Source organism: Streptosporangium sp. G12, assembly GCF_052983175.1.
In genome coordinates this window covers 573,143-630,813 of sequence record NZ_JBRIQO010000001.1, presented here as the reverse complement: position 1 = coordinate 630,813, position 57,671 = coordinate 573,143, and the positions used below count along the sequence as shown (strand labels likewise).

General features: G+C 71.0%; 52 protein-coding genes and 1 riboswitch (2 of these 53 running past the window's edge). Of the genes, 36 read left to right on the top strand and 16 right to left on the bottom strand.

Annotation, left to right across the window (positions count from 1 at the left end):
* The 3 genes in view from ACVCAG_RS02650 to thiE are tightly spaced (at most 50 nt apart) and all read left to right on the top strand, a layout consistent with a single transcriptional unit that may run on beyond the window.
* Nucleotides 1-287 carry the 3' portion of an FAD-dependent oxidoreductase gene (locus tag ACVCAG_RS02650; RefSeq protein WP_440081908.1) on the top strand. Its footprint begins 892 nt before the window's first position, so 287 of the gene's 1,179 nt are visible here — the last part of the coding sequence; its start codon lies beyond the left edge, outside the window; its stop codon occupies nt 285-287.
* A 50-nt stretch (nt 288-337) separates the two neighbouring features.
* Complete coding sequence (locus ACVCAG_RS02645) at nt 338-712, top strand: Rv2175c family DNA-binding protein (protein WP_362676524.1); 375 nt, start codon at nt 338-340, stop codon at nt 710-712.
* On the top strand, nt 690-1,331 hold the full coding sequence (gene thiE, locus ACVCAG_RS02640; protein ID WP_447189412.1) for a thiamine phosphate synthase: 642 nt from the start codon (nt 690-692) through the stop codon (nt 1,329-1,331). Before ACVCAG_RS02645 ends, thiE begins: the two co-directional genes overlap by 23 nt.
* A 120-nt stretch (nt 1,332-1,451) precedes the next feature.
* Here thiE and ACVCAG_RS02635 read toward each other — a convergent pair whose 3' ends face one another.
* Nucleotides 1,452-2,519 (bottom strand): polyprenyl synthetase family protein, encoded by a 1,068-nt coding sequence (locus tag ACVCAG_RS02635; RefSeq protein WP_440081910.1) that lies wholly within the window; start codon nt 2,517-2,519, stop codon nt 1,452-1,454.
* Between the two features lie 415 nt (nt 2,520-2,934).
* Here ACVCAG_RS02635 and metF point away from each other — a divergent pair, with 415 nt between their 5' ends.
* Complete coding sequence (gene metF, locus ACVCAG_RS02630) at nt 2,935-3,867, top strand: methylenetetrahydrofolate reductase [NAD(P)H] (protein ID WP_440081911.1); 933 nt, start codon at nt 2,935-2,937, stop codon at nt 3,865-3,867.
* 181 nt (nt 3,868-4,048) lie between these two features.
* Here the strand turns inward: metF and ACVCAG_RS02625 are convergent, their stop codons facing one another.
* Together ACVCAG_RS02625 and ACVCAG_RS02620 are read right to left on the bottom strand one after the other, a co-directional pair.
* Nucleotides 4,049-4,597: a GNAT family N-acetyltransferase gene (locus tag ACVCAG_RS02625; RefSeq protein WP_440081912.1), complete on the bottom strand. Its 549-nt coding sequence runs from the start codon at nt 4,595-4,597 to the stop codon at nt 4,049-4,051.
* 95 nt (nt 4,598-4,692) lie between these two features.
* Nucleotides 4,693-5,169 carry a YbaK/EbsC family protein gene (locus ACVCAG_RS02620; protein WP_447189411.1) on the bottom strand — a complete coding sequence of 159 codons (477 nt, stop codon included), beginning with the start codon at nt 5,167-5,169 and terminating at the stop codon, nt 4,693-4,695.
* 119 nt (nt 5,170-5,288) lie between these two features.
* Between ACVCAG_RS02620 and ACVCAG_RS02615 the strand changes: the two genes are divergently transcribed.
* Together ACVCAG_RS02615 and ACVCAG_RS02610 are read left to right on the top strand one after the other, a co-directional pair.
* Nucleotides 5,289-6,092, top strand: coding sequence for a L,D-transpeptidase family protein (locus tag ACVCAG_RS02615; protein WP_447189434.1), 804 nt, complete (start codon nt 5,289-5,291; stop codon nt 6,090-6,092).
* A gap of 406 nt (nt 6,093-6,498) precedes the next feature.
* Nucleotides 6,499-6,948 carry an SAV_6107 family HEPN domain-containing protein gene (locus ACVCAG_RS02610; protein WP_440081915.1) on the top strand — a complete coding sequence of 150 codons (450 nt, stop codon included), beginning with the start codon at nt 6,499-6,501 and terminating at the stop codon, nt 6,946-6,948.
* Nucleotides 6,949-7,160: 212 nt separating this feature from the next.
* On the opposite strand, the gene ACVCAG_RS02605 is transcribed toward ACVCAG_RS02610, so the two are convergent.
* From ACVCAG_RS02605 to ACVCAG_RS02590, 4 genes are all read right to left on the bottom strand, one after another.
* Nucleotides 7,161-8,294 carry a SpoIIE family protein phosphatase gene (locus ACVCAG_RS02605; RefSeq protein ID WP_440081916.1) on the bottom strand — a complete coding sequence of 378 codons (1,134 nt, stop codon included), beginning with the start codon at nt 8,292-8,294 and terminating at the stop codon, nt 7,161-7,163.
* Nucleotides 8,295-8,511: 217 nt separating this feature from the next.
* The gene (gene bldD, locus ACVCAG_RS02600) at nt 8,512-9,006 is read right to left on the bottom strand and encodes a transcriptional regulator BldD (protein ID WP_329424589.1); all 495 of its coding nucleotides are present in this window, start codon (nt 9,004-9,006) and stop codon (nt 8,512-8,514) included.
* 550 nt (nt 9,007-9,556) lie between these two features.
* Nucleotides 9,557-10,981 carry an amino acid permease gene (locus tag ACVCAG_RS02595; RefSeq protein WP_440081917.1) on the bottom strand — a complete coding sequence of 475 codons (1,425 nt, stop codon included), beginning with the start codon at nt 10,979-10,981 and terminating at the stop codon, nt 9,557-9,559.
* Between the two features lie 252 nt (nt 10,982-11,233).
* Nucleotides 11,234-12,478 (bottom strand): arginine deiminase, encoded by a 1,245-nt coding sequence (locus tag ACVCAG_RS02590; protein WP_440081918.1) that lies wholly within the window; start codon nt 12,476-12,478, stop codon nt 11,234-11,236.
* Nucleotides 12,479-12,807: 329 nt separating this feature from the next.
* Here ACVCAG_RS02590 and pyrR point away from each other — a divergent pair, with 329 nt between their 5' ends.
* From pyrR to metK, 14 genes are all read left to right on the top strand, one after another.
* The gene (gene pyrR, locus ACVCAG_RS02585) at nt 12,808-13,389 is read left to right on the top strand and encodes a bifunctional pyr operon transcriptional regulator/uracil phosphoribosyltransferase PyrR (RefSeq protein ID WP_440081919.1); all 582 of its coding nucleotides are present in this window, start codon (nt 12,808-12,810) and stop codon (nt 13,387-13,389) included.
* A complete protein-coding gene (locus ACVCAG_RS02580; RefSeq protein ID WP_440081920.1) occupies nt 13,386-14,315 on the top strand; it encodes an aspartate carbamoyltransferase catalytic subunit in 930 nt (309 codons plus the stop codon). Before pyrR ends, ACVCAG_RS02580 begins: the two co-directional genes overlap by 4 nt.
* Nucleotides 14,315-15,634, top strand: a complete 1,320-nt coding sequence (locus ACVCAG_RS02575; RefSeq protein WP_440065154.1) for a dihydroorotase — start codon at nt 14,315-14,317, stop codon at nt 15,632-15,634. The genes ACVCAG_RS02580 and ACVCAG_RS02575 overlap by 1 nt, the downstream gene beginning before the upstream one ends.
* A 214-nt stretch (nt 15,635-15,848) precedes the next feature.
* Nucleotides 15,849-17,036 (top strand): glutamine-hydrolyzing carbamoyl-phosphate synthase small subunit, encoded by a 1,188-nt coding sequence (carA, locus tag ACVCAG_RS02570; RefSeq protein ID WP_447189410.1) that lies wholly within the window; start codon nt 15,849-15,851, stop codon nt 17,034-17,036.
* Nucleotides 17,029-20,325, top strand: a complete 3,297-nt coding sequence (carB, locus tag ACVCAG_RS02565; protein ID WP_447189409.1) for a carbamoyl-phosphate synthase large subunit — start codon at nt 17,029-17,031, stop codon at nt 20,323-20,325. Before carA ends, carB begins: the two co-directional genes overlap by 8 nt.
* Nucleotides 20,326-20,351: 26 nt before the next feature.
* The gene (locus ACVCAG_RS02560; protein ID WP_440081924.1) at nt 20,352-21,227 is read left to right on the top strand and encodes a dihydroorotate dehydrogenase electron transfer subunit; all 876 of its coding nucleotides are present in this window, start codon (nt 20,352-20,354) and stop codon (nt 21,225-21,227) included.
* Nucleotides 21,217-22,191: a dihydroorotate dehydrogenase gene (locus ACVCAG_RS02555; RefSeq protein ID WP_344749601.1), complete on the top strand. Its 975-nt coding sequence runs from the start codon at nt 21,217-21,219 to the stop codon at nt 22,189-22,191. Before ACVCAG_RS02560 ends, ACVCAG_RS02555 begins: the two co-directional genes overlap by 11 nt.
* A complete protein-coding gene (pyrF, locus tag ACVCAG_RS02550) occupies nt 22,188-22,901 on the top strand; it encodes an orotidine-5'-phosphate decarboxylase (protein ID WP_440081925.1) in 714 nt (237 codons plus the stop codon). Before ACVCAG_RS02555 ends, pyrF begins: the two co-directional genes overlap by 4 nt.
* Nucleotides 22,902-23,345: 444 nt before the next feature.
* Nucleotides 23,346-23,669 carry an integration host factor, actinobacterial type gene (mihF, locus tag ACVCAG_RS02545; RefSeq protein ID WP_030909986.1) on the top strand — a complete coding sequence of 108 codons (324 nt, stop codon included), beginning with the start codon at nt 23,346-23,348 and terminating at the stop codon, nt 23,667-23,669.
* Nucleotides 23,670-23,863: 194 nt separating this feature from the next.
* Nucleotides 23,864-24,436: a guanylate kinase gene (gene gmk, locus ACVCAG_RS02540; RefSeq protein WP_440065464.1), complete on the top strand. Its 573-nt coding sequence runs from the start codon at nt 23,864-23,866 to the stop codon at nt 24,434-24,436.
* A gap of 12 nt (nt 24,437-24,448) precedes the next feature.
* Nucleotides 24,449-24,712: a DNA-directed RNA polymerase subunit omega gene (gene rpoZ / locus ACVCAG_RS02535; protein ID WP_030909981.1), complete on the top strand. Its 264-nt coding sequence runs from the start codon at nt 24,449-24,451 to the stop codon at nt 24,710-24,712.
* Between the two features lie 8 nt (nt 24,713-24,720).
* Nucleotides 24,721-25,953, top strand: coding sequence for a bifunctional phosphopantothenoylcysteine decarboxylase/phosphopantothenate--cysteine ligase CoaBC (coaBC, locus tag ACVCAG_RS02530; protein ID WP_440065149.1), 1,233 nt, complete (start codon nt 24,721-24,723; stop codon nt 25,951-25,953).
* Between the two features lie 148 nt (nt 25,954-26,101).
* The gene (locus ACVCAG_RS02525) at nt 26,102-26,470 is read left to right on the top strand and encodes a hypothetical protein (protein WP_350974026.1); all 369 of its coding nucleotides are present in this window, start codon (nt 26,102-26,104) and stop codon (nt 26,468-26,470) included.
* 256 nt (nt 26,471-26,726) lie between these two features.
* On the top strand, nt 26,727-27,914 hold the full coding sequence (gene metK / locus ACVCAG_RS02520; RefSeq protein WP_440065146.1) for a methionine adenosyltransferase: 1,188 nt from the start codon (nt 26,727-26,729) through the stop codon (nt 27,912-27,914).
* A gap of 91 nt (nt 27,915-28,005) precedes the next feature.
* Here the strand turns inward: metK and ACVCAG_RS02515 are convergent, their stop codons facing one another.
* On the bottom strand, nt 28,006-28,476 hold the full coding sequence (locus ACVCAG_RS02515) for an ATP-binding protein (protein WP_440081926.1): 471 nt from the start codon (nt 28,474-28,476) through the stop codon (nt 28,006-28,008).
* Between the two features lie 221 nt (nt 28,477-28,697).
* Between ACVCAG_RS02515 and ACVCAG_RS02510 the strand changes: the two genes are divergently transcribed.
* Nucleotides 28,698-30,284, top strand: a complete 1,587-nt coding sequence (locus ACVCAG_RS02510) for a hypothetical protein (RefSeq protein ID WP_440081927.1) — start codon at nt 28,698-28,700, stop codon at nt 30,282-30,284.
* Nucleotides 30,285-30,370: 86 nt separating this feature from the next.
* On the top strand, nt 30,371-30,832 hold the full coding sequence (locus ACVCAG_RS02505) for a hypothetical protein (RefSeq protein WP_440081928.1): 462 nt from the start codon (nt 30,371-30,373) through the stop codon (nt 30,830-30,832).
* Nucleotide 30,833: 1 nt separating this feature from the next.
* On the opposite strand, the gene ACVCAG_RS02500 is transcribed toward ACVCAG_RS02505, so the two are convergent.
* On the bottom strand, nt 30,834-32,933 hold the full coding sequence (locus ACVCAG_RS02500) for a hypothetical protein (RefSeq protein WP_447189408.1): 2,100 nt from the start codon (nt 32,931-32,933) through the stop codon (nt 30,834-30,836).
* Between the two features lie 183 nt (nt 32,934-33,116).
* Between ACVCAG_RS02500 and ACVCAG_RS02495 the strand changes: the two genes are divergently transcribed.
* The 9 genes from ACVCAG_RS02495 (at nt 33,117) to ACVCAG_RS02455 (ending at nt 45,726) form a co-directional block, all read left to right on the top strand.
* Nucleotides 33,117-34,583 carry an amidohydrolase gene (locus ACVCAG_RS02495; protein WP_447189407.1) on the top strand — a complete coding sequence of 489 codons (1,467 nt, stop codon included), beginning with the start codon at nt 33,117-33,119 and terminating at the stop codon, nt 34,581-34,583.
* A gap of 205 nt (nt 34,584-34,788) precedes the next feature.
* Nucleotides 34,789-36,948, top strand: a complete 2,160-nt coding sequence (locus tag ACVCAG_RS02490) for a primosomal protein N' (RefSeq protein ID WP_447189406.1) — start codon at nt 34,789-34,791, stop codon at nt 36,946-36,948.
* A gap of 64 nt (nt 36,949-37,012) precedes the next feature.
* Nucleotides 37,013-38,656: a hypothetical protein gene (locus tag ACVCAG_RS02485; RefSeq protein ID WP_440081932.1), complete on the top strand. Its 1,644-nt coding sequence runs from the start codon at nt 37,013-37,015 to the stop codon at nt 38,654-38,656.
* A gap of 40 nt (nt 38,657-38,696) precedes the next feature.
* Nucleotides 38,697-40,073 carry a hypothetical protein gene (locus ACVCAG_RS02480; protein ID WP_440081933.1) on the top strand — a complete coding sequence of 459 codons (1,377 nt, stop codon included), beginning with the start codon at nt 38,697-38,699 and terminating at the stop codon, nt 40,071-40,073.
* Between the two features lie 225 nt (nt 40,074-40,298).
* Nucleotides 40,299-40,847 carry a peptide deformylase gene (gene def / locus ACVCAG_RS02475; RefSeq protein WP_440081934.1) on the top strand — a complete coding sequence of 183 codons (549 nt, stop codon included), beginning with the start codon at nt 40,299-40,301 and terminating at the stop codon, nt 40,845-40,847.
* Nucleotides 40,848-40,852: 5 nt separating this feature from the next.
* Nucleotides 40,853-41,782: a methionyl-tRNA formyltransferase gene (gene fmt, locus ACVCAG_RS02470; RefSeq protein ID WP_440081935.1), complete on the top strand. Its 930-nt coding sequence runs from the start codon at nt 40,853-40,855 to the stop codon at nt 41,780-41,782.
* A 5-nt stretch (nt 41,783-41,787) separates the two neighbouring features.
* A complete protein-coding gene (locus ACVCAG_RS02465) occupies nt 41,788-43,386 on the top strand; it encodes an RsmB/NOP family class I SAM-dependent RNA methyltransferase (RefSeq protein ID WP_447189405.1) in 1,599 nt (532 codons plus the stop codon).
* 156 nt (nt 43,387-43,542) lie between these two features.
* Nucleotides 43,543-45,396 (top strand): asparagine synthase (glutamine-hydrolyzing), encoded by a 1,854-nt coding sequence (gene asnB, locus ACVCAG_RS02460; RefSeq protein ID WP_447189404.1) that lies wholly within the window; start codon nt 43,543-43,545, stop codon nt 45,394-45,396.
* A 105-nt stretch (nt 45,397-45,501) separates the two neighbouring features.
* Entirely contained in the window at nt 45,502-45,726 is a 225-nt protein-coding gene (locus tag ACVCAG_RS02455; protein ID WP_440097800.1) for a twin-arginine translocase TatA/TatE family subunit, read from the top strand.
* A gap of 38 nt (nt 45,727-45,764) precedes the next feature.
* On the opposite strand, the gene ACVCAG_RS02450 is transcribed toward ACVCAG_RS02455, so the two are convergent.
* Both ACVCAG_RS02450 and ACVCAG_RS02445 read right to left on the bottom strand, forming a co-directional pair.
* Nucleotides 45,765-46,526 (bottom strand): hypothetical protein, encoded by a 762-nt coding sequence (locus ACVCAG_RS02450; protein WP_440081939.1) that lies wholly within the window; start codon nt 46,524-46,526, stop codon nt 45,765-45,767.
* Nucleotides 46,523-46,696, bottom strand: a complete 174-nt coding sequence (locus ACVCAG_RS02445; RefSeq protein ID WP_440081940.1) for a hypothetical protein — start codon at nt 46,694-46,696, stop codon at nt 46,523-46,525. Before ACVCAG_RS02445 ends, ACVCAG_RS02450 begins: the two co-directional genes overlap by 4 nt.
* Before the next feature lie 270 nt (nt 46,697-46,966).
* Between ACVCAG_RS02445 and ACVCAG_RS02440 the strand changes: the two genes are divergently transcribed.
* Entirely contained in the window at nt 46,967-47,236 is a 270-nt protein-coding gene (locus tag ACVCAG_RS02440; RefSeq protein ID WP_440081941.1) for a hypothetical protein, read from the top strand.
* Nucleotides 47,237-48,016: 780 nt separating this feature from the next.
* Nucleotides 48,017-48,673: a ribulose-phosphate 3-epimerase gene (gene rpe / locus ACVCAG_RS02435; RefSeq protein ID WP_440081942.1), complete on the top strand. Its 657-nt coding sequence runs from the start codon at nt 48,017-48,019 to the stop codon at nt 48,671-48,673.
* A 196-nt stretch (nt 48,674-48,869) separates the two neighbouring features.
* Here the strand turns inward: rpe and ACVCAG_RS02430 are convergent, their stop codons facing one another.
* The 5 genes from ACVCAG_RS02430 to ACVCAG_RS02410 form a co-directional block, all read right to left on the bottom strand.
* Nucleotides 48,870-49,928: an oligopeptide/dipeptide ABC transporter ATP-binding protein gene (locus tag ACVCAG_RS02430; protein ID WP_440081943.1), complete on the bottom strand. Its 1,059-nt coding sequence runs from the start codon at nt 49,926-49,928 to the stop codon at nt 48,870-48,872.
* Nucleotides 49,925-50,926 (bottom strand): ABC transporter ATP-binding protein, encoded by a 1,002-nt coding sequence (locus ACVCAG_RS02425; protein WP_447189403.1) that lies wholly within the window; start codon nt 50,924-50,926, stop codon nt 49,925-49,927. The genes ACVCAG_RS02430 and ACVCAG_RS02425 overlap by 4 nt, the downstream gene beginning before the upstream one ends.
* Before the next feature lie 14 nt (nt 50,927-50,940).
* Nucleotides 50,941-51,921 (bottom strand): ABC transporter permease subunit, encoded by a 981-nt coding sequence (locus ACVCAG_RS02420; protein WP_440081945.1) that lies wholly within the window; start codon nt 51,919-51,921, stop codon nt 50,941-50,943.
* A 123-nt stretch (nt 51,922-52,044) separates the two neighbouring features.
* A complete protein-coding gene (locus ACVCAG_RS02415; protein WP_440081946.1) occupies nt 52,045-53,838 on the bottom strand; it encodes an ABC transporter substrate-binding protein in 1,794 nt (597 codons plus the stop codon).
* Between the two features lie 18 nt (nt 53,839-53,856).
* Nucleotides 53,857-54,858: an ABC transporter permease subunit gene (locus ACVCAG_RS02410; RefSeq protein ID WP_440081947.1), complete on the bottom strand. Its 1,002-nt coding sequence runs from the start codon at nt 54,856-54,858 to the stop codon at nt 53,857-53,859.
* Nucleotides 54,859-55,200: 342 nt separating this feature from the next.
* Between ACVCAG_RS02410 and ACVCAG_RS02405 the strand changes: the two genes are divergently transcribed.
* The 3 genes from ACVCAG_RS02405 to ACVCAG_RS02395 form a co-directional block, all read left to right on the top strand.
* Complete coding sequence (locus ACVCAG_RS02405) at nt 55,201-56,016, top strand: oxygenase MpaB family protein (RefSeq protein WP_440081948.1); 816 nt, start codon at nt 55,201-55,203, stop codon at nt 56,014-56,016.
* Between the two features lie 132 nt (nt 56,017-56,148).
* Nucleotides 56,149-56,279, top strand: a riboswitch (FMN riboswitch).
* Between the two features lie 505 nt (nt 56,280-56,784).
* On the top strand, nt 56,785-57,429 hold the full coding sequence (locus ACVCAG_RS02400; RefSeq protein WP_440081949.1) for a riboflavin synthase: 645 nt from the start codon (nt 56,785-56,787) through the stop codon (nt 57,427-57,429).
* A gap of 143 nt (nt 57,430-57,572) precedes the next feature.
* Nucleotides 57,573-57,671: the 5' end (the start) of a bifunctional 3,4-dihydroxy-2-butanone-4-phosphate synthase/GTP cyclohydrolase II gene (locus ACVCAG_RS02395; RefSeq protein ID WP_440081950.1), read on the top strand. It continues 1,119 nt past the right edge of the window; only the first 99 of its 1,218 coding nucleotides appear in the window; it begins with the start codon at nt 57,573-57,575; its stop codon lies off the right edge, out of view.

Below are 57,671 nucleotides of genomic sequence, written 5' to 3'. Positions count from 1 at the left end.
ACGACCCGGTCCCCTACTTCTGGTCCGAGCAGTTCGGCCACATGGTCCAGTACGCGGGCCACCACGACGGCGCCCGCCTGATCCTGCGCGGCGACCCGGCGGCCGAGGGAAAACCCAGGTGGGCGATCTGCTGGGTGACCGGGGACGACCGGCTCACCGCGGTGCTCTCCGTCAACCGCCCCCGCGACCTCGTCCAGGGGCGCCGCCTCATCGAGGGCGGGCAGCGCCTCGACGTCGATCGCCTCACCGACCCTGCGATAGCGTTGCGCGATTGTACGGTGGCGTAACCTCGCCGCCAGGTGTTTGGCGAAGGGCTCGATGTGGTAGTGGTGGATTCGTGACGCTTTCTGTTGCGCAGATCGACCGGGAAACCGACCAGCTGGTGGGCGAGTGGCTCACCCTGACCGAGGTGGCCAGAAGGCTCAACCTGAGCGCCGGTCGCGCCAAGCAACTTCTCAAGGACCGCAAGCTCATCGGAGTGCGCAGGGGCGGTGGCGAGCCACAGGTCCCCGCCGCGTTCCTCGCCGACGGAGACGTCGTCAAGGGCCTCCCCGGCACCCTCACGGTGCTCCTGGACGCCGGATACGACGACGTCGAATCCCTTCGCTGGCTTTTCACCCCCGACGACACGCTTCCGGGATCGCCGGTCGACGCGATCCTGGCGGGCCGCCACACCGAGGTGAAGAGACGTGCTCAAGCTCTCGGTTTCTGACGCCCGCCTGTATCTCTGTACGGACGGGCGCCGGGACCGGGGGGACCTCGCGGACTTCCTCGATGCCGCCCTCGCGGGCGGGGTCGACATCGTGCAACTGCGCGAGAAGGGCCTTGAGGCGCGCGAGGAGCTCGACCTCCTCGCCGTCTTCCGCGAGGCCTGCGACCGGCACGGCACCCTCCTGGCCGTGAACGACAGGGCCGACATCGCCTACGCGATCCGTCCCGACGTGCTCCACCTCGGCCAGGATGATCTGCCGGTGCGGGTCGCGCGCGACATGCTCGGCGACGACATCCTCATCGGGCGCTCCACTCACGCCCCCGAGGAGGCGTCCGCCGCGGCCGTCGAGCCCGGTGTCGACTACTTCTGCTGCGGCCCGATCTGGCCGACGCCCACCAAGCCCGGCAGGTTCGCGCCGGGCCCCGGCCTGCTCAGGCACGCCGCGGCCCTGGAGACCGACCGGCCCTGGTTCGGCATCGGCGGCATCGACCTCGCCAACCTCGACGAGGTGATGTCGTACGGCGTGCGCCGGGTCGTGGTCGTGCGGGCGATCACCGAGGCCGACGACCCCAAGGCGGCGGCCGAGGAGTTCAAGCGGAGGCTGGCCGTCCCCGCCTGAGGCCCCTCCGCCCGGCGAGGACCGCGTTCCCCGCCGGGCGGGCCGGCCTGTCCGCGAACCTTTTCACGAACCGGTTCGCGAACCCGCCGCCGCTCGGCCGGGTGTGCGTCCGGCGCGCGGTCAGGTTCGCCGGGAGGTGGCGGCCACCGCGAGGTCGGCCAGGGCCGCGCGGGCCTCGGGAAGGATCGGGGCGCCCTCCAGCGAGCCGAGGGCGTTCTCCAGATACCCCTTGATCAGGTCCTCGCACGCCACGAGGGCCCCCGTCTCCTCGATGATCCGGCGCAGCCGGTCGACCCCCGCCTCGTCCAGGCCGGGGTCGCCCAGCGTGGTGCGCACCACCTGGGCCTGCGACTCCGAGGCCGCGGCCAGCGTGCGGGCGATGAGCATGGTCCGCTTGCCCTCGCGGAGATCGTCGCCGGCCGGTTTGCCGGTCTCGTCAGGGTCGCCGAACACGCCGAGGATGTCGTCGCGCAACTGGAAGGCGATGCCCACGGACTGCCCGTACTCCTCGCAGAGCCGGTCGATCCACGGCTCCCTGCCCCGGGCGGCCAGCACCAGGCCGAGCCGGAGCGGCTGCTCCACGGAGTACTTGCCGCTCTTGAAGAGGGCGACCCGCAGCGCGCTGTCGAAGGTGCCCTCCCCGTGCGCCTGCTCCAGCAGATCGAAGTACTGCCCGCACATCAGCTCGGTGCGCATGTCGTCGTGGACCTTCTGCGCCGCCGCCAGCGAGGCGGCCGGCAGGCCGCTGTTGCGCCACATCTCACCGGACCAGATGAGCATCAGGTTGCCCAGCAGGATGGCCGCCCCCTCGCCGAACTGCTCGGCCGAGCCGTGCCAGCCCGCCTTCCTGTGCAGATCCTCGAACCTGCGGTGCGCCGAGGGCATGCCCCGGCGCAGGTCGCTGGCGTCCATCACGTCGTCGTGCACCAGGGCGCTGGCCTGGAGCAGCTCCAGCGAGGCCGCGGCGGCGAAGAGCGCGGGATCGTCACCTCCGCCCGCGCCACGCCAGCCCCAGTAGCAGAAGGCGGGTCGCAGCCGTTTGCCGCCCGCGAGGAAGTCCTCGGCCGCCGAGACGAGCGGGGCCAGCTCCGGAGCGCTGACCTGCGGGCGCTGCCGTTCGACGAATCGCCGAAGAGAGCGGTCCACCTCGGACCGGATCGTGTCCAGCGCGGCTGCAGAAGTGATCATCGAATACCTCCAGTGTGGAGACCCTGGGCTTCAGCTCTGGGGGGGAAACGCGGTACGTTGCCGTGCGCCGCGGCAGCGTGACCAGCGGTGATGACGCACCGATCACCGTACGCATGATCGACAAGATCCTCTCCGCCGGTCCGGCGGAGAGGTGGAACGCCTGTGGAGCCGATGTAAGGCACGACACCTCCGGGTTCCTTGCGACTGGCGACGAGGCAGGAAACCCAATCTATGAAAATCGGAATCTCCCGCCTTCGACGGCGGGAGGAGGTCAGGTAATGAGATTAACGGTCCAAGAGGACATTTCGATCTAGAGGGGCGGTTGATTTGCGCGATAATTGACATAAGGCCGTTCTGCGGGTGGCGGCGATGATCTGATCGGGCACCCGGGCGGCCGGGCAAGTATCCTTGCCCCATGGCTCTGGGTCGCGCATCTGTCCTCCCCGATCGTGTCGCCACCGTCCGCGAACTCCTCGCCGCCGGTGCCCGCTCGTTCTCCTTCGAGTTCTCCCCCCCGAAGACCGACGAGGGAGAGCGTCAGCTCTGGCGAGCCGTCCGTGAGCTGGAGTCGCTGCACCCCACCTTCGTGTCCGTCACCTACGGCGCGGGCGGCAGCACCCGCGACCGCACCGTCGACATCGTCGAGCGGCTCGCCCACGAGACCACGCTCACCCCGGTGGCCCACTTCACCGCCGTCAACCACTCCGTCCGCGAGCTGCGCCACCTGATCGGCCGCTTCGCGGGGGCGGGCGTGCGCAACATCCTCGCCGTGCGGGGCGACCCGCCCGGCGACGTGACGGGCGAGTGGGTGCGCCACCCCGAGGGCGTCCAGTACGCCGAGGATCTGGTCCGGCTCATCCGCCAGTCCGGCGACTTCTGCGTGGGCGTGGCCGCCTTCCCGTACAAGCACCCCAGGTCGGGTTCGGTCGAGTCCGACACCGAGTACTTCGTGCGCAAGTGCCGCGCGGGCGCCGACTACGCGATCACCCAGATGTTCTTCCGCGCCGAGGACTACCTGCGGCTGCGCGACCGGGTGGCGGCCGGCGGCTGTGACACGCCGATCATCCCCGGGATCATGCCCGTCACGCAGATGAGCACCATCGCCAGGTCCGAGCAGCTCTCCGGCGCGCCGTTCCCGCCGGAGGTGGCCGAGAGGTTCGCGGCCGTCGCCGACGATCCGGCCGCCGTGCGCAGCCTCGGCATCGAGCACGCCGCCGAGCTCTGCCAGACCCTGCTCGACGAGGGGGCGCCCGGCATCCACTTCATCACCTTCAACCGCTCCAGCGCGACCCGAGAGGTCTTCCAGGCCCTCGACCACACGCCGAAGGCCGCCCCGCTGCCGACCTGAGCCGTCGCGTCCCGGCCGCCCCGCCCCCGCTCCCGCCGGGGCACGGCGGCCGGCGGGTGGTCCCTGTCCGGCGGGGCCCCGGTCACCGGGGCCCGGCCCGGCTCCCCGAGCGGGGCACGCCGGTGCGGGACGTCCCGGGAGGGTGGCGTCCCGGCGGGGACCCGGAGCTCCGGCCGGTGGCTCAGCCGCCCAGCGGCAGGACGGTCCCGAGGATCGCGTAGCGCTCGTGCCCGCCGGGAAAGACGAACTGCGTGAGCAGGTCCACGAAGCCGATGCTCCGGTAGAGGTGCCGGGCCGCGGTGGGCTGGTCGCGGGTCGACAGCACGGCGGTGCGCTCCAGGCGGCCCGCGCACATGCCCGTGATCATCGCCCGGCCGATGCCCTTCCCCTGGTAGTCGGGGTGGACGTGGATCTCGGCGAGCTCCAGCGCGTCGCCCAGCCAGCCGCGGGCGCTGCCCTCGCCGTGTTCCTCCGCGAGGGCCCGCCTGACCACGTCGTGCCACCACTGGCCGGGAACCCCGTGGAAGCCGTAGGCGACGCCCACCGGCGTGCCGTCGGCGAGCTCGGCGAACAGGCAGGTGAAGGCGGGGTGGGTGGCGTGGTTTCCCATGATGAGCCTGCGGCCGGCGATCTGGTCGGCGGGCGGGTTCATCGCCTCGGTGTAGACGTGGAGGACCGCGTCCAGCCGGAGCCTGAACTCGTCGGGTCCGATCCGTCGCAGTCCGATCACGCGTCGCACCCTAGCAGTGCGGACGTGGCGCGGGTCGGCACGATGCGAGAGCGCGGCGCCTGGTGAGTGCGGCGCTCAAGTGCCGCGGAGGACCGTCATTCGACCTCGACGGGAACCCCGCCGGTGATGCGGACGAGCTCCTCGAAGGAGGTCGGGAAGACGGTGTGCGGATGGCCGGCGGCGGCCCAGACGACCTCGTGCTTGCCCAGCCAGGTGTCGACCAGGGTCCTGACCGGCGCGGGGTGGCCGATCGGGGCGACGCCGCCGATGACCTGGCCGGTGGCCGCCCGTACGAAGGCGGGGTCGGCGCGCCGCACCTTCGCCACGCCGGCGGTCCTGGCGATCAGGTCGGTGTCGACCCGGTGGGCTCCGCTGGTCAGCACCAGGAGCGGCTCGCCGTCGGCCTCGAATATCAGGCTGTTGGCGATGGCGCCGACCTCGCAGCCGAGCTGCGCGGCCGCGGTGGCGGCGGTCGGGGTGGCCTCCGCGAAGACGACGATCTCGCCGGGGACGCCGTGCTCGCGCAGGACGGCGGCGACCTTCTCGATGTTCGGATGCAACTTTTCTGGCACGCGGCCACTCTAAACAGATTGACCGTTGATTGCCGCTTTATAACCGGCGGCCTGCACGGGGAACCCGTGCGCTATGGTCCCTTGACCTGATCCATAGTGATATGAGGAGTTGATTGAAAGTGGGGGTTGGACAGCGGCAGGGAGTGGCCGCGCTGATGACGGCGGGGGCCGTGCTCCTCTCTTCCGCGGGCGTCACCCTTTTCGCGGGCGCCGCCGCGGCCCAGACCTCGGCCTCCCCGGCCGTCTCGGCCGTGACGGCGACGGGGGCGAGCCCGTTCGTCGCACCGGGCAAGACGCTCAAGCTCGGCGCGAAGGGCGCCGCGGTGAAGGTGCTCCAGACCCGGCTGGCCGAGCTCGGCTACGCCCCGGGCAGGATCGACGGCCGCTACGGCGGGGCGACCCTGGCGGCGGTCTGGGCCTTCCAGAAGGTCAACGGCGTCACCCCGACCAGCACCGTGGCGCGCAGGACCTGGGCCGCCCTGGAGGCCCCGCTGGCGCCGAAGGTGCTCGTGCCCAACGGGAAGCCGACCCGGGTGGAGGTCAACCTCGCCAAGCAGGTGATGGTCCTCTACGTCGGCGGTGTGGTGAAACTGGTCAGCCACACCTCCTCCGGCAGCGGGATCTCCTACTGCGAGACGGCCACCTGGGAGGGCAGGGCCCAGCGGTTCTGCGGCGACGCCCGCACGCCGACGGGCGACTACAAGACCACCTGGCGCAGGGACGGCTGGCACAAGTCCTACCTCGGCCAGCTCTACAACCCGATCTTCTTCAACGGGGGCATCGCCTTCCACGGCGCGCTGTCGGTGCCGCTGGCGCCCGCCTCCCACGGCTGCGTACGGCTGCCGATGCACGTGGCGGAGGTCCTTCCCGGTCTGCTCGGTACGGGAGTGCCGGTGCACGTCCGAGGCAGGTTCGCCCGGTAGGGCGGAGGGACGGGCGATCCGGCGGGCGTGACCCCGCCGGTCGTGAACCGGGGCCCCGGGAGACGGCGATCTCCCGGGGCCCTTTCGCGTGCCCGCACGCACCGATCTCCCCGGACTCGCGTGTGCCCTCACATACCCGAAGATCGAACTTTTGTTCGCCGTTTTACTTGACAGTATTAGTGATCGAATTTATGTTCGATGTGATGGCACGGGGCTCGCGGCTCGTGTCCGAGGGCGGCCGATCCGGTCCACGTCGTCGGCGGAGACGATCGGGCCAGGTCAGGACGGGCGGGGAGAGGGGAAGCTCCTCGTCCGGCCGTCCGGTGGATTTGTCGGTGGGGTCTGCGAGTGTGATACCACCGGCGAAAACGCCGGAGCCGCTTGCGACCAAGGAGGCTGAAGCACTATGACCCCTCGGCTCAGCGATTCCGGTGGGCCCCGGTTGTCCCCCACGGTGCGGGCGCACCTCTCAGACGCGCGCGACTGCCTCGAAGAGGCCGCCGCCGCCCGGACTTCCGCCGCGCGTTACGTCGCGGCCCATCTCGCCGCGCTCAGGGCGGCCGCTGCCGTCCTGGCGGCCCGTCCCCGTCCGATGGAGGGCCGCAGGAGGCGCAGGCTGCGCAGCGCCTGGGAAATGCTGCCCGAGGCCGAGCCCCGCCTGGCCGAGTGGGCACCCTACTTCGAGACGAGCGCGGCCAAGCGGGCCGCCGCCGAGGCGGGCCTGACCCGCACGGTGTCCTCACGAGACGCCGAGGAGCTCATCTCCGAGGCGGAGCGTTTCGTCACCGCCGTGGAGAAGCTGCTCGGCGTGCCGAGCCAGCCCATGCTCCCCGGCCAGGTCCCCCTAGCCGGTTAGAGCCGGAGCGGCCTCCCACCCGGGGTCGCCGCCCGGGCTCACCGGCGCCGTCCCCGTACGTCTCCGTGCCCACCGGTCCTCCCGGGCGGGGCACGGAGACGTACGGGGACGTTTTTCGCGTCGCCTGCCCCTCGCGTCGCCTGACCTCGCGTCGCCCGTCCATCGCGCCACCCGCCCAGGGCGCCCCCGGGCCGCCCTCACCCCGTCCGTTCTCACGCCGCCGCCGTGGAGTTCTGGCGGGCGGCGCGGTGACGTAGCAGGAGCATGGCGGCGTCGTCGCTCAGCGGCCTGCCCACGTGGTCGAGCAGGTCGGCGCGGAGGGCGTCCAGCGAGCCCTGGGGGTCGTCGCCGTCCAGCAGGTGCGCCCGCTCCAGCAGCGGGTAGAACTCGCCGGTCCCGTCGCGCGCCTCGATGACCCCGTCGGTGTAGAAGAGCACCTGGTCGCCCGGCTCGAACGGGATGTGGTGCGGCTGCGGCTCACTGGCCTTGAGGGCGCTCATGCCCAGCGGGAGCGCCTCGTCCGGCGGGTCGGCGAACCAGATCGCGCCCTCGGCGTCGAGCACCATGGGCGCCGGATGGCCGCAGTTGATGACGGTGATGGTGGAACCGCCGCTGATCTCGGCCAGCACGGCGGTCACGAACTGCTCGCCGGACAGCTCGCGGGTCAGGGCGTTCTCCAGGCGCGCCACGACGCCCTGGAGCGTCCTCTCGTCGTGGGCCGCCTCCCGGAAGGCCCCGAGCACCACGGCGGCCGTCTCCACGGCCTCCAGGCCCTTGCCCTGGACGTCTCCCACGATGATCCGAACCCCGTGCGGGGTGGTGACGACCTCGTACAGGTCGCCGCCGATCCTGGCCTCCGCCGTGGCGGAGGTGTACGAGACGGCCACGCCGATGCCCGGTCCCGCGCGGCGGGGCACCGGGCGCAGCAGCACCCGCTGGGCGGCCTCGGCCACCGAGCGCACGTCGGCGAGCTGGTGTTCGTGGCGCAGCCGCCCGGCGCTGGCCAGCACGCTGGCCACGGTGACGCCGAGAATGGCGAGGAGGGTGATGTCGGTGCGGGGCATCCAGAGGATGTCGTTGTAGGCGCCGAGCGCGAAGCACAGCACCAGGGCGACGACGCCGACCACCGTGGTGCGGGTCAGGCCGCACGCCACGCTGGCGAAGGCCGGGCCGAGGGCGAGCAGCGGCAGGAGGCCGGACGTGGGACCCGAGCCGAAGTCGATCAGAGCCACCACGGCCATGACGACGAACGGCAGGAGTTTCAGGGTGTCCTGGGTCTTGGTGGTGCCGATCGAGGTCAGCAGCCGCAGGAAGGCACGCGTCTTGGTCGATCCCAGCGACGCCATGACGGCGCGGAGACGGTTTTTCCGGCTTGATCGAGAGTGATCGAGCCGATCATCTCCCGAGGCCATGTCCACCACATCTCGCTAAACGCATGTTTGCCTTTTCCTACCACAGTGGCGGTCAGGCCGGGGCGGGACGAAGGGCACGTTCTGCTGAGAGCGGGAATATCTGCGGGGTGGGCACGCCGGTTCCGGCGCACCCACGACCGGTCAGGGGTCGTCAGAAGGACTCGACGGCTCGGCGCGCCTCCGGGTCCAGGACGCCCCAGCTGATGAGCTCCTCGGTGAGCTCGCTGGGGGACTTGTCGTAGATCACGGCGAGGGAGCGGAGGTCCTCCTGACGGATGGACAGCACCTTGCCGTTGTAGTCGCCACGCTGGCTCTGGATGGTGGCCGCGTAACGGGCGAGCGCGCCCGCCTTCTCCTTGGGGAGCTGGGCGAGACGCTCAAGGTCGATCACAAGCTTCGGTGTCGGGCCCAGGGGGCTCGGAGCGGCCCCTCCCGGCAGCAACTCCGAGACCGGCACCCCGTAGAAATCAGCCAGTTCGGCAAGCTTCTGCACGGTGACGGCACGGTCGCCACGCTCGTAGGAGCCAACGACGACCGCCTTCCAGCGCCCGCGGGACTTCTCTTCTACTCCGTGCAGGGACAGGCCCTGCTGGGTGCGGATGGCGCGGAGTCGTGCACCCAGCGACTTGGCGTACTCAGACGGCATGGTGTGGCCCCCCGGCTCTGTTATGTAGTGCTCTCAACATGATTGTGCTACCTCGCAACTTATGCCCCGTTCACCGGGTTGGCGCCCGGGGTGGGCACCTTCGGTGACCGATGCGTCAGGGTTCACCCGATAACGCCACGAGGTGTGGTTACGGACAGTGACGGTAAAGCTGTGGGCGCCTAAGGTCAAGCTGATTGGAAAAAAGATGCCGAATCCGGTCCGGTGGGGTCCGCGTCAAACGCCGCACTTGTCCTACCCCGCATCGCGAAACCTCCGGTTTTTTCGGGACTTCCGCATGATTTCCGGCTCTTCTCCGGGATTCGGGACGACGTCCTCCCCGGGCGCGGCGACAGGCGTATGATCTTGAACGATGCGGCGGCGGGCAATACCCGGTGCGACGGTCCCGCGCTGCCGGAGGCGGGGCCCGGCGCGCCCGCGTGCCGGTCCGGACACCGCCCTGGAGACTCCGCCCGCCGTGTCCCGGCCGTCCCGCCCCGAGGCCCGGGGCGGGGGCGGGGGCTCGCCCCGGGCGTCCGGCCGGCGGCCCCGGTCACCGGACGCCCCGGTCGAGACGCGAGTGGCGATAGCCGTAGAGGAAGTAGGCGAGCAGGCCGGCCGCCATCCAGATCCCGAAGGCCAGCCAGGTGACGCCTGCCAGGCCGGCCATCACGACGAGGCAGAGGATCACACCGAGGATCGGCGTGATCGGGAAGAACGGTGTCCTGAAGCCGCGGGGCAGGTCGGGGCGGGTGCGGCGCAGGACGAGCACACCGGTGTTGACGATCGCGAAGGCGAACAGGGTGCCGATGCTGGTGGCCTCGGCGAGCCGGCCCAGCGGGACGAACCCGGCGAGCACGGAGACGAAGGCGGCCACGATGAGGGTGTTGGCGACCGGTACCCGGCGGCGCGGGCTCACCCTCTCGAAGATCTTCGGAATCAGGCCGTCGCGCGCCATGGCGAACAGGATGCGGGTCTGGCCGTACAGCACGGTCAGGACCACGCTGGCGATGGCGATGGCCGCGCCGAAGGAGATGACGACACCGGGCCAGGTGGCGCCCACGGCCCGCTTCGCGATCACGGACAGGCCCGCCTCGGTGCTCTCCGGGCCGAAGTCCCGCCACGGCATGGCGCCGACGGCGGCCAGCGCCACCAGGACGTAGACGAGCGTGACGACGCCGAGGGACAGCATGATCGCCAAAGGAAGGTCGCGCCTGGGGTTCCTGGCCTCCTCCCCGGCGGTGGAGGCCGCGTCGAAACCGATGTAGGCGAAGAACACCTGCGAGGCGGCGGCGGTGATGCCGGCGACCCCCATCGGGGCGAACGGCGCCAGGTTGCCCGAGTCGAACGCGGTGAACGCCACGACGCAGAAGAACGCCAGCACCGCGATCTTGACGAGCACGAGGATCGCGTTGGCGCCCGCGCTCTCCGAGGCGCCGCGCAGCAGCAGCCAGGTGGCGAGCAGGACGATCAGGATCGCGGTCAGGTTGACCACGCCGCCCCGGTCGCCGGGGGAGTGGACGACGGCCGCCGGGAACGTCCAGCCGAACAGGTCCAGGAGGAAGGCGTTGAGGTATTCGCCCCAGCCGACCGCCACGGCCGCCACCGAGACGGCGTACTCCAGCATCAGGCACCAGCCGCACACCCACGCCACCAGCTCGCCCAGGGTGGCGTACGCGTACGAGTACGACGATCCTGAGACGGGGATCGTGCCGGCCAGTTCCGCGTACGACAGCGCGGAGAACAGGGCGGTGAGCGCGGCCAGCAGGAAGGCGACCGGCACCGCGGGGCCCGCCTTGGGCACGGCCTGGCCGAGGATCACGAAGATGCCGGTGCCGAGGGTGGCGCCGACGCTGAACAGGGTCAGCTGCCACAGGGTCATGCTCCTGCGCAGCTCGCCGCCCTCGCCGTGGCCGCCCTCGGCGACGATCTCCTCGGCGGGCTTGGTACGGAACAGCCGGCGAGCCGGTGAGGCCATCCGCTCGTCCCCCTCCACTGCGGTCCGGGTGGTGATGGTCCGCCCTGCCGGGAGGAGGGAGCAGACCTGTCCTCCGGGGGACGACGGCTCTCCGGGAGGTATGAGGAGCTTTTCCGCACACGTCCCGCCGGACCAGGTTTCCGGGAGCCGAGCCGTCCGGACGGACCGAAGCTGCCTGGACGGGCCGAGTTGTCTGGATGGACCGGGCTGTCCGGACGGGCCGGGCCCTCCGGGCGGCGGGGAGGAGGGGAGTCAGATGCCGTCGCGTTCGAGCGGGCAGCTCATGCAGCGCGGGCCGCCCCGGCCGCGGCCGAGCTCGCTGCCCCGGATCGTGATGACCTCGATCCCGTTCTCGCGCAGGTGGTTGTTGGTGGTGGTGTTGCGCTCGTAGGCCACCACCACGCCGGGACGCAGGGCCAGCACGTTGCAGCCGTCGTCCCACTGCTCCCGCTCGGAGGCGTACACGTCCTGCGTCGCGCTGAGGACCTTGATGTCGTCCAGCCCGATCGCCCGCGCGATGGCCCGGTGCATGTCCTCGGGGGGATGGTCGGTGATCTTGAGTTCCTTCTCGTTGTCGCCGGGCTCGACGGTGTAGGAGGGCAGCATGCCCAGCCCCGCGAACTTGGTGAAGACGCCGACGTCCACGTTGGTCATGACCGTGTCCAGGTGCATGAAGGCCCGCGCCTTCGGCATGTCCAGCGCGACGATCCTCGTCGCCGCCCCTCGCCTGAACAGGCTCCGCGCGAGCATCTCGACGGCCTGGGGCTGCGTGCGCTCGCTGATCCCCACCAGCACCGCGCCGCGGCCGATGACGAGCACGTCGCCGCCCTCGATGGTGGCGGGCGCCATGGGGATGCCCGGCAGCCAGACGTTGTAGCCGCCCTCGTCCGGCCGGTCGTAGCCGGGCGCGAAGGCCGGGTGGTAGCGGTAGATCGCCTCCATGTTGACGGTCTCGCGGCGGCGGGCCTTCTTCCTCATCGCGTTGATCGAGACGCCGTCGTAGATCCAGCAGGAGGTGTCGCGGGTGAACAGGTGGTTGGGCAGCGGGGGCAGGACGAAGTCGTCCGGCTTGAGCGTGTGGAAGGCGAGGCTCTTGGGGTCGGTGCCCATCTCCACCATCTCGCGCTTGGTGATGCCGCCGGTGAGATAGCGCTGGAGCACGATGGAGTCCATCGAGTCCAGCGCGTTGCGGATGGCGTCGACGGCCATCGGGCCGAAGTAGCGCTCGTCGGCGACGCCGTCCAGGATGTGCTTGCGCGCCTCGGGGATCTCGACCGTCTCGTGGAGCAGGTCGGAGAGCATGTGGACGGTGACGCCCTGTTCGACCAGGAGCTTCTGCCACTCCTCGTGCTCCTCCACGGCGCGCTGCACCCACAGCACGTCGTCGAAGAGGAAGTCGTCCTTGTTCGACGGCGTGAGCCGTTTCAGGGCGAGTTCCGGCCGGTGCAGCAGGACCTGGTGGAGCCGGCCGACCTCGGAGTCGACGTGAAAGGCCATTTCTCTTCCTTCGCGGCTGGTGACGGGCGCGGCCGGTGACGAGGCCGCCGTGGCCGCCGGTGGCCGCCGGTGGCCGCCGGGCCGGCCGCGCCCGGGGTGTGATCGTCATGCTCCGCCTTGGTGCGGATGTAAAGCGCATACCCGGAAGAACCAAGGGGAAGTCAGCGATGATCGGGATATTTATTCTCTTTTGAGAAGATCGCTGGGCCGGATCTTCGGCGTTCGCGGAGCGGACCCCTGTTCGGGCGAGCCTTCACGCGGCTGGTACCGTGAAGGCGTTGACTTCCTTTAAGACCCGTCCCGTGAGGCGGGAAAGGTGGTGTTCCTCCTTGGCCGAGGCCATTTCGCGTTCGCTCCCGCATGCGCAGGGCAACGCCCGCGCCGTTCTCGAGGAGCCCGACATCAACCGGGCTCTCGTCCGCATCTCCCACGAGATCCTTGAGCGGACCAAGGGCGGTGAGAACGTCCTTCTCCTGGGCATCCCCACCCGCGGCGTCCACCTGGCCCGCCGCCTGGCCGCCCACATCAAGCAGTTCGAGGGCCGCTCGGTGCCCGTCGGCTCCCTCGACGTCACGATGTACCGCGACGACCTCCGGCTGCGTCCCGCCCGCGCGCTGGGCCGCACCGAGCTGCCCGCCGACGGCATCGACGGCAGGGTGGTCGTCCTCGTCGACGACGTCCTCTACTCGGGCCGCACCGTCCGCGCGGCCCTCGACGCCCTCAACGACCTGGGCCGCCCGCAGGCCGTGCAGCTCGCCACCCTGGTCGACCGGGGACACCGCGAGCTGCCCATCCGCCCCGACTACGTGGGCAAGAACCTGCCGACGTCCAAGTCCGAGAGCGTCAAGGTCTACCTGGAGGAGAACGACGGCCGCGACGCGGTCCTGCTGCTGAAGGAGGAGGACCGGTGAAGCGGCACCTGATCTCCGCGGCCGACCTGACCCGCGACGACGCCCTGCTCATCCTGGACACCGCCGACGAGCTGGCGAAGATCTCGGAACGTTCCATCAAGAAGCTGCCCACCCTGCGGGGCCGCACGGTGGTGAACCTCTTCTTCGAGGACTCCACCCGGACCAGGATCTCCTTCGAGGCCGCCGCCAAGCGCCTGTCGGCCGACGTCATCAACTTCTCCGCCAAGGGCTCCAGCGTCTCCAAGGGCGAGTCGCTCAAGGACACCGCGCTCACCCTGGAGGCGATGGGCGCCGACGCCGTCGTGATCCGCCACGGCGCCTCGGGCGCGCCGCACCGGCTGGCCGGCTGGGTGCGCGGCAGCGTCGTCAACGCCGGCGACGGCACCCACGAGCACCCCACCCAGGCCCTGCTCGACGCCTTCACCATGCGCCGCCGCCTGGGCCCGCTGGACGGCAGGAAGATCACCATCGTCGGCGACGTGCTGCACAGCCGGGTGGCCCGCTCCAACGTGCTGCTGCTGGCCACGCTCGGCGCCGAGGTGACCCTGGTCGCCCCGCCGACCCTGTTCCCGGTCCAGGTCGACTCCTGGCCGTGCGAGATCTCGTACGACCTCGACGCGGTGCTGCCCAAGTCCGACGTGGTGATGATGCTGCGGGTGCAGCGCGAGCGCATGAACGCGGCCTTCTTCCCCACCGAGCGGGAGTACAGCCGCCGCTACGGGCTCGACCGCGACCGCGTCGCCAAGATGCCCGACCACGCCGTCGTGATGCACCCCGGCCCGATGAACCGGGGCATGGAGATCGCGGCCGAGGTGGCCGACTCGCCGCGCTCGACGATCGTCGAGCAGGTCGCCAACGGTGTGACCGCACGCATGGCCGTTTTGTACCTGCTGCTCGGCGGCGCCGACCTCGGGGGAGAGATCTGATGAACGACCGCATCGGGGCCACGCGTGACGGCATCGTCATCAGGGGCGCCAGGATCCTCGGCGGCGAGCCGGCCGACATCCTGATCCGCGACGGCCTCCTGGTGGAGATCGGCCAGGGGCTGACCGGCGGCGAGACCGTCGAGGCCGAGGGGCTGATCGCCCTGCCCGGCCTGGTCGACCTGCACACCCACCTGCGCGAGCCGGGCCGCGAGGACGCCGAGACCGTCGACACCGGCACCCGCGCCGCCGCCCTCGGCGGCTACACCGCCGTGCACGCCATGGCCAACACCGAGCCGGTCGCCGACACCGCGGGCGTCGTCGAGCAGGTCTGGCGCCTGGGTCAGGAGGCGGGCCACTGCGACGTGCAGCCCGTCGGCGCCGTCACCGTCGGCCTGGGCGGTGAGCGCCTGGCCGAGCTCGGCGCGATGGCCGACTCCGCCGCGCGGGTCCGGGTCTTCTCCGACGACGGCAAGTGCGTCTCCGACGCGGTGCTCATGCGCCGCGCCCTGGAGTACGTCAAGGCGTTCGACGGCGTCGTCGCCCAGCACGCCCAGGAGCCGCGCCTGACCGCGGGCGCGCAGATGAACGAGGGCGCGGTCTCCGGCAGGCTGGGCCTGACCGGGTGGCCCGCGGTCGCCGAGGAGGCGATCATCGCCCGCGACTGCCTGCTCGCCGCCCACGTCGGCTCGCGCCTGCACGTCTGCCACGTCTCCACGGCCGGTTCCGTGGAGATCATCCGCTGGGCCAAGTCCAAGGGCTGGGACGTCACCGCCGAGGTGACCCCGCACCACCTGCTTCTCACCGACGACCTGGTCGAGGACTCCCCGGTCGGCTCCTACAACCCGATCTACAAGGTGAACCCGCCGCTGCGCACCCGCGCGGACGTCGAGGCGCTGCGCGAGGCCCTGGCCGACGGCACGATCGACTGCGTGGCCACCGACCACGCCCCGCACCCGGTCGAGGACAAGGAGACCGAGTGGGCCGCCGCGGCCATGGGCATGATCGGCCTGGAGACGGCGCTGGCCGTGGTCCAGGAGGCGATGGTGGACACCGGGCTGCTCGACTGGGCCGGCGTCGCCGAGCGCATGTCCCTCGCCCCGGCCAGGATCGGCAGGCTCCAGGGGCACGGACGGCCGATCGAGGCCGGGGCCCCGGCCAACATCACCCTCTACGACCCGTCGGTGCGTGCCGCGGTCGACCCGGCGGGCTACGCTTCCAAGAGCCGCAACACGCCCTACGAGGGCCTGACCCTGCCCGGCCGCGTCGTGGCGACCTTCCTGCGCGGCAGGCCGACCGTCCTGGACGGAAAGCTCACGTGAGGGCTCCCGTCCGCCGCGCCCGGGCGACCGCAGTGACCTCTGTGACCGCCGTGTCCTTCAGGGAGGGCGCCTTGCGCCTTCCCTCCCCGGAACACGGGGGCCTCCCTCCCGCCCCGGGGCGCCGAGACGCCCCATCGGGCGGAGGGATGGCGACCCACCATGCCGGATATTTCATACTTTGCGGAGCTGTAACCGAGATGATCGGGGTGTGTGAGTGACCGCAGTGCTAGTGCTGGAAGACGGGCGCGTCTTCCGCGGGATCCCTTACGGCGCCGAGGGCGAGACCTTCGGCGAGATGGTCTTCAACACCGGGATGACCGGCTACCAGGAGACGCTGACCGACCCGTCGTACCACCGCCAGATCGTCGCGATGACCGCGCCCCACATCGGGAACACCGGGGTCAACGACGAGGATCCGGAGTCGTCGCGGGTGTGGGTGGCCGGATACGTGGTCCGCGAGCCCGCCCGGACGGCCTCCAGCTGGCGCTCCAACCGTTCCCTGGACGACTACCTCAAGGAGCAGGGCGTCGTCGGCATCGCCATCACCGGCACCCGCGCCCTCACCCGCCACCTGCGGGAGCGGGGGGCGATGCGGGCCGGGGTCTTCTCCGGCAAGGCCCTGGCGCCGGTCGAGGAGCTGCTGGAGCGGGTGCTGGGCAGCCCCGCGATGGAGGGCGCCGACCTGGCCGGGGAGGTCTCCACCCCCAAGCCGTACGTCGTGCCCGCGATCGGTCCCAAGCGGTTCACCGTGGCCGCCGTCGACCTCGGCATCAAGGCGATGACGCCGCACCGGATGGCCGAGCGCGGCTGCGAGGTGCACGTGCTGCCCGCCTCCGTCACCGCCGAGGAGATCCTCGCGCTCGGCCCCGACGGGGTGTTCTTCTCCAACGGCCCGGGCGACCCCGCCACCGCCGACGGCCCGGTGCGGGCGCTTCGCGGCGTCCTCGACGCGGGCGTCCCGTTCTTCGGCATCTGCTTCGGCAACCAGCTCTTCGGGCGGGCGCTGGGGCTGGGCACCTACAAGCTGCGCTACGGCCACCGGGGCGTCAACCAGCCGGTGCAGCACCGGGGCACCGGCAAGGTGGAGATCTCCGCGCACAACCACGGCTTCGCGGTACGGGCGCCGCTGGAGGGCGTGTTCGACACGCCGTACGGATCGGCGGAGGTCAGCCACGTCAACCTCAACGACGACTGCGTCGAGGGGCTGCGGCTGCTGGACCGCCCGGCGTTCAGCGTCCAGTACCACCCCGAGGCCGCGGCGGGCCCGCACGACTCGGCCGGCCTGTTCGACGACTTCTGCGCGTTGATGGCGGGCGAGCGGGGAACGGTCGGTGAGGTGAGCGCTGACACGGGCGCGACCACGAGCACGAGCACGAGTACGGGGGGAAGCAAGGGTGCCTAAGCGCACGGACATTCAGTCGATCATGGTGATCGGCTCAGGGCCGATCGTGATCGGCCAGGCCTGCGAGTTCGACTACTCGGGCACCCAGGCCTGCCGGGTGCTGCGCGCCGAGGGCTTCCGCGTGATCCTCGTCAACAGCAACCCGGCGACGATCATGACCGACCCCGAGTTCGCCGACGCCACCTACGTCGAGCCCATCACCCCCGACATCGTCGAGAAGATCATCGCCAAGGAGCGGCCCGACGCGCTGCTGCCCACCCTGGGCGGGCAGACCGCGCTGAACACCGCGATCTCCCTGTACGAGGCCGGGGTCCTGGAGCGCTACGACGTCGAGCTGATCGGCGCCGACGTCGACGCCATCCAGGCGGGCGAGAACCGCGAGCTGTTCAAGGGCATCGTGGCCAAGGTCGCCGCCGAGCGCGGCCTCAACGCCGAGTCGGCGCGCTCGTTCGTCTGCCACGGCATGGACGAGTGCCTGGCCGCCGCCGGCGAGCTGGGCTACCCGCTGGTGGTGCGGCCCTCCTTCACCATGGGCGGGGTCGGCTCGGGCTTCGCGCACGACGAGGAGGGGCTGCGCCGCATCGCCGGGGCGGGCCTCGACGCCTCGCCGACCACCGAGGTGCTCCTGGAGGAGTCCATCCTCGGCTGGAAGGAGTACGAGCTGGAGGTCATGCGCGACCGGGCCGACAACGTGGTGATCGTCTGCTCGATCGAGAACATCGACCCGATGGGCGTGCACACCGGCGACAGCGTCACCGTGGCCCCCGCGCTGACGCTGACCGACCGCGAGTACCAGAACATGCGCGACGTGGCCATCGCGGTCATCCGCGAGGTCGGCGTCGACACCGGCGGCTGCAACATCCAGTTCGCCGTCGACCCGCGCACCGGCCGCATGGTCGTCATCGAGATGAACCCCCGCGTCTCGCGCTCCTCGGCGCTCGCCTCCAAGGCCACCGGCTTCCCGATCGCGAAGATCGCCGCCAAGCTGGCCATCGGCTACACCCTGGACGAGATCCCCAACGACATCACCAAGGAGACCCCGGCGTCGTTCGAGCCCTCGCTCGACTACGTCGTGGTCAAGGTGCCGAGGTTCGCGTTCGAGAAGTTCGCCGGGGCCGACCAGACCCTGACCACCCACATGAAGTCGGTGGGCGAGGCCATGGCGATCGGCAGGTCCTTCCCCGAGGCCCTGCAGAAGGCGCTGCGCTCGCTGGAGAAGAAGGGCGCCTCCTTCACCTGGGCCGGGGAGCCGGGCGACAAGGACGAGCTCCTGGCCGCCTGCCGCGTCCCGCACGACGGGCGCCTGTTCACCATGCAGCAGGCCATCCGCGCCGGGGCCACGATCGAGGAGCTGTCCGAGGCCACCTCCGTCGACCCCTGGTTCCTCGACCAGCTCTTCGCGATCGACGAGGTCGCCGCCGAGCTGCGCGACGCGCCGCAGCTGACCGCCGAGGTGCTGACCCGGGTCAAGCGGTACGGCTTCAGCGACGCGCAGATCGCCGAGCTGCGCGACATGACCGAGCCGCGGGTGCGCGACCTGCGCCACGCCCTCGGCGTCCGCCCGGTCTACAACACCGTCGACACCTGCGCCGCCGAGTTCGCCGCCCAGACCCCCTACCTGTACTCCACCTACGACGAGGAGACCGAGGTCCCCCACGGGGAGCGTCCCAAGGTCCTCATCCTCGGCTCGGGACCCAACAGGATCGGCCAGGGCATCGAGTTCGACTACGCGTGCGTGCACGCCTCCTTCGAGCTGTCGGCCGCCGGGTACGAGACCGTCATGGTCAACTGCAACCCCGAGACGGTCTCCACCGACTACGACACCTCCGACCGCCTCTACTTCGAGCCGCTCACCCTGGAGGACGTCCTGGAGGTCGTCCACGCCGAGCAGCAGACCGGTCCCGTGGTGGGCGTCATCGTCCAGCTCGGCGGCCAGACCCCGCTCGGCCTGGCCCAGGCGCTCAAGGACGCCGGGGTCCCGATCGTCGGCACCTCGCCCGAGTCGATCCACCTCGCCGAGGAGCGCGGCGCGTTCGGCAGGGTCCTCGCCGAGGCGGGCCTGCCCGCGCCCAAGCACGGTGTCGCGGTGACGGAGGACGAGGCGCTGGCCATCGCCGCCGAGATCGGCTACCCGGTGCTGGTGCGGCCCTCCTACGTGCTGGGCGGCGCCGGGATGGCCATCGTCTACGACGACGACACCCTGACCTCCTACATGGCCAAGGCGGGCGCGGCCAGCGACCACCCGGTGCTGGTGGACAAGTTCCTCGACGAGGCCGTGGAGATCGACGTCGACGCCCTGTTCGACGGCGAGGAGCTCTACCTCGGCGGCGTGATGGAGCACATCGAGGAGGCCGGCATCCACTCCGGCGACTCGGCGTGCTCGCTGCCGCCGATGACGCTGGGCGGCTACGACATCAAGCGCATCCGCGCCGCCACCGAGGCCATCGCCAGGGGAGTGGGCGTGCGCGGCCTGCTCAACGTGCAGTACGCCATGTCCGCCAACATCCTGTACGTGCTGGAGGCCAACCCGCGCGCCAGCCGTACGGTCCCGTTCGTCTCCAAGGCCACGGCGGTGCCGCTGGCCAAGGCGGCGGCCAGGGTGATGATGGGCGCCACGGTGGCGGACCTGCGCGCCGAGGGCCTGCTGCCCGCGACCGGCGACGGCGGCACCATGCCGCTGGACGCGCCCATCGCGGTCAAGGAGGCCGTGCTGCCGTTCAACCGCTTCCGCGGCGTGGACATCGTGCTCAGCCCCGAGATGCGATCCACCGGCGAGGTCATGGGGATCGACGAGTTCTTCGGCACCGCCTACGCCAAGTCGCAGGCCGCCGCGTACGGCTCGCTGCCCACCAAGGGGCGGGCGTTCGTCTCGGTGGCCAACCGCGACAAACGCGCGATGATCTTCCCGGTGAAGGCCCTCGCCGACCTCGGCTTCGAGATCCTCGCCACCGAGGGCACCGCCGAAGTACTGCGCCGCAACGGTGTCCATGCCAAGATCGTGCGCAAGCACAGCGAGGGGACCGGCCCCGAGGGCGAGCAGACCATCGTCCGGCGCATCCTGGACGGGGAGGTGGACCTCATCGTCAACACCCCCTTCGGCAGTCCCGGCCAGTCGGGGCCGCGCCTGGACGGCTACGAGATCCGCACCGCCGCGGTGTTGCGCGCCATCCCCTGCATCACCACCGTCCAGGGACTCGCCGCGGCCGTACAGGGCATCCAGGCGATCGTCCGCGGTGACATCGGCGTACGGTCCCTCCAGGAGCACGCGAAGCGTTTGCGGAGCGGCTGAGGAGCGGGGCCGGTGCCTTAGCGGAGGTGAGGGAGACGCCTGTTACTCCGGTACAGGTGACCGGCACGGTGCTGACGACGCGCCGCGTCGACGCCTACCATGCGCTGACCGTGGTGGCGCCCGGCATCGCCGAGCGCTTCCGCCCCGGCCACTTCGTCGGGGTGGCCGTCGGCGGGGCGCGGACGTCGATGCTGACGCGCCGCGCCTTCTTCGTCCACGACGTCAAGCCCGACTACGGCGGTACGGTCGAGTTCGTCTTCTCCGTACGAGGTCCCGGCACGGCCTGGCTGGCCGGGCGCCGCGCCCGCGACACCCTCGACCTGGTGGGCCCGCTCGGCCGCCCGTTCCCGCTGCCCAGGGACCCGGTGACCTGTGTCCTGGTCGGCGCCGAGCACGGCTCGGCGACGCTGTTCACCGTGGCCGACGCCCTCCAGGGGCGCGGCTGCCGTGTCGACTTCGTCCTGGGCGCGGTCTCCGCCGACCGGGTGTTCGGCGCCCTGCGCGCCAGGAGGATGGGGGAGACCACCACGCTGACCACCGAGGACGGCTCCCTGGGCATGCGCGGCCGGGTGACCGACGTGCTGCCCGGGGTGATCGCCGACGTGCGGGCCGACGCCGTCTACGCCTGCGGCCCGATGCCGGTGCTGCGCGGCGTCACCGCGGTGGCGGTCGAGTTCGACATCCCCGTCCAGGTGGCCGTCGAGGAGGGGATGGCGTGCGGGATCGGCGTGTGCATGACGTGCGTGCTCCCGGTCATCGGGGACGACGGTGTAACCCGGATGGTGCGCTCGTGCGTCGAAGGACCGGTCTTCAGGGGCGAGCGCGTCCGCTTCGACGACGTCGGCACGATCCCGTTCGACGCGCTGGGAGCGCCCGGTGGGGGAACGCGGAATGCCGGTTGACATGCGGACGTACCTGGGGCACGTGGAGCTGGTCAACCCCGTCACCACGGCCGCCGGGTGCGCGGCATCGGGCTCGGAGCTGGCCCAGTTCTTCGACCTCGCCAGGATCGGCGCGCTGACCACCCGGTCGATCACGATGGCCCCCAGGGCGGGCCGCCCGACCCCCAGGATGGCCGAGACGCCCTCGGGCATGCTCAACGCCGTCGGGCTCCAGGGGCCGGGCGTGGACGCCTTCCTGGAGCGCGAGCTGCCCTGGCTGGCCCAGCGGGGCGTACGGACGGTGGTGTCCATCGGCGGCGGCACCGTGGCCGAGTACACCGCGCTGGCCCGCAGGCTCACCGACGCGCCCGGGGTCACCGCGGTGGAGGTCAACCTGTCCTGCCCCAACATCGAGGACCGGGGCCGGGTCTTCGCCCGCGACGGCGCGGCCTCCGCCGAGGTGATCGCCTCGGTGCGCTCGGTGATGCGCTACGACGTGCCCGTGGTGGCCAAGCTCTCCCCGGACGTCGTGGACATCGTGAGCGTCGCCCGCGCGTGCGTGGACGGCGGCGCCGACGCGCTCTCGATGATCAACAACCCGCTCGGCATGAGCATCGACACCGAGGCCATGCGCCCCGCGCTCGCGGCCGTCACCGGCGGCCTGTCGGGACCGGCCATCCGGCCGCTGGCCGTACGCTGCGTGTGGCAGGTCCACGCGGCCCTGCCCAGCGTGCCCATCATCGGCATGGGCGGCGTGCTGACCGGCAGGGACGCCTTCGAGCTCATCCTCGCCGGCGCCTGCGTCGTCGCCGTGGGGACGGCGCTGTTCCACGACCCCTACGCCTGCCTGCGCATCCTCCGCGAGCTGGAGGAGCTCCTGGCGGCCCGGGGGTTCCACCGGCTGGCCGACGCGGTCGGACTGGCCCACCGCCCGCCGGGGGCGTCCTCCCGGCATCGGATAGATCTTGAGGAGAGTTCCCTGTGACGCCCGCACCCATCGCCGTCGCCCTGGACGCGCCAGACCTCGAGACCGCGGCCCACTGGGCGAGCCTGGTGACCCCGCACGTCACCACCGTCAAGGTCGGGCTGGAACTCTATCTCCGCTACGGCCCCGACGTGATCGCCTCCGTCCGCGGGGCGAGCGGAGTGCGGATCTTCCTGGACCTGAAGCTCCACGACATCCCCAACACCGTCGCGGGCGCCGCCAGGGCCGTGGCCCGCCTCAAGCCCGCCATCCTGACCGTGCACGCCGCCGGGGGCCCCGCGATGATCCGCGCGGCCGTGGAGGCCATGCCCAACACCCAGATCGCGGCGGTGACGTTGCTCACCTCGCTCTCGGAGGCCGACCTGGACCAGATGGGCGTCAACGGCCCCTCGCAGGACGCCGTGCGCCGCCTGTCGGCGCTGGCCGTCGCCGCGGGCGCCCAGGCCCTCGTCTGCTCGCCGCGCGAGGTCGCCGCGGTGCGCGCGGAGGTCGGGCCCGACATCACCCTCATCACCCCCGGCGTCCGCCCCGTCGGCGCCGCGAGCCAGGACCAGGCAAGAGTAGCGACCCCCGAGCAGGCGCTGGCCGACGGGGCCGACCTTCTCGTGATCGGCCGCCCGATCACCGGCTCCGCCGATCCCGGCGCGACGGCCGCGGGCATCGCCGCCGCCCTCCGGCGCGTCTCCGCCGCCACGGGGCACGGCGCGTGACACGGCCCGGGAAGCGGTCCGGGAAGCGGCCCGCGAACCCGCCGGGCGGTCGTGGGCGGCGCGCCCGCAACCCTGCCGGGCGTCACGCGTGGCAGGGTCCGGAAGCCGCCGGGCGTCACGCGTGACGGGGTCCGGAGACCGCCGGGCGTCACGCATGAAGGGGTCCGGAGACCGCCGGGCGTCGCGGGTGGGGTAACGCCGGGAACCACCCGGTTTCGCGTGTGAGGGGACGCTGGAGACCGCCGTGCGTCGCGGGTGAGACAACCCCTGAAAACTCGGCGTTGAGAGCAGTTTCGTCGACATAGAGCAACGCGGCGAGCACGGAAAGTCACGAAGTAGATTTTCTAGGGGGATAAAGTGGCCTTGACGTTGCTTGAAGCGCCATGACCAGCTAGTTTCCCTTCCCGTCCGAGTACATCGACAGGAAATTCGAGGTGACCCGGCGTGGCTCTTCCTCCCCTTACCCCTGAGCAGCGCGCCGCAGCCCTAGAGAAGGCTGCCAAGGCCCGCCGAGAGCGTGCCGAGGTGAAGAACCGCCTGAAGCACGGTGCGGTCTCTCTGGCTGAGGTGCTCAAAGACGGGCAGGCCGACGACGTCATCGGCAAGATGAAGGTTTCGGCCCTTCTCGAGTCGCTTCCCGGCGTGGGCAAGGTCCGCGCCAAGCAGCTCATGGAGCGGCTTGGAATCGCAGAGTCCCGCCGCGTGCGGGGCCTGGGTACGAACCAGCGAGCTTCGCTCGAGCGTGAGTTCGGCGGGGCCGAGAGCTAGTCTCGGTTCATACGACCACGCTCGCCCCACATGGGGGACGGCATCACGGGGGGTTTGGAGTGACCGGAACGTCGTGGTCCGACGAGAGTCGGACTCCGGAGGCAACCGCCGAGGGCGGGGCCGGTCGCTTCACATCCCCAGCCGGAGGTCCGGAGGGGGCGCCAGCCTTCCCCGGCCTCTCGGCCGGTAAGCGCCTGACGGTCCTGTCCGGGCCGTCGGGCGTCGGCAAGTCCACGGTCGTCGCCGAGCTTCGGCGGGCACACCCCGAGGTGTGGCTGTCGGTCTCGGTGACCACCAGGAAGCCCCGTCCGGGGGAGACCCACGGCGTCGAGTACTTCTTCGCCGACGACGAGGAGTTCGACCGCCTCGCCGCCTCGGGCGAGCTGCTGGAATGGGCCGAGTTCGCCGGCAACCGGTACGGAACCCCGCGCGGCCCCGTGCTCGAGAAGCTCGACGCCGGGGTGCCCACGCTGCTGGAGATCGACCTTCAGGGCGCCAGGCAGGTCCGCGCGACCATGCCCGAGGCACTGCTGGTCTTCCTGGCCCCCCCGACCTGGGGAGAGCTGGAGAAGCGGCTGCGCGGCCGGGGCACCGAGCCCGAGGACGTCATCGCCCGCCGCCTGGCGGCCGGCCGGATCGAGATGGCGGCCGAGCAGGAGTTCGACCTGACACTCGTCAACACGTCCGTCCAGGGCGTATGCCATCGGCTGATAGCCTTATTGGCTGATGCTCCCGAGGATTCGCGCCTCGGACGTTCACCTAGCTAGGGGAAATCACACGTGGCAACCAGCGCCGCCTACTCCGAAGGCATCACCAACCCGTCGATCGACGCCCTGCTCGACATCGTCGACAGCAAGTACAGTCTCGTGATCTTCGGCTCCAAGCGGGCGCGTCAGATCAACGCCTACTACTCCCAGCTCGGCGAGGGCCTGCTCGAGTACGTCGGCCCGCTCGTCGAGACCCACGCGCAGGAGAAGCCGCTGTCCATCGCGCTGCGCGAGGTCAGCGAGGGCCTGCTGACCTCCGAGCCGATCGAGGGCTGAACCACCTCGTGCGGACCCCAGAAGAAGCCGGGTCTCCCGGCAGACCCAGGGTCGTCCTCGGTGTGAGCGCGGGCATCGCCGCCTACAAGGCGTGCGAGCTGCTGCGCCTGTTCACCGAGTCGGGTCACGACGTGCGCGTGGTCCCGACCAGGGAGGCGCTCCGCTTCGTCGGTGAGCCGACCTGGGCCGCGCTGTCGGGCAACCCGGTCACGACCGACGTCTGGGAGTCCGTGCACGAGGTGCCGCACGTCCGCATCGGGCAGGGCGCCGACCTGGTGGTCGTCGCGCCGGCCACCGCCGACGTGCTCGCCAAGGCCGCCCACGGGCTGGCGGGCGACCTGCTGACCAACACCCTGCTCACCGCGCGCTGCCCGGTGGTGTTCGCCCCGGCGATGCACACCGAGATGTGGGAGCACCCCGCGACCCGCGCCAACGTGGCCACGCTCCGCGAGCGCGGCTCGATCGTCGTCGACCCCGCCGTGGGCCGCCTGACCGGCGCCGACACCGGCCCCGGCCGGCTGCCGGACCCGAAGGAGATCTTCGAGGTCTGCCGCGCGGTTCTCGCCGGACGCTCCGCCGACCTGGCGGGGCGCCGCCTGGTGATCTCCGCCGGGGGCACCCGCGAGGCCATCGACCCGGTCCGCTTCATCGGCAACCGCTCCTCGGGCCTGCAGGGCTACGCGCTGGCCCGCACGGCCGTCGCCCGCGGAGCCGAGGTCACCCTGGTGGCCGCCAACGTCGGCCTGCCCGATCCGGCGGGCGCCCGGGTCGTCCGGGTCGAGTCGGCCCTGGAGCTGCGCGCCGCCGTGCTCGACGCGGTGGAGGGCGCCGACGCCGTGGTCATGGCCGCCGCCGTCGCCGACTTCCGGCCCGCGGCGCGGAGCGGATCGAAGATCAAGAAGACCGCCGACGAGCCTGACGCCATCCATCTTGTGAAAAATCCTGACATCTTGGCTGAGCTGGGTGAGCGGCGCCGCGAGGGGCTCAAGCCGTACCCGCGGGTGATCGCGGGATTCGCGGCCGAGACCGACGACGTGCTCGCCAACGGGCGGGCCAAGCTCGCCCGCAAGGGCTGTGATCTGCTCGTCGTCAACCAGGTCGGCGACGGCCTCGCCTTCGGCACGCCCGACAACGCGGCCGTGGTCCTGGTCGCCGGCGGGGAGCAGGTCGAGATCCCCCGCGGTCCCAAGGAGGCCCTCGCCGACACGGTCTGGGACCTCGTCGCCGCGCGCCTGGCCTGACCACTCGCGGTAGACCGCCTCCCGGCGGATCCCGGCCGTTTGCCGGAGCTCGTCTCCCGGTGGATCCGACCACTTGCCGTCGGCCACCTCCCGGCGGATACTGCCTCCGAGATGACCTGCGTTGTCGCGGCTGGGAGGGGTTTCGATCATGCCGGTCGCCGCCGCCGTCAGGGCTCGATGCCGGGCCCTGCTCCCTCCGGGGGAGGAGATCCACTACGTCCTGCCCGCGCTGTCGGTGGGCACCCCGGTCATGGCGACCTTCCTCATCGTGGTCACCGACCGCACCATCTGCGTGATGTCCACCAAGTTCTTCGACCGCGACGCGCCGACCTCGGTGTACGCCACCCACTCCCGGCGCACCCGGCTCGGCCCGCTGGAGTTCTCCGCGGGCGCGGCCATCGAGCTCGGCGGCATGGTGTTCGAGATCGACGAGGAGTACGCCGCGGTGGTCGCCGCCGCCGACGCCGAGGTCTTCGCCCCCGAGACGCTGCCCCCCGATCCTCTGCCCGATTTGTGAGCTAAATGCCGTTTTTCGGGTTTCTGTCGGTGGGGTGATCGAGCCCTCCCCGCATCGCGGACGCACGCGGTTCCGACGTGGATTCCGGTCAGCCGGCGCTCTTTCCGGTACGCGATCCAAGATTTTAGGGTGACATGATCTGAGACGATTTCGCGGCCTCACATCAGGTGGGGCTAGAATTCGCCGGAGCGCTACTGGTGTCCGCCGACGCCAGAGCCCCCAGACGCCAGCAGCCGCTGCATGAGGAGCCACTGACTTGTCCCGTCGCCTTTTCACCTCCGAGTCGGTCACAGAGGGCCACCCGGACAAGATCGCCGACCAGATCAGTGACGCGATTCTCGACGCCATGCTCAAGGGTGACCCCAAGAGCCGTGTCGCGGTCGAGACGCTGATCACCACCGGTCAGGTCCACGTCGCCGGAGAGGTGACGACGGAGACCTACGTCGACATTCCCGGTCTCATCCGCGAGAAGATCCTCGAGATCGGTTACGACGCCTCGCACAAGGGCTTCGACGGCGCCTCCTGTGGCGTGTCGGTGTCCATCGGGGCGCAGTCGCCCGACATCGCCCAGGGTGTCGACGACGCCTACGAGAACCGCGAGGGCGAGGCCGGCGACGAGCTCGACCGCCAGGGCGCCGGCGACCAGGGCCTGATGTTCGGCTACGCCTGCCGCGAGACCCCCGAGCTGATGCCGCTGCCGATCCAGCTGGCGCACCGCCTCGCCGAGCGCCTGTCGCAGGTCCGCAAGGACGGCACGGTGCCCTACCTGCGTCCCGACGGCAAGACCCAGGTCACCGTCGAGTACGACGGCGACAGGCCCGTCCGGCTCGACACCGTGGTGGTCTCCACCCAGCACGCGGCCGAGATCGACCTCAAGGAGATGCTCGCTCCCGACATCAAGGAGCACGTGGTCGACCCGGTCCTGGCCGGCCTGGAGATCGCCACCGAGGGCTACCGCCTCCTGGTCAACCCGACCGGCCGCTTCGAGATCGGCGGCCCCATGGGCGACGCCGGCCTGACCGGTCGCAAGATCATCGTTGACACCTACGGCGGCATGTCCCGCCACGGTGGCGGCGCCTTCTCCGGCAAGGACCCGTCCAAGGTCGACCGCTCGGCCGCCTACGCCATGCGCTGGGTCGCCAAGAACATCGTGGCCGCCGGTCTGGCCGACCGCGCCGAGGTCCAGGTCGCCTACGCCATCGGCAAGGCCCACCCGGTCGGCGTGTTCGTCGAGACCTTCGGCACCGAGAAGACCGACGTCGAGAAGATCCAGCAGGCCGTGCTGGAGGTCTTCGACCTGCGCCCGGCCGCGATCATCCGCGACCTCGACCTGCTCCGCCCGATCTACTCGGGCACCTCCGCGTACGGCCACTTCGGCCGCGAGGGCTTCTCCTGGGAGTCCACCGACCGCGCCGACGCCCTGCGCAGCGCCGCCGGTCTCTGACCCGCACCGCCTTTCCCGTACGGCCCCCGTGATCTCCTTCGCGGGGGCCGTACGCGTTCCCGGTCCCGTCCCGCGGGATGCCGGGTTTCCATCACGATTGCGAGGATGAGGGCCTCTCGCCGGTGAACTGGGCCCAGACGGCGTGGCCGTGGGTTCGGGTGCCCTGGCAGCCGACCTGGGAAGCCAGGGCGGTGACAAGAAGGAGGCCCCGGCCGCTCTCGCCGAGGAGGGCCGGGCGGGGGAGAGCGGGTACGGGCCCCTGGCCGGAGTCGTGGACCGTCACGCGGGTGGCCTCCGGCCTGCGGACGACCTCGACGACGAACGTGCCGTACGGCCGTCCGCTGGCGGTGTGGCGGACCGCGTTGGCGGCGAGTTCGGCGACGACCTGCTCCGCGTCCTGGCCGAGGGGGGAGTCGACCAGGAGGAACCGGACGAAGCGTCGAGCCTCGGGAACCTGGGAGGGGCGGCCGGGGAAGGTCCGCCGCCAGGTCATGCCGCCGGGGCGGAGCCGGACCATCGCCTCGATCAACTCCGGGGCCACGCCGTCGTGGGTAGCGGTCATGTTGTCTCTCCTGGTCGGCGGAAATCGTCAGGAGAACGGTGACCCGGCCCTCGGGGAGCAGTGAACCCCCGGGTCGTCGGCGAGGAATTACCCCACTCCCACCACCCCTGACCTGCGCGAACATCTGTTCCGACGGTCGAAGATCTCCACTTTTCCACCGGACTGTCATTCTCCGTCACCGGAGCAATACGATCCGTGTGTGTTCGAGGAGGGGAGCGAGGGTGCCCGGAGAGGGATATCGGATCCTGCTGGGATGCAGGCGGCGCAGCGAGGCTCTGCGAGCCTGTTCCCTCACGTTCGACCAGATCGCCGGCGTGTTCGCCCTCGACCACGCGGTCAGCCCGCTGCGCCTGTACCGCTACGCCCACGGGCGCACGGCGGGTGACGTGGTGGCCGCCTACAACGACCTCGACCCGGCGGGCACCGCCACCCTGCGTGTCCCGCGCTTCTACGACTACGAGGCGTGGCCGCAGGCCGGGCGACGTCCCGGCGCAGGGGCCGTCGCCATCTTGGCCCGCGTCTACCAGACCACGGCGCGGCGTCTGCTCACCGACGAGGTGTACGCCTCCTACGGCGTACACGACCGGGACCTGCTCGACCAGGCCGACCATCGTCACCTCGACGCGAACCACCCTCGCCAGGTGTCCGCACCGGCCGTCCCGGGCACCAAGGGAACGAAGGCACTTCCCCCACTCGTTCCCGTGCCCGCGCCCGCCCGCTGTGCCGACCTGCTGCGCGCGGTCGGCGCAGAGGAGGCCGACGTGAAACGCCGCGAGCTGCTCTTCGAACTGGCCCTGCTCCTGGGCGGGACACCGGCCCTGGGCCTGCTGCGCCACCTCACCCCGCCGGAGCGGGAGCGCCTGGCAGCGGCCGCCCGGCACCAGGGCCCGATCGACGCGGCCACCATCGACGTGCTGGAACGGCTCACCGCCCGCCTGTGGACCATGGACGAATCATCGGGCCCCCGGCGAGTCCTGCCGGTCGCCGAGGCCAAGCGCGCCATGGTCGACGACCTCCTCAAGCGGGGCTCCCTCACCCCGGCCCTGCGCGAGCGCCTGCTTCGCGTCCACTGGAGCCTGAGCCACATGACGGGCTGGTGCTATTTTGATCTGCTGGATTATGCCGCGGCCGCCTGTCGGTACGAGGAGGGACTGGCTGCGGCGCACGAGCTGAATGCGCCCGCCTTCCTAGCTCATATGCACGGGTTGCTGGCTGATATGGCACTTCACCGGGGAAAGCCCACGGTCGCCATGGACCATGTCTTCGCGGCTGACGGCTGGGCCAAGAGCAGTGGTAACCGTCTGCAGCAAGCGGCGACCTTTCTCATTGTCGCCCGTGTGCTCTCGAGGACGAGGTCCGACGATGAAGGTCTCCGCGTGCTCGACCGTGCCATCTCACTGGCGGGAAGGAATCGGGAGGCCAGTGATCTTCGGCATCTCTTCTGGTGTAACCAGGATCGTGTCGCACGCCATGCCGTCTTCTGCCTGGTCGGTCTCAAACAGCCCGATCGAGCGATCAGCGCGGCGGATCCGATCATGGCAGAGATGGGGTCCGGCTCGAATCGATCCGGCTGGAATCGCGAGCGGGGCATCCTGACTCTCGAATACGCGACCGCACTGATTCAAAAGCGAGAAATCCCGGCGGCCGTCGCCATGATCGGTGAGGCCGCCCAAATCACCGCGCGACACAGCTCTGCCAGACTCGTTCACTCCGTACGGCGAACGCGCGTCGAGCTTCAGCCTTGGGAGGGCAACAAGCACGTCCGGGACCTGGATGAACGGTTGCGCTCGCTGTCCGTCGTGGTCTGACGTGTTCAGGCACTCTTCCTGGAAATCGCTTGGTTATCAGACATCATTGGGTCTGGGGATGTTGGCCGACGTGAACGGAGAGCTCTATGGTGCGCCTTGCTTCCGCCCCTGTCGGGTCGGCTGTGATCGTCGCCTTGGGGATATTGGCGTTGGGAGCGTGCTCTTCTGAGCCTCCGGGGCCGACGGCGGCTCAGGCCGAAGCGACGTTGAAGGCTGACATCGACTGGTTGGTGAAGTCGACCCACGCAAAAGATGTCACGGTGACGGACGAGGGTGGCAAGGACATCCCCTGCGGAGAGGGGAAGGCAAAACGAACGTATGGGGTTGCCGGAGTGGACGCTTCCAGCGTCGACGAACCGGTCATCATCTTCAACATGCTGACCGGCGGCCTGGGGAAGCGCGGATACAAGGTTGTTTCTGTCGACTGGAAAACGCCGAGCAATGAGTCCGTCAAGGGTGAATCGCGTGTCAAAATCACGGTTGATTCTTCGCGTAAAAAGCACTTCGAGCTCTCCGGTGAGACTCAATGCCTTAAGGTCGCTTTGTGAACTACCCCAAAGGGCTTGGGTTTGTTTGCGTGTTGTCCTTGGCTCCGCCGAAAGCGTTGTTGAGCCGGGTGGCCGCCTCTCCGACGGTGCTGTCGTCTCCGCTGCCCGAGCCGTTGCGAATCATCCAGTCGGCGAGGTTCTTCAATGCCTTCGGGTCCTTGGCCAGTTTGTCGAAGGGGAGCAGGTTGCCGTCCTTTCCGGTGATGGGAGGCCGGTTGAAGGCCGGATCGTTGGGAGGTACCGGATAGGAGAACCCGTAGCGCTTCAACTCGTGAAAGATCCAGTATTCGCGTCCAAGGGTGGCCAGGCGATTACCCTCCTTGAGGGTGTCCAGACGGGTCTTGTCGAGGTCCTTGTACGAGTCGACGGTCTCGCTCGCGGACTTGCCGATCAGCAACCAGATCAGCTCGCCGGCCGGGTCGAACGCCATGCTCGCGCCCGAGGCGTCCAGCGTCGCGGCGGCCCACTGCGAGACGCCGAATCCCACGAGGTCGACTCCCAATCCCATGAGGAGGAAGAGTCGATCCCTCACCTCCTGGTCGTACTCATCCATTTTCCCCTGGACCTCGTTCGCCGCGGCGAACTGCATGCCGGAGACGTAGCCCAGGCTCGCGAAGGTTCTTCCGAGGTGCTTGATGCCCGTCCCGCGGTCCTTGGCGCCCGCCTCGTCCATAAGGTGCCTGGAGAACCTGCCCATTCCCGCGTCGAACGGCTTCATCCGCTCCGCCGAGTCGGCGAAGGTCTTGATGAAACGGTAGGTGTCGCCGGGACTGAGACGGAATTTCGGATGCAGACCGGCGGTGAGCGTGGCGGTTTTCTCGAACGCGCTGTCCTGCGTCCGGTTGGCGTCACCGGCGTCGGCGCCCTCGATGATCTCGGCGGCGTAGGCGCCCGCGAGCATCGACATGAAGATTCTCGCGCCCTTCGCCACCTCCATCGGCTGCCCCTCCGGATTGCGGAAGTCCGCTCCGGTCCGGAGGTCGCCCATGGTCGTCATGGTGTCGAAGGCGAATCGCACCGCCTCGGGGCCGGGGGAGCGCTTCTCGAAGACACCGGATCCGGCGGCGAGCATCCGGCCGAACTCCTTCTCCAGGTCGAAGGCGATCACGTCATGCTCGTTGGGATAGAGCGACACCTGCTCGTTGAGTCCGGAGAACAGGTCCCTGAGATCTCCGGGAGACAGGTCGTTGAACAGTGCCCTGGCCGTTTCCGGATTGTTGGCCAGAGCGGACAGGAAGTGGCTCAGATCGGCGGTCCAGCGTGCCGGAACCCTGCCCTCGGCGGCTTTCTGGACGCGGGGACGTACCACCTCGGTGAACCACTCGGAAGGGAACCTGCCGTGGCCGAGCAGCAGGCCCAGATCGGCCCCCTGTGTCTTCCCGAGGTTTTCCGGTTCCCAGGCCGGGCCGAGCGTTTTCGGCCGCCGGGTCACCGCCGTGGCGAGAGCCTCCCCCATGGTCTTCCAGTGTTTTCGAGCGGATTCTCCGTGGTGGTGATTCAGCTTCCGAAGCGCGGACGCCGCGCCCTTCGGGCCGAGAACGGCGAAGAATCCCGCGGTGAAGTCGGCGTCCTTCCGCCTTTCGGCGAGCCGGTCGAAGATACCGTCGTGGACGTTTTCCGAGGAGAGGGGAGTCGGGTGTCCCCGAGCGGTGAGGGTCTCCGCGAGCCTCTCGCCCTCGTCGGTGGCGAGAGTACGCGTCGTGAGGGCTTTCTCGTCGAAGGCCGTGAGTTCTCCGCCTCCGGGCCCCGGCGTGAGTCCCAGCGGACCGAGCCCTGCCAGGCCCGCGGCCCACTCCTCCAGGAGGTCGGGCTCCTGGATCAGCTGGTTGCGCCTGCGCAGGCGCGGGATCTCCTGGTCCAGCCAGCCTTCGATCTCGCGGATCAGCAGGGCCGCGGACCGGTCGACGTCCACGGAGGAAAGCAACCGGAGGACTGCCGAGAGCTCCTCGCCCACCACTTTCCGCGCCTGCTCCAATGCCGCGATGAATCGCTCCATCAACTCCGGGTTAATTCCCGAGTATTCATCCGAAGATGACCCGTTTTCCGATGACGCGGGCGGTGTCGGCCCCATATCGAAAGTCTCCTGCCGAAGGCGATCCACGTTTACCTTAAGCACCCGGATCGCAGCCTGATAGGACTTCGAGCGCCCGGGAGCGTGGACCGCCGGTTCTGGTCTTTCGCACGAGCGACGGGCGCCACGCTCGACGACGCGAGAAAGAACGACGGCCGGGAAGAATCCGGTACCCGGGAGAGCGCGCGTCGGCTGTGCGCCTAATCTCTGTTCATGTCCTCACCGTCTCCTCGCCTGCTGCTGCGCAACGCGCGGCTGGGTCCCGGCGGCCCGCTCCGCCACGTCCTGATCGCCGGAGGCCGGGTCGCGGAGGTGGCCGCGGAGCCGCCTTCCTGTGACGAGTCGGTCGACACCGGGGGCGCCACCCTCCTGCCGGGCCTGTGGGACGCGCACGTGCACTCCGCGCAGTGGGCGCAGGCCCGGCGCAGGATCGACCTGACCTCGGCGCGGTCGGCGCGGGAGGCGGTCGACCTCGTCGTGCCCCGCTCCGGCGCGCCCGGCGCCTCCGGGTTCACGGTCGGCTACGGCTTCCGCGACGCCCTGTGGCCGGACACGCCGCACAAGTCGCTGCTCCAGGCGGCGGCGCCCGGCCGGCCGATCGTCCTGGTCAGCAATGATCTGCACACCGCCTGGTTCAGCCCGGCCGCGCTGGCGGCGATCGGCAGGGGAGGGCACCCGACGGGGGTGCTGCGCGAGCGCGACTGCTACGACGCGATGGCGGAGATGCCCCCGCCGCCCCGGGAGGAGCTGGACCGCTGGGTGGCCGAGGCCACCACCGCCGCCGCGGCCAGGGGCGTCGTCGGCGTGCTGGACTTCGAGTTCGCCGACAACGTCACCGACTGGAGCCGGCGGGTCCGGTCGGAGCGGATCGACGTCCGGGTCGGCTGCTCGATCCCGGTGAACCGGCTGGAGGAGGCGATCGGCCGCGGGCTGCGCACCGGCGAGCCCGTCGCCGGTTCGGGGGGCCTGCTGGAGGTCGGGCCGGTCAAGACGTTCGTGGACGGGTCGCTGAACACCAGGACCGCCTACTGCGAGGACCCGTACCCCGGCGGCGACGCGCGCGGGCTGCTGGAGACGGCGCCCGAGGAGCTGTACGGCGTCATGGCCCTGGCCGCGGGACACGGGATCGACCCGGCGGTGCACGCGATCGGCGACCTGGCGGTGAACATCGCGCTGGACGCCTTCGAGCGGACCGGTTGCCCGGGGAGGATCGAGCACGCGCAGCTGGTCCGTCCGGAGGACTTCGGGAGGTTCGCCAGGCCCGGCCTCGTCGCGGGCGTGCAACCCGCCCACGCGCCCGACGACCGCGACGTGGCCGACCTGCACTGGTCCGGGCGGACCGGCAGGGCCTTCGCCTACGCCGACCTGCTGGCGGCCGGAGCCGCCATCGAGCTGGGCTCCGACGCCCCGGTGGCGCCGCTCGACCCGTGGGACGGGATCGCCTCGGCGGTGGCCAGGACCGACGACGAGCGGCCGCCGTGGCATCCGGAGCAGGCGATCCCGCTGCCGGCGGCGCTCGCGGCGGCGGCCAGGGGACGCGCCGGGGTGCGTCCCGGCGACCCCGCCGACCTGGTGATCACCGAGTACGACCCGGCCGCGCTGGACGGGGACGGCCTGCGCCGCATGCCGATCCTCGGCACCCTGCTCGGCGGCCGCTGGACCCATCGCCGCTCCATCTGATCCGTCCGACCGCCTCCCGGCGGCGATCCCGTCGTCGCCGGGCGCCGCCGAGCGTGCCGCGAACGCGTTCTCGAGCTCCACCTGATCCGTCAGACCGGCTGCGGCGGCGATCCCGCCGGAGCCGCCCCCCGTCTTCCCGGCCCGGGAGCCGGCCACCTCGCCCGCCGTCGTCTGGGCGGGTGCCCGGGTCTGGTAGGACAGGTGGGTGACCCACGCCAGCCCCTCGCCGGACGACGACGCCCTGCTGCCGCTCGACGCCGTCCGTGAGCGGTCCGCGCTCGGCGGTCCGGCGAGGGCGCGGGGCGGCGCCGTCAGGTCCGGCAGGACCTCCAGAGTCGTCAGGGCCGCCGGGACGGCCAGGACGGCCGGGGTGGCCGAGCCGGTCAGGGGGGTGCCGGAGCCGGCCGCCGAGCTTCCGGTCGCCCGGGTCGTCGTCGACACGCCGCTGCCGCACCTCGACCGGTTGTTCGACTATCTCGTCCCCGCGCCCCTGGACGCCACCGCCGTGCCGGGGGTCAGGGTCCGCGTCCGGTTCGCGGGCAAGCTCGTCGACGGCTTCCTGCTGGAACGGGCGGAGAGCACCGAGCACGAGGGCAGGCTGACCCGCCTGGAGAGGGTCGTCTCCGCCGAGCCCGTGCTCACCCCGGAGATCGTCGCGCTGGCCCGCGCCGTGGCAGACCACTACGCCGGGACCATGGCCGACGTCCTGCGCCTGGCCGTCCCGCCCCGCCACGCCAGGGTCGAGGCGGAGGCCCCCGCCCCGGTCCCCACGGACCCGGCACAGCCGGTGGGGGCGGGACCGGGACCGTGGGCGGACTATCCGGAAGGGGAGACTTTCCTGGCCGCCCTGGCGAAGGGAGGTTCCCCCCGCGCGGTGTGGACCGCCCTGCCGGGAACCGGCGAGGGCGGGCCGGGGTGGCCGGAGGCGGTCGCCGTCGCCGTACGGGAGACGCTGCGCGGGGGCAGGGGCGCCCTCGTGGTGCTTCCCGACGGCAAGGACGTGGCCCTGCTCGACGCGGCCCTGAGGGACGTCCTGGAGCCCGGCGCACACGTGGCGCTCACGGCCGACCTCGGGCCCGCCGAGCGCTACCGGCGGTGGCTGCGGGTGGCCAGGGGGCAGGTGCGGGTCGCGGCCGGGACCAGGGGCGCGGCGTTCGCCCCGGTCAGGGACCTCGGGCTCGCGATCATCTGGGACGACGGCGACGACCTGCACTCCGAGCGGCTCGCCCCCTACCCCCACGCCAGGGAGGTCCTCGCCCTGCGCGCCCACCGGGCGCGGGCGGGCCTGCTCATCGGGGGGTACGCCCGTACGGCGGAGGCCACCCAGCTCATCGCGGCGGGCTGGGCCGGGCCCATCGTCGCGGCCCGCGGGACGGTCAGGACCAGGGCGCCGAGGGTCCGCCCGGCGGGGGAGGACGCGGAGCTGGCCAGGGACGAGGCCGCCAGGGCCGCCCGGCTGCCCAGCCTCGCCTGGCGGACCCTGCGCGGCGGGCTGGAGAGCGGTCCCGTGCTGGTGCAGGTCCCCCGGCGGGGCTACCTGCCCGCGCTGGCCTGCCAGAGCTGCCGGGCCCCCGCCCGCTGCGGGCACTGCGGCGGCCCGTTCGCGCTGCGCGCCGGCCACGTGGCCCCGTACTGCCGCTGGTGCGGCCGGATCGCCGGCGAGTGGCGCTGCCCGTCCTGTGGCGGTGCCCGGGTGCGGGCCCAGGTGGTCGGCGCCCGGCGCACCGCCGAGGAGCTGGGGCGGGCCTTCCCCTCGGTGCCGGTCAGGACGTCGGGCAGGGACGGGGTGCTCGCCACGGTCGGCGCGGGCCGTGCCCTGGTGGTGGCCACCCCGGGGGCCGAGCCGGTGCCCGAGGGAGGGTACGCGGCGGCGGTGCTGCTGGACGGCTGGGCACTGCTCGGCAGGCCCGACCTGCGCGCCGCCGAGGAGACGCTGCGCCGGTGGATGAACGCGGCGGCCCTGCTGCGGCCCTCGGCCGAGCTGGTCGTGCTGGCCGACTCCTCGCTCGCCGCCGTACAGGCTCTGCTGCGCTGGGATCCGGTCACCCATGCCGAGAGGGAACTAGCTGACAGGACAGAACTCGGTTTCCCCCCGGCGGTGAAAATGGCGACGCTCACCGGATCCCCGGCCGCGGTCAGGGAAATGCTCGGCGAGATGACCCTGCCACCGGAGGCACAGGTGCTCGGTCCCGTCCCGGTGGCCGCTCCCAAGGGGGATCAAGTGCGGGAACGCGCCATGGTGCGGATCGCGCGGGGCTCCGGATCGGCACTGGCCGCGGCGCTGAAAGGGGCCGCCGGAGTACGCTCCGCGCGCAAGGCTCCGGAGGTGGTCAAGGTATGCATTGACCCTCTAGATGTGATTTGAGTAGTTTCCCCGATTCGCGGTGCTGGCAGTAAGCCGTTAATTTTCCCCTGTGTCGATCGAATGGGTGAATCGGGCCGTAGACGACCTGCGCGCGTGGGGGCGTGCGCACGGCCTTGACGTTGACGTGGACGAGGTACGGCTGCTCTGCGACTACGCGAGTGACTATCTGGACGTGAACGAGCTGGGTGACTTCACCCCTGTCGCCTTCGAGGAGCTGCTGCTCAACATCTATCCGCGCAAGGTCATCGCCCCCCCGGAGAGCGCGCCGGAGACCGTCGCCGCCGCCCGTACCCTGGTCGACTTCCTGCTCGCCACCGAGGAGATCGGCGGCAAGATGGCGGTCCGGATGAGGAGCGTCCTCGACCGGATCGAACCCGAGATGCCCATCGCCCTCGCCGACACCTCCCGGTTCGGCATGGCCAAGAGCCTCTTCAGCGCGATGGGCGCCGACTCGCTGGAGCAGGACGCCGGAAGCGCGATCCTCTCCGTCTCCGCGGTGCAGGAGGAGCCCGCCGTCGAGCACTGCGACTGCCCCGGCTGCTCGCCCCTCCCCGCCGTGCGCCTGGCCCCCCGCGAGGTGCTCGCCCGGAGCGCCCTGCGGGTGCCGCTGATCACCGACGCGCGCAGGCTGGTCCAGTGGATGCTCGCCGGGGGCCGCACCCCGACCGTCAAGGGCCGGCTCAGGGTCCGCGACGCCGCCGAGGCGACCGCCCAGCTCTCGGTGACCGACCCCGGCCTGCTGTGGGAGCTCGCGGTGCACACCGGCCTGGTCACGGTCGAGGGCACCGCCATCTTCGACGGCGAGGACTTCGACCCGCTCGACATCTGGGCCGCGACGGTCGAGTTCGTCGTCGAGAAGGAGACCGGCGGCGCCGTGACGGGCGACGTCTCCCTCGACGAGGAGCTCTACGGCCTGTGCGACATGCTCTACCGCCTCCAGGCCCCCGTGCCGATCCCCCTCGTCAAGGAGTACATGGAGGAGATCGGCCTGGTCGAGGGAGGCGAGATCGACATCCCCGAGGCCGTCAGGCGGCTCGCCTACTGCGGGATGGCCGAGCCGGGCGAGGAGCTGCTCGAGCTCACCCCGCTGGCCCTGTGGGGACTGCACGAGCTCTACACCGACCTGGGCATCGAGGCGCCCGAGGCGCCCGACCTGACCACCGCCGACGCGCCCGAGCTCATCGAGGGGCTGCTCTCCGGCATGCCCGCCGAGATGGCCGAGGCCGACATCGGGGGCTGGCTGGAGAACAGGACCCCGGCGCAGGCGGTCACCGAGCTGCTCGGCTCCGTCTCCGGCGCGCCCTCGGTCGCCAGGGGCGTCGCGGTGACGATCGTCGACCGCCTCGGCCCCGACGCCGAGGAGGCGGTGCGCGCCTTCCTGGAGGAGCCGGAGCTGCGCCCGCACGCCATCCACTGGCTGAGCACGCGAGGCCTGGCGGCCCCCGCCCTCACCCAGGAGGAGGTGCTCTGGATGAGCGTGGACATGCTCGCCCTGGCCATGCCCGCCGCCGAGGAGGATCCGGAGACGTTCGCCGAGAACATGTCAGCCTCCGGCCCCCCGTCACACGTGATCGAGGAGATGTGGCGGGTCGACCATCCCGAGGTCGTCGACGTCCTTGAGCTGCTCGGACGCTCTCTGAGAGATCACGGAGCGGCCAAGGCGGCCCGCAAGGCGGCTTTCAAGGCGCGTTCCCGCGCCATCGGCTGAGCCGTGTATGCGTGAGGCGCGAGTGCAGTAAGTTTCACGGGTGGCAAAGAGCGGGAACAGTGGGAACGTCTTCGACATCGGCGAACTGCGCAGGCTGGTCGACGAGCTGGGAACGGCACCCCGCGAGCTGCGGGCGGCCGTTCTGGAGGAGTCCGTCACCGCCACGGGCCGCGAGTGCCCCCCGCGCGGCGACGCGCTGAGCTTCCCCCCCGTCGACCTCGCCGCCGACACGGAGCTGGCCGCGCTGGTGCCGCACGTGCCGCTGGTGATCGACGCCCGGCGCCTGGCCGCCTGGACCGGCACCCGCCAGGTGACCCCCGAGGGCCTGCTGCCCGACCCGTTCGCGCCGTGCGCCGAGCTCGGCCTGCCCGGCCCCGCCCGGCTGCACCTGCTCTGGGTGGTCGCCGTCAACACCGGCATGCTCCGCATCTCCCGGGGCCGGGTGACGCCCGGCCCGCTCGTGCTCTCTCCCGACCTGCCGCCCCGGGCGCTGCTGGGGTTCTGGGACGGAGTGGTCATGGACGTCCTCGACCGCGCCGACGACGACCTCACCGGGTCCCCGGTGATCGACGACCACCTGGCCGAGATGCTCGCCACGCTGTACGCCGTGCGCGAGGGTCTGTCCACCGCGACCCTGGTCAAGGGCATCCTGCAGTCGCACCAGGTGGCCTGCGGGGCCCGCCAGGCGGAGATGCGGGTGCTGGCCCGCGCGCTCCCGGCCCAGCTGGAGTCGGCCCTGTCGCTCCTGGGCTACTGCGGGCTGGTCGAGACCTCGGAGGAGGGCCGGCCCCGGCTGACCCCGCTCGGCATGTGGGCCGTCCGCCAGGACCTGATGCGCGAGGGCCACGACGCGCCGACGGGCGCCGAGGTCGCCGTCTTCACCGACCTCGGCGCGGCCGAGCTGGTCGAGGCGATCATGAAGGGCTCCGCCGCGCCCAGTGCCGTCACCGTGTGGCTGGAGTCCCGCCATCCCGAGGCCGCCGCCCGCGAGCTGGTCAAGGTCGCCGCCTCGGGCACGGCCGGCCGCCGCGGCGCCGCGGGCACGATCCTGGAGGAGCTCGGCCCCGAGGCCGAGGCCCCGCTCAGGGAGGCGCTCTCCGAGCCCGCCATGTGGCGCTACGCCGCCTCCTGGCTGCACATCCGGGACCTGCCCGCGCCCGCCCTCACGCCCGCCGACAACACCTGGCTGGCGGTCGACTCGCTCGCCTCGCTCCTGGAGCGCGGCGACGCCTCCGAGGCGATCTGCGAGTTCGACGCTCTCGAACCCGGCGAGGACCTCGTCCGCGTGATCGAGGAGATGGCCATGGTGGACCACCCCGACACCTTCGCCGTCCTGGATTTGCTGGGTTCCCGCCACGGCGACGCGGCGGTGGCCAAGTCCGCACGCAAGGCCGCCATGAAGGCCCGCTCCCGCTGACCTGACCGGGTCTCCTCCCGCTCCCGGCGGCGGCCCGCCGGGCCGGTCCCGTGCCCGCTCCGGGAGGAGATCCGGGGCCGGTCCAGGTGAAGGCCCGTGCCCGCTCCGGGTGAAGGCTCGGGGCCGATTCTGGAGAGAGCCCGCGCCCGGTCCGGGTGAAGGCCCGGGGGAGGCGGCCGCCGCCCTTAGACTGGGGCAATCCCCTGAAGCGTGAGGAGATCCCTGTTGGCCATTCAGCCGATCCGCCTTTTCGGCGACCCGGTACTGCGCACCGCGGCCGAGCCGGTCAAGGACTTCGACAAGGAGCTGCGCAAGCTCGTCAAAGACCTCACCGACACGATGATGGACGCGCCGGGAGCCGGTCTGGCGGCGCCGCAGATCGGAGTCGGGCTGCGGGTCTTCACCTACTACGTGGACGACCAGCTCGGGCACCTGATCAATCCCGACCTCGACCTGTCGGACGACAAGGACGAGGAGGGCGAGGAGGGCTGCCTGTCGTTCCCCGGCCTGTCCTTTCCCACGCCCAGGTCGATCCGGGCCGTGGCGACCGGTTTCACCATGCACGGCGAGCCGGTGACCATCGAGGGCACCGACCTGATGGCCCGCTGCTTCCAGCACGAGACCGATCACCTGGACGGCGTGCTGTTCATCGACCGGCTGGACCTCAAGCAGCGCAAACTCGCCATGAAGGCGATCCGCGAGGCCGACTGGAACGGGGGGTCGGCCCCCGCGTTCAAGATCTCCCCGCACCCCACCCAAGGGAAGGCTCTGTAGGAACCTTGCGCCTGGTCTTCGCCGGAACCCCGGACACCGCCCTGCCCTCGCTGCGGGCCCTGATCGACTCGCCTCGCCACGACGTCGTCGCCGTCGTCACGCGCCCGGACGCCCAGTCGGGCCGGGGCCGCAAGGTCCATCCGAGCCCCGTCGCCGAGCTCGCCGAGGAGGCGGGCATCGAGGTGCTCAGGCCGCCCAAGGCGGGTGACCCGGAGTTCCTCGACCGGCTCAGGGAGCTCGGCCCCGACTGCTGCCCGGTGGTCGCCTACGGCGCGCTCCTGCCGCAGGCAGCCCTGGACATCCCCCGGTACGGCTGGGTCAACCTCCACTTCTCGCTGCTGCCGGCCTGGCGCGGCGCGGCACCGGTGCAGCACGCCGTGCTCCACGGTGACGCGATCACCGGCGCGGCCACCTTCCAGATCGTCAAGGAGCTGGACGCGGGCCCGGTCTACGGTGTGGTCACCGAGGAGATCCGCCCCGCCGACACCAGCGGCGGGCTGCTCGCCCGGCTCGCCGAGTCAGGCGCCGGGCTGCTGGCCGCCACCCTCGACGGGATCGAGGACGGCAAGCTGGAGGCCGTGCCGCAGCCCGCGGAGGGGGTGAGCCTCGCCCCCAAGATCGGCGTCGACGACGCCAGGGTCGACTGGGCCGCGCCCGCCATGCGGGTCGACCGCCTGGTCCGCGCCTGCACCCCCGCTCCGGGGGCGTGGACCGAGTTCCGCGGCCAGCGCGTCAAGATCGGTCCGGTGCGACCGGTTCCCGACGCCTCCGGCCTGGCCCCCGGCCAGATCGCGGCGTCCAAGAACTCCGTCCTGGTGGGCACCGCCACCTACCCGGTCGAGCTGGGCGAGGTGCAGCCGCAGGGCAAGCGCCTGATGGGCGCGGGGGAGTGGGCCCGCGGCGTGCGGCCCACCGACGAGGATCGGCTGGCCTGAAGATCATGAGCAGTGGTAACGGCCGTAACGTCCCGCGCGGCGGGGATCACGGCCCGGCGGGCCGCTCACGCGGCGCCGGGGGCAGGGGCGGCGGCAGAGGCGGGCGCCCGCCCAAGCCGGTCCGCGACGAGGCGCGCAACGCCGCGTACGACCTGATGCGCGCCGTCGACGAGCGGGACGCCTACGCCAACCTGCTGATGCCCGCGCTGCTGCGCGATCGCCGCCTCTCCGGGCGCGACGCGGGCCTGGCCACCGAGCTGGCCTACGGCACCCTGCGCGGCCTCGGCACCTACGACGAGATCATCGCGGCCTGCAGCGACCGGGCGCCGGAGGACGTCGACCCGCCGCTGCTCGACGCCGTCCGCCTGGGCGTGCACCAGCTGCTCAAGACGCGGGTCCCCCCGCACGCCGCCGTCGGCACCACGGTCGACCTGGTGCGGCTGCGGGTGGGCATCGGCGCCTCGAAGTACGCCAACGCCGTGCTGCGCAAGGTCTCCACCCGTTCCCTGGAGCAGTGGATCCCGATCGTGGCGCCCGACCCGGCCGACGACCCGGTGGGGCACCTGGCGGTGGCGTACAGCCACCCGAGATGGATCGTCAACGCCCTGCGCGACGCGGTGGGCGGCGACTTCGACGAGACGGCCGCCCTGCTCGCGGCCGACAACGAGCGTCCCAAGGTGACCCTGGTCGCCCGTCCCGGCCGCTCGTCGGTGAAGGAGCTCCTCGACGCGGGCGCCGAACCCGCCAGATACTCCCCGTACGCGGCCTACCTGCCCGAGGGCGACCCCGGTACGGTCCTCGCCGTGGCCGAGTCGCGCGCGGCCGTCCAGGACGAGGCCAGCCAGCTCGTCGCGCTCGCCCTGACGCGGGTCCCGGTGGAGGGATCCGACTCCCGCTGGCTCGACCTGTGCGCGGGTCCCGGCGGCAAGGCGGGCCTGCTCGACGCCATCGCGACCCGCGGCGACGAGGCGGGCCTGGGCGCCGGTGCCGGGGTGCCCGTGCCGGCCGCAGCGCCCGCCCCGGTCGCGGACACGGCCTCGGTCACGGGCACGGGTTCCGGCGTGCTCCCCGTCGCGGGTTCCGGGCCGGGCGCCGGGCCGGTGGCCTTCCCCGGCGGGGCGCGGCTGCTCGCCGCCGAGCTGCAGTACCACCGGGCGCGGCTGGTGTGGCAGACGACCCGGCAGGCCGCGGTGATCACCGCGGACGGCACCGCGCCCGCCTGGCGGCCCGGGGCCTTCGACCGGGTCATGCTCGACGCCCCCTGCACCGGCCTGGGCGCGCTGCGCCGCCGCCCCGAGGCCCGCTGGCGCCGCGATCCCCGAAGCCTCCCCGAGCTGGGCAGGCTCCAGCGCGCCCTGCTCGACTCGGCGATCGACGCGGTCCGGCCCGGCGGCGTCGTCGCGTACGTGACCTGCTCGCCGCACCTGGCCGAGACCGTCACCGTGGTCGGCGACGTCCTGCGCCGCCGCGACGACGTCGAGGCGCTGGACGCCCGTGACCACCTCCCCGAGGTGGAGGGGCTGGGGGAGGGGCCGTACGCGCGGTTCTGGCCGCACCGGCACGGCACCGACGCCATGTTCCTGGCCCTGTTGCGCCGTCGCTGAGCGGGTGCAGGCTCCCGGACCCCGCTCCCCGGAGAGGGGCGCCGGGGGCGCCGGGAGCATCGTCGCAGCTCAGGGCGTTCTGCCTGGGCATATATGGGCACTTTGCGCTGTTCGACTGGATATAACTGCTTCCGAACGGGACGCGGGGGTGTCCGGATGTGCGGAATCTGCGGATGGGTGGACTTCGAGCGCGATCTCCGGGAATCAGGGGCCGCCGCGCAGGCCATGACCGACACCATGGCCTGCCGCGGACCCGACGACGAGGGGTTGTGGCTCGCCCCGCACGCGGCGATGGGTCACCGGCGTCTGGCGATCATCGACATCGAGGGCGGACGCCAGCCGATGATCGCCGATGAGGACGGGCAACCGCTCGCCGTCCTCACCTACAGCGGCGAGATCTACAACTACGTCGAGTTACGCGCGGAGCTGACCGCCCACGGCCACCGCTTCCGGACGCGGAGCGACACCGAGGTCCTCCTGCGGGCCTACCTCGAGTGGGGCGAGGACCTCGCCGAACGGCTGAACGGCATGTTCGCCTTCGGGATCTGGGACACCCGCAAGGAGGAGCTGCTGCTCGTCCGGGACCGGATGGGCATCAAGCCGCTGTACTACTACCCGCTCCCGAGCGGCGTGCTGTTCGGCTCCGAGCCCAAGGCGATCCTGGCCAACCCCCTCATCGGGACGCCCACGGTCGACGCGGACGGCCTGCGCGAGCTGATCGCCTTCGTCAAGACCCCGGAACGCGCCGTCTACCAGGGCATGTACGAGGTCCGCCCCGGCCACACCGTCCGGGTGACCCGCGACTTCCTGTGCCGCCGCCCCTACTGGCGGCTGGAGTCCCACGACCACCCCGACGACCTCGCCACCACCGTCGGGACGGTACGCGAGCTGCTGGACGACATCGTCACCCGCCAGCTCATCTCCGACGTGCCGCTGTGCACCCTGCTCTCCGGCGGCCTCGACTCCAGCACCGTCACGGCGCTCGCCGCGCTCGGCCTGGAGGGACACGGCGCCGGGAAGGTCCGGTCGTTCTCCGTCGACTTCACCGGATACAGCGAGAACTTCAAGCCCGACGAGATGCGCGACACTCCCGACACGCCGTACGTGCACGACGTCGTGCGGCACATCGGCGCCGACCACACCGACATCGTCCTGGACTCCTCCGATCTCATGGACCCCGCGGTGCGCGCCGCGGTCCTGAGGGCACGTGACCTGCCGATCGGCATCGGCGACATGGACACCTCTCTCTACCTGCTGTTCCGCGCCATCCGGGGCCATTCCACGGTGGCGCTGTCCGGCGAGTCCGCCGACGAGGTCTTCGGCGGCTACCGGTGGTTCTTCGACCCCGAGGCGGTCTCCGCGGGCACCTTCCCGTGGCTGGTGTCCCCCGGGTTCGGGCGGTTCGCCGGGGTGGGGGCGCTCCTCGACGAGGACCTGACCCACAAGCTGGACATTCCCGGCTACCGCGCGGACAGCTACCGGCAGGCGCTCGACGAGGTGCCCCGGCTGCCGGGCGAGGATGGCCTGGAGCGGCGCATGCGGGAGATCTCCTACCTGCACCTCACCCGGTTCGTGCAGATCCTGCTGGACCGCAAGGACCGCATGAGCATGGCCGTCGGGCTGGAGGTCCGGGTGCCGTTCTGCGACCACCGGCTGGTGGAGTACGTCTTCAACGCCCCCTGGGCGATGAAGACCTTCGACGGGCAGGAGAAGAGCCTGCTGCGCGCCGCCGCCGCGGACGTCCTGCCGCCCTCGGTCGTCGGGCGCCGCAAGAGCCCCTACCCCTCGACGCAGGACCCCTCCTACGAGGAGGCCGTCCGCGCGGAGGCCTCCCGGCTGCTCGGCGACGGGAACCTGGCCGCCGCCCCGCTGATCGATCCGGACAAGGTACGGGCCGTGATCGACCGGCCCGAGGCGGCCGGTGGCCCCCCGGGCAGCCGGGCGTCGCTGGAGGGGCTTCTCCAGTTCAACGCCTGGCTGGAGAGGTACCGCGTCCGGGTCGACATCTGACCCGCGCCCCCGTGCCGCCCGCCCGCGGCGGCACCGCGCCGAACCCCCGTCCCGGCCGGCTCCGGCCCCCGGGGCGGGAACGCACCACCGGAAGGAGGTCGCCTCATGGCCGACCTGGGACTGCCCGAGCTGCTCATCATCGTGGCGGTGTTCGTCCTGCTGTTCGGTTCCGCGAGGCTGCCCGACGCCGCCAGGTCGGTGGGCCGCTCCCTGCGCGTCTTCAAGACCGAGGTGAACAGGCCGGACGACGCTCCACCGCCTCCCGGCGAGACCGGAGAGACCGGCGGACGGGACGAGCCGCCGCTCGTTCCGCCCGCTTCCCCCGGATGACCCCGGGTGACCGGATGACCCCGGTTGGCCCCGGACCGTCAGCGCGGCCGGGGCGTGTAGAAGAGCCTCATCCCGTCCCTGCCGGCGGAGCCGCCCCGGGCCAGGTCGGTGAGGATCCGGCCGTGGATATCCATCACGCTCGCCGCGTGGCCCTCGCCGTGGCGGCGCCACACCAGCAGATGGTCCTCGTCGTACCAGCGGATCGGATACCGCATGCTCGTCTCGATCCGGACGAGCGCGGCCCCGGTGGCGGCGTCGTGCACGCAGAGCTCCCGGGGACGGTCCGGGCACCACCCGGCCAGCCGCCGCCCACTGGGAGAGTACGGGTCGAGGATCTCCCCGTCCGGCCTTCCCAGCCCGGGCACGGCGGACGGTGGGGCGCCGTCGGTGCCGAACGTGCGCAGCTCGTAGGAGTCGTACCCCTCACCCAGGTCGGTGTAGGGGTCGCCGAGGCCGAGTCCCTCCCGGTGCCGGAGCACCGCGCCGGTCCGGCGAGCAGGCGGCGGCGGTCGGGGCCGGAGGTGACGGCGCGGGGGGAGGGCGAACGATATCGCCTCCTTCTCCGGGGAGTAGACGATCGCGCTGATCCGAGGCTCCCGGTGGAACTCGCGCCACTGGTCCTGCGCCCACGACCAGCCGGTCACCACGGCACCCGCGATGATCGTCGCGAGTCCTCCGGCGACGGTGAGCCCGAGCCACTTGAACGGCCGGGCGGCCTTCGCCGGCGGGGTCTCCTCGGCGGCGTCCCCGGCCGGTCGCTCGTCTCCGGCCGGTTGCCCGGAGGACGTCCGCGTCGTCACGGATTCCCCTTCCCCGCCGGGTCCGGCTCGCGCAGGCGCCCGCTCACGATCCGCCCGGCGTGCCGGAGCAGGGCACGGTCGCCGAAGGCCTCCACCGTGACGATGACGCGGCCCTCCCTGAGGATGACCGCGTCCTCGGCCGCGTCGAAGTAGCCGGCGTGCTCCGCCACACCCGACCCGTCCCGACGACCGGCTGATCGACCTGACCCCCACGAGATCGCCCTGTCCGTCGCCCGAGAGGATCAACGCCTCGTCGGTGACCACCCGGGAGGGGGCGTGGTGGACGAGGGCGTCGGCGAGGACCAGGCCGCTCCCGTCCACGACCGTGATCGCGCCGGGGAACGTCACGAAGGAGACGCCCTCGTCCAGGACCAGTTCCGGGTCGCCGGACGGGGGGCCGGTGTCGCCAGCGGACGCGTTCGGTGGCGGGGTCGAGGCCGGTGAGCGAGGTACGGCGGTCCTCGCACCGGCCCAGCGCGACCGCCAGCCTCTCGTCCGCGAGCGAGTACGACCGGACGACGCCGTTCTCGCCGGCCCTGGGCAGGGCGGCGCTCACGCAGTCGCCGGGCAGGGCCGTCTCCCGCACGACCGTCCCGTCGTGCGGGTCCAGCGCGCGCATCGTCCGGAGGGCGGGGACCTCGACGAGGACCTTCCCCGCCGCCGCGCCCACGAGGTGGAAGAACGGCCGTGCCGGGCCGTCCCCGGCGTAGCCCGAGAGGACGCTCCAGGTTCGCAGGCCGGTCAGGGCATCGATCACGGTGATGCGCCGCCGGTCGTCGGGGCGGTGCGGGTCGCCCGGCCCGGACGTGGTCTCGATCACGAGGTGGCGGCCGGTGGAGGCGGTGTTCGGTTCTTCCTCCCAGCGGTCCTCCCCCGCGTTCACGGACTTCCCGAACTTCTCCACCAGCACGTCGAACGTGTCCGGGGATTCGTCTTCACAGGCGCTTTTCCACAGGATCCGGCCGGTGCCGAAAACCCTCGCGCTGACGATCCTGTCCTTTTCGGAAACGCGGATTCCGGCGATCGGTGACGGTTCGACGGTGCGTGGCCGGGACGCCGGAGCCCCGGCGGGCACGGCGAGGAGGACGACGGCGACGGCCGCGAGGGCGAGGGCCGAGCGCAGGCGGTGGCGGTGGCGGAGAGGGGGCATTGCCGTCCGGTTCCGGTGGGCGGGACGGGGTGGAGGCCGCCGGACCTCGCTCCCGTCTCTTTCGATGACTTTCGGATAATCCGGAAGGGAAATTACCCCAGCGGTTCGCGGTTCGCGGTTCGCCGGGAGATTGTGAAATCGCGTCCGGTGGAATTTCCGGCCGCGCGTGGATTCGATAATTAAAATGTCTTGTTTATAATGATTTTTAGTAAATAAGGGATTGGTGGACGTGGCCGCTCACCCGCCGCGCCGCCCGGCCCGCGAGGTCTTCGCGCCTCGGCCCGGCTCCGCCCCACGGGAAGGACGGGCGGCGGGCCCTCGCCGCTAGAATCGGCGAATCATGGCCGTACAGATCTCGCCCAGCATCCTGTCCGCCGACTTCGCCCGCCTCGCCGAGGCGGCCGCGGCGGTGCCCAACGCCGACTGGCTGCACGTGGACGTCATGGACAACCACTTCGTGCCCAACCTGACCCTCGGGCTGCCGGTCGTCGAGTCCCTGCTCAAGGCGACCTCGACGCCACTCGACTGCCACCTCATGATCGAAGACCCGGATCGCTGGGCCCCCTCGTACGCCGAGGCGGGGGCCGGGAGCGTCACCATCCACGTGGAGGCGGCCAAGGCGCCGGTTCGCACGCTGCGCCAGATCCGCCGGGCGGGCGCCCGCGCGGGCCTGGCACTGAACCCCGCCACCCCCGTCGAGCCGTACGAGGACCTGCTCGGCGAGCTCGACATGCTGCTGCTGATGACCGTCGACCCCGGTTTCGGCGGGCAGAGGTTCCTCGACATGGTGCTGCCCAAGATCCGCAGGACCCGCGAGCTCGTCGACCGGCACGGCGGCCAGGTGTGGCTCCAGGTGGACGGCGGCGTCTCCGACGAGACGATCGAGCGCTGCGCGGAGGCGGGCGCCGACGTCTTCGTGGCGGGCAACGCCGTCTATGGCGCCGAAGACCCGGCCCGCGCGGTCGACGGCCTGCGCGCCCTGGCCACCAGGAGCTGACCGGGAGACCGGCCGAGCGACGACGAGACGACGAAGGGCGGGCCCGGACGGGCCCGCCCTTCGTCGTCGGAGACTCATCGCGACCTTCTGGCCCGCCTGGCCCGCCTGGCCCGCCGCGACCTCCGGAAGACCGCGATCGGACACGGTGGACCGGAGACGCGGGCTGGGGGACGCGGGCGGGGGAGAGGCGGCGCGGTCAGCCCTGCAGCGCCGGGTCCAGCACCACGTCCCGGCCGTGCACGGTCGGCTGCTCGGGGAAGTGGCAGGCGGTCAGGTGACCCTCCTTGTTCCCCTCCAGCCTGACCAGCGGGGGCTCCTCGGTCGCGCACTTGTCCTGGGCCTTCCAGCAGCGGGTGCGGAAGCGGCAGCCGGACGGCGGGTTGATCGGGGAGGGGACGTCCCCGGCCAGGCGGATGCGCTCGCGCGGCTCCCCGTCCTCCATCACCTCGGGCACCGCCGACAGCAGCGCGTGGGTGTAGGGGTGGCGGGGGTGCTCGTACAGGGAGGCGCGGTCGGCGATCTCGACGATTTTGCCGAGATACATGACCGCGACCCGCTGGGAGAAGTGCCGCACGATCGCCAGGTCGTGCGCGATGAACAGGAACGCGATGCCCATGTCCCGCTGGAGCTGCTGGAGCAGGTTGACGACCTGCGCCTGGATGGAGACGTCGAGGGCGGAGACCGGCTCGTCCGCGATGATCAGCTTGGGGTTCAGGGAGAGCGCTCGGGCCACCCCGATGCGCTGCCGCTGGCCGCCGGAGAACTCGTGCGGGAAGCGGTTGAAGTGCTCGGGGTTGAGCCCGACGATCTCCAGGAGCTCGCGGACCCGGTTGTCCCTGCCGCCAGGGGGGTTGATGCCGTTGATCTCCATCGGGCCGCCGACGATGGTGCCCACCGTGTGCCGGGGGTTCAGCGACGAGTACGGGTCCTGGAAGATCATCTGGATCTCGGCCCGGATCGGCTTCAGCTCCTTGCGCCTGGCGTGGCCGATCTCCCGTCCGGCGTACTTGATGCTGCCCTCGGTGGGCTCCAGCAGCCGGGACGCCAGCCGTCCGGCGGTGGACTTGCCGCAGCCGGACTCGCCGACCAGGCCCAGCGTCTCGCCGGCGTGCACGGTCAGGTCGATGCCGTCCACCGCGTGGACCTTGCCGACCTGGTGTTTGAAGATGACACCGCCCATCACCGGGAAGTGCTTCTTCAGGCCGGACAGCTCCAGCAGCGCCTCGCCGCGGGATTCACCGGTTGTCTCGCTCACTTTTGGATCTCCCTCTTCTGGGCGAGGGTCAGGTAGCACGCGTCGCCGTGGCCGCGGTGCGGGGACAGTTCGGGCCGCTCGGAGCGGCACAGCCCGGGACCGGCCAGCTCCATGTAGTCGCACCGGGGGTGGAAGGGGCAGCCGGGCGGGACGTTGATCAGGCTGGGCGGGGTGCCGCGGACCGGCCGGAGCGGTATGTCCACCGAGGCGTTCAGGCGGGGCATGGAGGCCAGCAGGCCCCAGGTGTAGGGGTGGCGGGGCTCGTGGAGGACCTCCCTGACGGTCCCGCGCTCCACCGCCCGCCCGGCGTACATCACCAGCACGTCGTGCGCGGTGTTGGCGACCACGCCGAGGTCGTGGGTGATCAGGATGATCGAGGCCCCCGTCTGGTCCTGGAGCTCCTTGAGCAGGTCCAGGATCTGGGCCTGCACGGTCACGTCCAGGGCGGTGGTGGGCTCGTCGGCGATCAGCAGGTCCGGGTCGCACACCAGCGCCATCGCGATCATCGCGCGCTGCCGCATGCCGCCGGAGAACTGGTGGGGATAGTCGTCCACCCTGGTCTTCGGCTGGGGGATGCCGACCCGCGTCAGCATCTCGATCGCGCGGTCCCTGGACTCGGCGCGGCTCGCGCCGGTGTGCTTGCGGTAGACCTCGGAGATCTGCTTGCCGATGGTGTGGTACGGCGAGAGCGAGGTCAGCGGGTCCTGGAAGATCATCGCGACCTTGTTGCCGCGCAGCTTCTCCATGGTGGAGCGGGAGGCGCTGATCAGCTCCTCGCCGTCCAGCCGGATCTCCCCGCCGATCTTGGTGGTCTCCGGGTTGTGCAGGCCGAGCACGGTCAGGTTGGTCACCGACTTGCCCGAGCCGGACTCGCCGACGATGCCCAGCGTGGTGCCCTTCTCCACGTCGAAGGAGAGCCCGTCCACCGCGTGGACGACGCCGTCCTCGGTGTGGAAGTCGACGGTCAGGTCACGGACCGAGAGGAACGGAGTTGACACTTTCTTCAAGGCTCCTAGCTCAGCCGCACGCGGGGGTCGATGAAGGCGTACATGATGTCGACGATGATGTTGAAGACGACGATCGCGGCGGCCGCGACGAGCACCGTCGCCATCAGCATGGGCAGGTCGGAGTTGGTGACCGCCTTGACCGACAGCTGGCCGAGCCCCTGGAGGCCGAAGGTCTGCTCGGTGATGATCGCGCCGCCGATCAGCGCGCCGAGGTCCACGCCGAAGATCGTGATGATGGGGGTCAGCGTGCCGCGCATCGCGAAACGCATCACCACGCTGCGGCCGGACATGCCCTTGGCCCGCGCGGTGCGCACGTAGTCCTCGCTGAGCTGCTCCACCATCGTCGAGCGGGTCATGCGGGTGTAGTTGGCGGTGAAGATGATCGCCAGCACCAGCCACGGCAGCAACAGGCCGGTGGCCCAGCCGACGGGGTCCTGGGTGAACTCCACGTACTTGGGACGCCAGAAGATCTGGTTCTGGTAGACGAGGAAGTACAGGGCGAGGGTGCCGATGAAGTAGATCTGCACGGAGGCGCCGATGAGGGACGACACACTGGCGATCTTGTCCAGCGGCTTGCCCTGCTTGAGCGCCGCGATGATGCCGGTGGCCACGCCGAAGGTGAGGAAGACGACCGCCGCGCCGATGGTGAGCGAGATGGTCAGCGGGAGCCGGTCCAGGATCGTCTCGAACACAGGCGCGCGGTTGACGAAGGAGAAGCCGAGGCAGGGGGCGGGGCAGTCGCCCAGGCCCCCGTAGTCGCGGCCGACGAAGATCCCGGCCAGCCAGGCCACGAACTGGGCGAACAGGGGCTGATCCAGTCCCAGGTTGTGCCGCGCCTGCTCCAGCAGCTCCGGCGGGCAGACCTTGCCGCAGGCGAGTCTCGCCGGGTCGGCGGGCACGGCGAAGAAGAGGAAGAACGTGACCGCGGAGATGATCACGAGTGTGACCGCGGCGCCGAGCATGCGGCGAGTGATGAATGGAAGCATTGCCTGTTTTCCCGAGGTGGCTGGGACCGTTGGGGCCGGGGAGGCCCTTGGCCGTGGCCTCGCGGGGATGTCGTCATCCCCGCGAGGCCACGGCCGCCGGTTCTCCTACGGTTTCGCGAGCCGCTACGGCTTCACGAAGATGCTGTTGGGCGAGACGACCCACGACTGCGGGTCGATCTCGGCGCCACCGACCTTGGAGCCGTGCAGGGTGTTGGCGATCCGGTTCTCGGCGACGACCAGCGGGGTGATCGTCTCCTGGATCTTCTTGTCCAGCGCCATCCACGCCTTGTTCTGGGCGTCGATGTCGGTCATGGCGGTGATCTCCTCCATCTCCTTGGTGATGGCCTCGTCCTTCAGGTGCGAGTAGTTCGGCGCACCGTCGGCGATCGGGCCGAAGATGACGGGCAGGACCGTCGTGCCGGACGGCCAGTCGGCGCCCCAGCCACCCCAGTAGAGGTCGAACTCGTTCTTCACCTTGCCGATGGAGTCGTAGTAGGTCTTACGGTCCAGGGGCTTGACCACGACCTTGATGCCGGCCTTCTCCAGGGCGTTCTTGATCACGACGGTGACCTGCTCCTGGACGGGCGTCTGGTTGTAGGCGTAGACGATGGTCGGCGTCGGGTTGGTCGACTCGGCGAGCAGCTGCTTGGCCTTCTCGACGTCACCCTCGGGCTTGGCCGCCTTGCCGAACAGGTCGTAGGACTCGTAGCCGACCGTGGTGTTCTCGTTCAGGATCGTGGTGGGCAGCGCCGCCGCGGCCGGGCCGCCCATGACCTGCTGGATCTGCTTGGACGGCCACACGTGGTTGATGGCCTGGCGGATCTTGATGTCCTTCACCCGGTCAAGGTTGAAGTAGTAGTAGTTGCCGTACGGCGAGGGGCTCTTCATCAGGCGGGGGGCCAGGCTGGCGTCGCCGAGGACCTGCTGCAGACGCTCCGGCGGGACGGTCGCGTAGAAGGTGAACGCGGTCTGGTCCGGGCCGGTGTCGGCGATCAGGCGGTCGGTGATCTGCAGGTTCTCCTGGCCGAACTCCAGGCGCCACTTGTCGGGGTAGGCGCCGCGGATCGGGTCGGTGGCCGGGTCCCAGTTCGGGTTGCGCTCCAGGTCCATCGACTTGTCGACGACGTGGCTCTTGATGATGTACGGGCCGCTGGAGACGGGCTTCTTGTCGTACGCCTCCTTGGTGTCCTTCTCCTTGGGCACGATGCCGTAGCCGCCCATGGCGAAGGCGTAGTTGGCGTCGGCGTGCGGGGTCTTGAACTTGTAGACGATCGTCTTGTCGTCCGGCGTCTCGATGCTGTCAAGACGCTTGCCGTCGTACGGGCCCTGGTAGGCCTTCTTGTGGTCGACCTCGGTCAGCCACTGCTGGATGTAGGTCGGGCCCTGGGTGACGAACGGGGCGAACGTCCGCTCCATGCTCCACTTCACGTCCTCGGACGTGATCGGGGTGCCGTCCTCCCACTTCACGCCGTCCTTGAGGGTGAAGGTCCAGGTCTTGCCGCCCTCGGACGAGGTGCCGGAGTCGGTGGCCAGGTCGCCGACCAGCTTGTAGTCGCCGGGGCCGACGCGCTTGTAGCCGGTCAAGGTACGGCCGATGAGCAGGCCGAAGTTCGACATGGTGTTGACGTAGACCTGCGCGGGGTCGAGGTGGCCGATGTCGTCACGGTCGATCATCGTGACGGTGCCGCCCTTGACGACGCCCTCGGGCTCGATGGCAGGGCCCTTGGAGTCGTCGGCCGTGCCGACGGTGATCGTCGGCGGCTTGTAGGACGCCGCGGGGGCCGGCGCGCCGGACTCGCCGGACGCCGCGCCGCTGGGGGCCGCGGGCGCGCCCTGGTTGCCCTGGGCGCAGGCACCGGTGAGTGCGAGCGCGCCTATGGCGAGGACGGCCATCGCTGACCGCGTACGGACTTTCATCTTTCTCCTATTTCCGATCTAGCGCTTGAGCTTGGGGTCGAAGGCATCGCGAACCGAGTCACCCAGGAGGTTGAACGCGATCACGAAGATCAGAAGGGCGACACCGGGGAATATCAGATAGGTGATGTCGTTCTGATAGATCTCGGTGCCGCGGCGGAACATGCGGCCCCAGTCGGGGATGGGCTCGATCATGCCGACGCCCAGGAAGGAGAGCGCCGCCTCGGCCGTCACCAGCGCGGGGAGCAGCAGCGTCGACTGGATCAGGATCGGGGTCCAGAGGTTCGGCAGCAGCTCCTTGAAGACGATCCTGGCGGGAGAGGCCCCGGTGACCTTCGCGGCCTCGACGAACTCCCGCTCGCGCAGGGAGAGCACCTGGCCGCGCAGCAGCCGCGCGAGGCCGGCCCACTGGAACACGGTCAGCGCGATCACCAGGGTGACCGCCCGCAGCCAGATCGGCGTCTCCTCGTCCGGCCTGACGAACAGGTTCTCCACGACCGGCATGAACGCGATGATGAAGAGCACCGAGGGGAACGACAGGACGATGTCGATCAGGCGGCCGATGAAGTAGTCGGTCTTGCCTCCGGCGTACCCGGCGACGATGCCCATCACGATGCCGATCGCCGTCGCGATGATCGTCGCGGTCACCGCGATCGACAGGGAGGTCCTGATCCCGTAGACGAGCTGGGTGAACACGTCCCGGCCCAGACCGGGCTCGATGCCGAACCAGAACTCCGAGCTGATGCCGCCGTTGGGCAGGATCGGGTAGCCGTAGTCGTTCAGCAGGCCCGGCATGTCCTGGCCGTACAGGACGTAGGGGTCCTTGCCGTACAGCCAGGCGATGACCGGAGCGAGGAGCGCGACCAGGAAGAAGAAGATCACCACCGCGGCCGAGACGATGCCGGTACGGTCGCGTCGGAAGCGCAGCCACATCAGCTGCCCGGGTGAGCGGCCCACCGTCTCCGGTGTCTTCGCCGCCGGCACCTCCCCGGTCGTGGTCGTGGCTGGTGCAGGGATGGTCATCGTGCGGGGGCTCCCAACGAGCATGGTGAGCGGGATCCCTGGAACCATTGCAAAGCAGACCAGGACAATCAATGGCCTGGTCATTACTCATTTTTTTGTTGTATAACGTCCACCTGTTTGTGGCTGCAATTCCGTTGACGTGGACAGGGGGTGACGTGGGATGATAGGGCTCCCGAAGGCCGGTATTCACGGATTTGTGACACATTCATGACGTGGCCGTGACGGCTTTGTCCGGGTATAACCCTGCTTGTGTCACAAGCCCGATACAGTGTTACAGGCTTAATACACGAGGTGTGTCGGACCGCTTCGCGGGGTAACCCTCCACTCGCCGGGAGGTGGAGCATGGATCACGGCCTGTTCGGACCCGATTCGGTGACCTGGAAGGTGATGGGCGAGCCGATCCTGCTCGTCGGGGGCTTCCGCGCGCTGCTCATGCAGGGCCTGCACCCCCGGGCGATGCGCGGGGTCGCCCAGAACTCGTCGCTCATGGACCCGGCCGAGGCGTGGTCCCGCTTCGTGCGCACCACCGAGTTCGTCCGGGTGCGCACCTACGGCACGACCAGGGAGGTCGCCCGCGCCGGGGCCAGGGTCAGGAAGATCCACGCGAGTCTCACCGCCCTCGACCTCGACACCGGCGAGCGGTTCCGCCTCGACGACCCCGACGCACTGCTCTGGGTCCACGTCGGCGAGGTCGACTCCTACCTGTCGGTCGCCCGGCGCGCGGGAGTGCGCCTGACGGACGACGAGGCCGACAGGTTCGTCGCCGAGTGGCGTCGCGCGGCCGAGGTGGTCGGCCTGCGTCCCGAGGACGTGCCCGGCTCGGTCGGCGAGATGGACGACTACATCCGGGCCTGCCGCCCCGGCCTCTACTTCGCCCCCGAGGTGCCCCACCCGCTCCGGCGGTCGCTCAACGCGCCGCTCCCGGCCCGCCTGACCCCGCTCAAGCCGATGTTCCCCATGCTCACCGTGCTCGCCTTCGCGACCCTGCCGCGCTGGGCCCGCAGGCTGTACGGCCTGCCCGCGACCCCGCTGGGCGATCTGTGGGCGACGGCCTCCCTGCGGGCCCTGCAGACCGGGATCGGCCTGGTGCCCGCGCCGGTGCGCTACTCCCCGGACGCGCGAAGGGCGCGGAAGGCGGTCGCGGAGCGCGCGGCGTGATCACAGCAAGTGCCCGCTTGTTCCACATCATGGAAGGTGTGTCGTCCGGTTTTCCGGACATGGCACACTGGTAGTGGTAGTGGAGGGTGAACCGTCCGCGGTGCGCCCTCCGCGAGAACGAGCAAGACAGAGCAGCGTGCTCCGGGGTCGGTGAAATTCCGAGCCGGCGGTTACAGTCCGCGACCCGGTCGAAGCCATCGACCGGTTGACCTGGTGAAACTCCAGGACCGACGGTTAAAGTCCGGATGGGAGGAAGCGCGCGAGCGGAGAGTGTCTTCGGGCACCCTCCGCTGATCGGGTGTATGCACCCGTTGATCCCCCGGGGCCCGCCGTGGCAAAAAGCTACTGGCGAGTAGGAGACCTCGGGTGACTGATCCGGCGCGGACGCGCCAGGCGGTCGGGCGTGCCCCTCATGGGCGCGGCGCCGTCGGCCCCCACCATTCCCCACATTCCCCGCATTCCCCGTCCCGCCGCACCCGGTCCGGGCGCGGCGGCACATCCCTCTTTTCCGGCGCGCCCCGCTTTCCCGGCGCACGCCCTTCCGGGCCCCGTACCTCCGGGCCCCGTACCTCCGGGCCCCGTACCTCCGGGCCCCGTACCTCCGGGCCCCGTACCTCCGGGCCCCGTACCTCCGGGCCCCGTACCTCCGGGCCCCGTACCTCCGGGCCCCGTACCTCCGAGTCCCGTACCTCCGGACCTCGTGTTTCCGGACCTCGGACGACCTTCCCGTGCCCGGCCGTCCGGGCGATCCCCCAGAAGGAGCTGTGAATGTTCACCGGAATCGTCGAAGAACTGGGGGAGATCGCCGGGATCGAGCCGCTGAGCGACGCGGCCCGGCTGTCGATCCGCGGCAAGACGGTCACCGCGGACGCCGGGCACGGTGACTCGATCGCCGTCAACGGCGTCTGCCTGACCGTGGTGGACGTCGCGGGCGAGGTGTTCACCGCCGACGTGATGAAGGAGACCCTCGACCGCAGCTCCCTCGGCGCGCTGAGCCCCGGCTCCCCGGTCAACCTGGAGCGCGCTGTCCGCGCCGACCAGCGGCTGGGCGGCCACATCGTGCAGGGCCACGTGGACGGGACGGGTGTCCTGCTGTCGCGGGAGCCCGCCGAGCACTGGGAGGTCGTCCGGATCTCCCTCCCGCCGGAGCTCGACCGCTACGTGGTCGAGAAGGGCTCGATCGCGGTCGACGGCATCAGCCTGACCGTCATGAGCGTGGGCTCCGGCGGCTTCGCGGTCAGCCTGATCCCCACCACCCTGAGCCTGACCACCCTCGGCGCGAAGCGGCCGGGCGACCCGGTGAACCTCGAGGTCGACGTGATCGCCAAGCATGTGGAGAAACTCGTCGGCGCGTACGCCCCGGCCGGTGGGCCCGCCAGGGACGCCGCGACGGACCAGGGAGAAAGGCCGTGAAGCACCTTGAAACGGAATCCGAGGCCGCCGAGACCGGAAGCCTCCGGAGAGACCGGGCCGGAAGCACCGGACGCACCGGCCGGACGCGTCAACCGGCTCAAGGAGTACCGGCCGAAGGCCGTGCTCGTCATCGAGGAGATCTTGTGATCAAGCTGGACCCGATCGAGCGGGCGATCGCCGACATCCGCGAGGGCAGGGCCATCGTGGTCGTCGACGACGAGAACCGCGAGAACGAGGGCGAC

Excerpts from the sequence above, each read along its gene's own strand:
- ACVCAG_RS02495 (WP_447189407.1), top strand. The coding sequence starts at position 33,117 with ATGTCCTCACCGTCTCCTCGCCTGCTGCTGCGCAACGCGCGGCTGGGT.
- ACVCAG_RS02590 (WP_440081918.1), bottom strand. The coding sequence starts at position 12,478 with ATGGCCTTTCACGTCGACTCCGAGGTCGGCCGGCTCCACCAGGTCCTG.
- ACVCAG_RS02405 (WP_440081948.1), top strand. The coding sequence starts at position 55,201 with ATGGATCACGGCCTGTTCGGACCCGATTCGGTGACCTGGAAGGTGATG.
- ACVCAG_RS02525 (WP_350974026.1), top strand. The coding sequence starts at position 26,102 with ATGCCGGTCGCCGCCGCCGTCAGGGCTCGATGCCGGGCCCTGCTCCCT.
- ACVCAG_RS02400 (WP_440081949.1), top strand. The coding sequence starts at position 56,785 with ATGTTCACCGGAATCGTCGAAGAACTGGGGGAGATCGCCGGGATCGAG.
- ACVCAG_RS02515 (WP_440081926.1), bottom strand. The coding sequence starts at position 28,476 with ATGACCGCTACCCACGACGGCGTGGCCCCGGAGTTGATCGAGGCGATG.
- ACVCAG_RS02575 (WP_440065154.1), top strand. The coding sequence starts at position 14,315 with ATGAACGACCGCATCGGGGCCACGCGTGACGGCATCGTCATCAGGGGC.
- ACVCAG_RS02420 (WP_440081945.1), bottom strand. The coding sequence starts at position 51,921 with ATGCTTCCATTCATCACTCGCCGCATGCTCGGCGCCGCGGTCACACTC.
- ACVCAG_RS02595 (WP_440081917.1), bottom strand. The coding sequence starts at position 10,981 with ATGGCCTCACCGGCTCGCCGGCTGTTCCGTACCAAGCCCGCCGAGGAG.
- ACVCAG_RS02415 (WP_440081946.1), bottom strand. The coding sequence starts at position 53,838 with ATGAAAGTCCGTACGCGGTCAGCGATGGCCGTCCTCGCCATAGGCGCG.
- metF (WP_440081911.1), top strand. The coding sequence starts at position 2,935 with ATGGCTCTGGGTCGCGCATCTGTCCTCCCCGATCGTGTCGCCACCGTC.
- ACVCAG_RS02555 (WP_344749601.1), top strand. The coding sequence starts at position 21,217 with ATGCCGGTTGACATGCGGACGTACCTGGGGCACGTGGAGCTGGTCAAC.
- ACVCAG_RS02455 (WP_440097800.1), top strand. The coding sequence starts at position 45,502 with ATGGCCGACCTGGGACTGCCCGAGCTGCTCATCATCGTGGCGGTGTTC.
- ACVCAG_RS02505 (WP_440081928.1), top strand. The coding sequence starts at position 30,371 with ATGGTGCGCCTTGCTTCCGCCCCTGTCGGGTCGGCTGTGATCGTCGCC.
- ACVCAG_RS02410 (WP_440081947.1), bottom strand. The coding sequence starts at position 54,858 with ATGACCATCCCTGCACCAGCCACGACCACGACCGGGGAGGTGCCGGCG.
- rpe (WP_440081942.1), top strand. The coding sequence starts at position 48,017 with ATGGCCGTACAGATCTCGCCCAGCATCCTGTCCGCCGACTTCGCCCGC.
- bldD (WP_329424589.1), bottom strand. The coding sequence starts at position 9,006 with ATGCCGTCTGAGTACGCCAAGTCGCTGGGTGCACGACTCCGCGCCATC.
- ACVCAG_RS02610 (WP_440081915.1), top strand. The coding sequence starts at position 6,499 with ATGACCCCTCGGCTCAGCGATTCCGGTGGGCCCCGGTTGTCCCCCACG.
- ACVCAG_RS02465 (WP_447189405.1), top strand. The coding sequence starts at position 41,788 with ATGAGCAGTGGTAACGGCCGTAACGTCCCGCGCGGCGGGGATCACGGC.
- ACVCAG_RS02605 (WP_440081916.1), bottom strand. The coding sequence starts at position 8,294 with ATGGCGTCGCTGGGATCGACCAAGACGCGTGCCTTCCTGCGGCTGCTG.
- ACVCAG_RS02635 (WP_440081910.1), bottom strand. The coding sequence starts at position 2,519 with ATGATCACTTCTGCAGCCGCGCTGGACACGATCCGGTCCGAGGTGGAC.
- asnB (WP_447189404.1), top strand. The coding sequence starts at position 43,543 with ATGTGCGGAATCTGCGGATGGGTGGACTTCGAGCGCGATCTCCGGGAA.